Source organism: Streptomyces sp. NPDC006235, assembly GCF_040613735.1.
Taxonomy (GTDB): Bacteria; Actinomycetota; Actinomycetes; order Streptomycetales; family Streptomycetaceae; genus Streptomyces.
Genome location: NZ_JBEXSR010000015.1, coordinates 115344 through 170722, shown reverse-complemented (window position 1 = coordinate 170722; position 55379 = coordinate 115344). Strand labels below are relative to the sequence as shown.

Here is a 55379-nt window from a genome sequence, read left to right as displayed (position 1 = left end):
CTCCAGGCCGATCAGGGCGGTGCGCAGCAGCTTGCGCAGTTCCGCCTGGAGGTCGGCGCTGACCTTCGCGCACTGGTTGACGGTCGGCAGGATGTCGTCGATCGCCTCGCCCGAGCGCAGCTTCTCCATGGCGTCGGGCAGCTGCTCGTCGGCGAGCCGGGCGACCGCGGCGAGCTGGTGGGAGAGCTGCTCCCGCAAGACCTCGGTCTGGTCGGCGAGCTGGAGCTCGTAGGACCTGGCCTGCTCGGTCAGCCGTTCCTCGTAGGCCCGGGACTGGTCGGCGAGCTGTGACTCGTTGGTGGCGCTCTGCTCGGCGAGGCGCCGCTCGTACGAGGCGTTCTGCTCGGTGAGCTGGGACTCCAGGGTGGCGCGCTCGGCGGAGAACTTCCGTTCCAGGCCCGCGACATGCTGCTGCCACTGCTGGTTGTGCTCGGCCTGCGTGGTGCGGAAGGAGCCCTCCGCTCTGTGGAGTTGAGCGCGGGTGCGCAGTAGCAGGCGTACGCACACGGCACCGGCAGCTGTCGCCGCGACACCGGCGACGGCCGTGGTTAGTCGCTCCGAGCTCATGAACGTGGCGGCAACGGTCCCGCCACCCAAGCCCAGTGGCATCAACCACCAGCTGTACCAGGCGACAGGGGCCCGCGCCGCCGGTGGCGGAGTGGCGAGTTCCATCTGCATCCTTCGAGGCAACACGATCGAACGGGGGGGGGTGGACCGCACTCATGAGTACGCACTGCGAGTCGACTGGACGCGATCGCGCCAACTCGCAGCGTCAATGGGAACCTTATCGGGTTTACGCCTGAGAGGATCAACTTCGCTCCCCTGCCGGAGGTGAGGGTTCCGTCACGCTCCGACAGAAAGCAACAGGTCGACAAATGGCTTTGCATGCCGCCCAGTTGGGCAGACACAGGCCCTGCCTGGGTCAGCGGGCGGTCTGGAACGTGCGGCGGTAGGCCTGCGGGGTCACCCCGATGGCCGCGTTCAGGTGCTGGCGCAGGGATGCTCCGGTCGCGAAGCCGACCCGGCCGGCGATCTGGTCGACGGTGAGGTCGCTGGACTCCAGCAGATGCCGGGCCCGCGCCACCCGCTGCTGGATCAGCCAGCGGCCGGGGCTGAGGCCCACCTCGTCGTGGAAGCGGCGGGCGAAGGTGCGCAGGCTCATCCGGGCGTGGCCCGCGAGGTCGGCCAGGGTGAGCGGTTCGCCGAGGCGTTCCAGGGCCCAGGAGCGGGTGGCCGCGGTACTCGCGGCGCCCTGTTCGGGGACGGGCTGTTCGATGTACTGGGCCTGGCCGCCGTCGCGGAACGGCGGGACCACGCAGCGGCGGGCGACGGTGTTGGCCAGGCGGCTGCCGTGGTCCTTGCGGACCAGGTGCAGGCAGACGTCCACGCCGGAGGCGGCTCCCGCGGAGGTGAGGACCGGGTGGTCGTCGACGAACAGCACGTCCGGGTCGAGGTCGACGTGCGGGAACATGCGGCGGAAGTGGTCGGCGACCTGCCAGTGGGTGGTCGCCCTGCGCCCGTCGAGGAGCCCGGCGGCGGCGAGGACGAAGGCGCCGGTGCAGATGGAGACGATGCGCGTCCCGGGGCGGATGAGCGCGAGCGCGGCCAGCACGTCGCCGGGCACCTCGTCGGTCAGGTGGGCGGGGGCGACGGGCGCGATCACGACGGTGTCTGCGGTGGCCAGGGCCTCGGGGCCGTGCTCCACGGTGACGCCGAAGTCCGCGTTCGTACGCACCGGACCGCCGTCGACCGAGCAGGTCAGCACCTCGTACCGCCCGTCGGCCGCGCCCAGGATCCGGCTGGGGATGCCCAGTTCGAACGGGTACACGCCGTCCAGGGCCAGGACCACCACTCGCTCACGTCGCATGGCACGATCCTATCGAAGGTTGACCATCCTGCCATTGGCGGACCGGGCGCGGGCGGGCACGCTGGATGACCATGAGCACACAGAACACGATGCGAGCCATCAGCCAGGACGTCCTCGGCGGTCCCGAGGTCCTCAAGGAAGTGGAAGTCGAGCGCCCGGCGCCGAGGCCGAACGAGGTGCTGGTCCGGGTGCGGGCCGCAGGGGTCAATCCGACCGACTGGAAGCACCGCGCCACGGGCGGCTTCCTGGGCGAGCCGCCCTTCGTCCTCGGCTGGGACGTCTCCGGGGTGGTGGAGGCGGTCGGCATCGGCGTCGCGGCGTTCGCACCCGGGGACGAGGTCTTCGGCATGCTGCCGTATCCGTACGGGCACGGCTCGCACGCCGAGTACGTCATCGCCCCGGTGCGGGCCCTGACCCGAAAGCCGGCCGGGATCGACCACGTCCAGGCGGGCGCGCTGCCGCTGGTGTCGCTGACCGCGTGGCAGGCCCTCGTCGAGCACGCGGACCTGAAGTCCGGGCAGCGGGTGCTGATCCACGCCGCGGCGGGCGGCGTCGGGCATGTGGCGGTGCAGATCGCGAAGGCACGCGGCGCGTACGTGATCGGCACGGCGAGCGCGGGCAAGCACGAGTTCCTGCGCGGGATCGGCGTGGACGAGACGGTGGACTACCGGGAGACGGACTTCGCCGAGGCCGTGAAGGACGCCGACGTCGTCCTGGACACGATCGGCGGCGACACCGCCCTGCGCTCACTGCGCGTGCTGCGCCCGGGCGGCGTCGTGGTGTCGATCCTGCCGGGTGGTTCGGACGACTTCTACGAGGAGGCCGAGCGGCTCGGTGTCCGCGCGGTCCGGATGCTGGTCGACGCCGACCGCGCCGGCATGGAGACGATCGCGGAACTCGCCGAAACGGGCAAGCTCCGCGCCACGATCGCCGGAACCTACCCGCTCTCCGCCGCCGCGCAGGCCCACGCCACCGGCGACACGGGCCGGACGACAGGGAAGCTGGTCCTGGTGAACGACTGAGGCGAGCCGCCCCGAAGGGGCGCGGGGAACTGCGCGACAAGCCACGGCACAGCCGCACACGCCAAACCACCGCGCCCCCGGGCTCTCACGCGTCAGAACACCAGAACCGGCTTGATCGTCTTGCCCGACCTCATGTCCTGCACCGCCCGGTCGATGTCCCCGAAGGGATACGTGCCGATCAGCCGGTGCAGCGGCAGCCGCCCGTCCTTCACCAGGCGGACCAGGGCCGGGATCATGGTCTGGGTCTCACTGTCGCCGAGGGTGAGACCCACGATCCGCTTGCCGCCGAGCAGCCCGTTGACGTCCAGGGCGACCTCCGTGCCGAACGGCGGTGCGCCGACCACGACCAGGGTGCCGCGGGCGGCCAGCGCGTCGACGCCCTGGCGCAGGACGCCGACGTTGCCCGTGGTCTCCACGACACCGTCCGCGCCCTGGCCGCCGGTGATCTCGGCGAGGGCCGGGCCGAGGTCCGTCCCGCTCGTGTCGACGGTGTGCGTGGCGCCCAGTTCCGTCGCCAGAGAAAGGCGTTCGGCGACCCGGTCGACGGCGACGATCCGCGTGGCGGGGGTGAGGGCCGCCGCCATCACGGCCGACAGGCCGACCGCTCCGGCGCCGAGGACGACGACCGTGCTGCCCGTGTCCGGTTTCAGGACGTTCCAGACGGCGCCGACCCCGGTCTGTACGCCGCAGCCCAGGGGGGCGAGGGACTCCAGCGGCACGTCCGGGTCGACCTTGACGAGGCTGCGCTCGTCGGCCAGGGCCCGCTCGGCGAAGGAGGACTGGCCGAAGAAGTGCCCGCCCAGGGCCTGGCCCTCGCGGCTGATGGTGCTCGTGCCGTCGGCCCGGCTGCCGCCGAGCAGGTTCAGCGGCAGCCAGGTCGCGCAGTACGCGGGGTGCCCGCCGCGGCAGTTGCGGCAGTCGCCGCAGGAGGTGAAGGAGAGCAGGACGTGGTCGCCGGGTGTGACGCCGGTGACGGCGGAGCCGACGGCCTCGACGACGCCCGCGCCCTCGTGGCCGAGGACCCCGGGCAGCGGGAAGGGCAGTCCGCCGCTCGCCACACCGAGGTCGGTGTGGCACAGGCCGGTGGCGACCATGCGGACCAGCGCCTCGTGCGGGCCGGGTTCGTCGAGGACGACGTCGGAGAGGGTGAAGGGCGCGCCGCCGGACTCGACGACCGCGGCACGGGTGGTGGTGGGCATCGCAGGAGCTCCTTGACGACTGTCTCAGTCGAGCGAGACGACGACGGACTTGACCTTGGTGTAACCGGCGAGGGCCTCGGGCCCGTACTCGCGGCCGTAGCCGGAGTCCTTCACGCCGCCGAAGGGGATCGCGGGGTCGAGCATCGCCCAGTCGTTGACCCAGACGATGCCGGCCTGGAGCCGGTCGGCGACCCGGTGCGCGCGGGCGAGGTTGGTGGTCTGGACCCCCGAGGCCAGGCCGTACGGGGTGGAGTTGGCGAGGGCGACGGCCTCGTCCTCGTCGTCGAAGGGCTGCACCGTGAGGACCGGCCCGAAGATCTCCTCCTGGACCACGCGGGAGTCGTTCGACAAGTCGGCGATGACGGTCGGCTTGTAGTAGTAGCCGCCGTCCAGGTCGAGCCGCTCGCCGCCGCAGACGATCCGGGCGCCCTCCTTGCGGGCCAGGGCGACGTACTCCTCGACCTTCTTCAGGTGCTTCTCGGCCGCCATCGGGCCGATGACGGTGGCCGGGTCGCGCGGGTCACCGACCGGCACACCGGGCACGGCGTCGGCAAGGATGCCGAGGAGGGTGGGGTACACCGAGCGGGCCACCAGCAGGCGCGGGCCGCCCATGCAGAACTGGCCGGTGTTGAAGACGAAGCCCTTGATGACCGCGCCCACCGCCTTCTCCAGATCGGCGTCCTCGAAGACGAGGTGGGCCGCGTTCCCGCCGAGCTCCATGGTGACGGGCTTGAGCGCCTCGCCGGCGACGCTCGCCACGTGCCGGCCGATCGCGGTGGAGCCGGTGAAGGCGACCTTGTCGACACCGCGGTGGCGCAGCAGCGCCTCACCGGCCACCGGCCCGCTGCCGGTCACGACGTTGACCACGCCGTCGGGCACCCCCGCCTCCTGGAACAGCCGGGCCATGTAGAGGGCGCTCAGCGGGGTCTCGTCGGCGGGCTTGTGGACGACGGTGTTGCCGGCGGCCAGCGCGGGGCCGATCTTGCTGCCGGCGAGGATCAGCGGGAAGTTGAACGGGGTGATCGCGGCGACCACGCCGAGCGGCTCGCGCCGGGTGTAGGCGAGGGCGTTCATGGGGGTGTCGCGCAGGGCGCCGTCCTGGCTCTGGGCGAGGTTGGCGAAGTACTCGTAGTCGTTGGCCGCGTTCGTCACGTCGACCGCGCCGCACAGGGTGATCGGCTTGCCGACGTCGAGGCTCTCCAGTGCGGCGATCTCGTCGGCGTTCTCGCGGATCAGCTGGGCGACGCGGTGCAGCACCCGGCCCCGCTCGCGGCCGCTCAGGCCGGACCAGGCGCCGTCGTCGTAGGCCTCGCGGGCGGCCCGTACGGCCGCGTCGACGTCGGCCGGGCCCGCCTCGGCGACGGTGGTGACGACCGTGCCCCGGGACGGGTCGACCACCTCGGTGCGCGCCCCGTCGGCGGCCTCGCGCCACTGTCCCCCGATGAACAGCTGTCCGGGTTCCCTCTCGAAGGTGGTCATCGCCGCTCCTCAGCGTCGTCGCCAAGATTTCCAGTCGCCAAAAGTTCAACAAACAGGATTCCTGTTGGTTCGCAGTCTCATTACAGACAGGTTTCCTGTCAATGGTCTAGCCTGCGTCCATGCTCGACGCACAGGTGACCAAGGCGCCCCCTTCCCTGCTCTACATGGTCAAGCAGGTGGAGCTCGTCGTGCGCTCCCACCTGGACGACCTGGTCAGACCCTCCGGGATCACCGCTCTGCAGTACACCGCGCTGACCGTGCTGGAGCGGCACGACGGGCTGTCGGCGGCCCAGCTGGCACGCGACTCCTTCGTCACGGCGCAGTCCATCGCCGACCTCGTCCGCTCCCTGGAAGGCCGTGGGCTGGTGCGCCGGGAGCGCAACCCCCGCAACCGCCGTGAGCTGCTGATCCTGCTCACCGACGCCGGACGGGAGCTTCTCTCACAGTACGCCGGGCCCGTCCGGGAGCTGGAGGAGCGGATGGTGCGGGACCTCACCGCGCACCAGACCGAGCAGTTCCGTCAGGCCTTGATCAAGGCCTGGCACGCCCTGTCGTAGCCCGGGGCGCCCTGCCGCGCCCCTGGCGCACGCCGGGGATCACGCCCGCGCTCACTCCCGCGCACGCCCCCGCGCGAACCTCGGCCAACTCGGCCGCAATTCAGAGACATATGTCAATCGAACATGCTCAAATTCACTCGTCGGAGGGTAACTTGCAGGGCGGGGAACGGTTCTGAGGACCGCGGCCCCTCCCCACGCACGGAGCAGGCTGGAGGCGATCTCGTCGTGCGGCAGGAACCTGCACCGCTCACCCGGCATCTGCGCGTCCGCCAGGAACGGGGGCACACGGTGCTGGAGTTCCGTGGCGAGATCGACCTCGCCGCGGCCACGGAGATCGCCCCGCACCTGGACCGGGAGACGAACCGCCGCGCCGCCCGGGTCGTGATCGACCTCAGCGGGATCGAGTTCTTCGACTGCTCGGGCCTGCGGCTGCTGTACCGGGCCAGGAGCCGGGTGCTCGACCGGGAGGGACAGCTGCTCCTCGTCTGCGCCCACCCCCTGACGCTGCGCGTCCTGCGGATCACCGGCCTGTCCCGGCTGCTGCCCCCGCAGCCGACACTGGACGCGGCCCTGGAGCAGCCGGAGGCGGCCTCCGGCCCGGTGTGACGCCCGAGTGCGCCCTCCTGTGCTTCCGCTGACGTCCTGCTGTCCTCAACCGCCCGGTCTGGCACGGGCCGTGGCGGGCATCCGGACAGTAGGAAGGAGGGCCGTCGCATGACGACTCCCGTCAAGCGTCTCCCCCGGCGCGTGCCCGGCTGGGCGAAGGTGGTGGGCGCCCTCGTGGTGGTGCTCGTCGTGTTCTTCGCCGGAATCCGGCTGAGCGTGATCCCGGGCCTGAAGGACCTGTTCGGCTCCGAGACCCACGACCGGTCCGGCCCCGCGCTGCTGAAGTCCGTCCAGGACCTCAGCCGTTACGACGCCGCCTCCGGCAACTTCCAGGTCGTCGTGGACCTGGAGAAGGACGCCAAGTTCCTCCCCGACGCGATCCGCGGCACCCGCACCCTGTACGTCGGTGCGGGCACCGTCGACGCCTACGTCGACCTGGGCAAGGTCGGCGACGACGACGTGCGGGTCAACGGCGACCGCACGTCCGCCACGCTCCGGCTGCCGCACGCGCGACTGGGCAAGCCGGCCCTGGACCCCGACCGTTCCTACGCGGTCTCCAAGCAGCGCGGTCTCTTCGACCGCCTCGGCGACCTCTTCTCGGACAACCCCAACGGCGAACAGGCCGTGCAGAAACTCGCCGTACGGCACATCGGCGACGCCGCGAAGGAGAGCGAGCTGACCGCCCGCGCCGAGACCAACACCAAGAGCATGCTCGAAGGCCTGCTGCGGTCCCTGGGCTTCAAGGAGGTGCGCGTCTCGTACGGGAACTGATCAGCTCCCGAGGACCCCGGGCAGGGCCGGCGCACCCAGCAGCGTGATGCCCACCAGCAGCCACACCATGTAGTCCTCGACGTGCCCGGACCGCAGGCGCCGCAGCGGCAGCGCCCGGTCCGGCGCGGCAAGCAGCGGTGACCGGGTGACGGCCACCGCCGCGAGGTCGAGCGCCAGCGCGGTGGAGGCGAGGCCGAGCTGCGTCAGGGGGAGTGCCCCGGCGGACGGCGGGGAAACCGTGGCCGGGAACGGCCCCCGGCGGCATCGTCGGGGCGCCCGTGGGTAACCGCCTTATCACCCTGGGAAGTTGAAGTCTGGAGGACACAATGGCTGGTGCAGCCTCACGTCCCCGTACGGCCGGCTCCGGCCGCGAGCGACGCCAGTTGCCGCTGCCCGTGCGGCTGCTGGCGATGCTGTGCGCCTTCATGTTCATGGTGGCCTTCGCCGTGGTGCTGGCCCGGCTCACGCTCCAGCCCTCGCCCGCCTCGGAGGCGCTGACCCACACCAATCTGCATCCGGGCCGCTCGCTGAAGGCCTATCTCGACCAGCCGGAACTGCGGGACGCCGTCCGGCAGATCGGCGGCAACATCCTGCTGGGCGTCCCCTTCGGCGTCCTCGTGCCCGTCGTCGCCCCGCGCACCCGCGGCATCCTGCGCGTGCTGCTGCTGACCGCCGTGGTGATGCTGCTGGTGGAGTTCGCCCAGGGCGCGCTGGTCACCGGCCGCGCCTTCGACATCGACGACGTCATTCTGAACACCGGGGGCGCGCTGATCGGTTACCTGCTCCTGGGCCGCCGGCTGAGCCGCGCGGTCCACGCGCGCGGGCGGCGCGGGGGCCGCGCGGGGAGGAAGCCGGCCACCGAGAAGTCCTAGTGCACGGTCCAGGTGAACTTGTCGCCGCCGACCCAGCGGACCACGTCCGGATCGTCCAGGTCGTGGACCGTGATGCCGAACGCGGCGGCGGCCGACAGTACGTCGGTGACGGCCTTGGCCTCGCCGACCACCTGGCCGTCGATCTCCACGATCCGGAACGGCGGTGTGCCCGGCTGCACCCCGAGCACCATGATCCGAGGGTGGGATATGTACGGGCTCGCGCTTTCGGTCATGCATCGAGCGTAGAACGCAACCGGCGGTAGTGCGGGGTCCAGTCAGGGGCGGCGCCAGTCGTCGCTCGTCAGGTGCGAGCCGGCCTGGGGGCCCATACGGAGCATGCCGCCGTCGACGCTCCAGGAGGCGCCGGTGACGTACGAGGCGTCGGGGCCCGCTAGGAAGGCGATGACGGCGGCGACCTCGCGGGCGTCGCCGGGCCGTCCCAGCGGCACGCCGGGGCGGCTCTCGGTGTGCGGGTCGGTGTCCTCCTGCCCGGTCATGGGCGTGGAGATCTCGCCGGGCGCGACGGCGTTGACGGTGATGCGGTACTCCGCGAGTTCGAGCGCCATGACCTGGGTGAGCAGGCCCAGACCGCCCTTGGCCGCGCAGTACGGGGCGGCGCCCACGCGCGGCTGGTGCTCGTGGACGGACGTGACGTTGACGATCCGCCCGCCGTCGCCCTGCCGGATCATGTGCCGGGCCGCCTTCTGCCCGCACAGGAAGGGCCCGACCAGATCGACGTCGAGGACCTCCCGCACGTCGGACAGTTCCAGGTCGAGGAAGGGCGTCATGGTGCCGGTGCCTGCGTTGTTGACCAGCACGTCGAGACGCCCGAGGCGCTCGCACAGCTCGTCGACGGTGTCGGCGGCGTCGGGCAGCCGGGTGAGGTCCATCCGGGCGACCTCGGCCCGCCGCCCGTGCGCCCGGACCTCCTCGGCCGTCTCCTCCGCTCCCTTGTGGTCGCTGTGCCAGGTGATGCCGACGTCCATGCCCGCCTGGGCCAGCCGTACGGCGGTGGCCCTGCCGATGCCGGAGTCAGCGCCGGTGATCACGGCGACCTTGCTGGGCGGCGCGGTGGGAGCGGACATGGCGGGGCCTCCTCGTCGGGGCGTTCGGGACGAGGCATCGCAGTACCCGGGTGCGTACCGGGCAAACCGCGTGCCCGTCGTGCGGCCCGCCGGGCGCTGGGGAACCCTTGAGGTGGCTGGGGAACCCCTGAGGTGGAGGTGACGATGGATCCCGTCGAGGCACTGGACCGGATCGCCTTCCTGCTGGAGCGGTCCCTGGCACCGACGTACCGCGTACGCGCCTTCCGTACGGCGTCCCGGGTGCTGAAGGAGCTGGGCGAGGACGAGGTGCGGCGGCGGGCGGACGCCGGGTCGCTGGAGTCGCTCAAGGGCGTCGGTCCGAAGACCGCGCAGGTGGTGCGGGAGGCGCTGGCCGGTGAGGTGCCCGGCTATCTGCGCAAGCTGGAGGGCGAGGCGAAGGAGCCGCCCGCCGTACGGGGCGGCGAGAAGCTGCGGGCGCTGCTGCGTGGCGACTGCCATCTGCACTCCGACTGGTCGGACGGCGGCAGCCCGATCGAGGAGATGGGCCGGGCCGCGGCGGCGCTGGGGCACGAGTGGGCGGCGCTGACCGACCACTCGCCACGCCTGACGGTGGCCCGCGGGCTGTCGGCCGAGCGGCTGCGGGAGCAACTGGACGTGGTGGCGGCCCTGAACGAGACCTGGGCGCCGTTCCGGCTGCTGACCGGCATCGAGTGCGACATCCTCGAGGACGGCTCGCTCGACCAGGAGCCGGAGCTGCTGGACCGGCTCGACGTCGTGGTCGTGTCGGTGCACTCCAAGCTGCGCATGGACGCCCGGTCGATGACCCGGCGGATGGTGGCCGCGGTCCGTGACCCGCACTCGGACGTGCTGGGGCACTGCACGGGGCGGCTGCTGACCGGGCGGGGGCGGCCCGAGTCGGAGTTCGACGCGGACCAGCTCTTCGCGGCCTGCGCGGAGACGGGGACGGCCCTGGAGATCAACAGCCGGCCGGAGCGGCTCGACCCGCCGCGGCGGCTGCTGCGCCGGGCCGTGGACGCGGGGGTGCTCTTCTCCGTCGACACCGACGCGCACGCGCCGGGGCAGCTGGACTGGCAGATCAACGGGTGCGCGCGGGCGGAGGAGTGCGGGGTGCCGCCGGAGCGGGTGGTGACGACGTGGTCCCTGGACGAGCTGCTGGCCTGGACCGGTGAGCGGCGGGTGCCGTCCGGCGTGGCGGGCGGCTGAGGTGGTACCCGGTGGTATCCGGTCGGGCCGGAGAGCGGGCTGAGAGGAAGGGATCGTACGCATGGCGAAGGCGGGACGGGCGGCCGTGTTCGACGTCGACGGCACGCTGGTCGACACCAACCACCTGCACGTCGTGACGTGGTGGGAGGCCTTCCGGCAGGCGGGTCACGACGTGCCGATGCACGCCATTCACCGGGCCGTGGGCCTGGCCTCCACCGACCTCGTCGCGCACCTGCTCGGCGAGGACCGGGACACGGACCAGGACGCGGCGATCAGCGCCGCGCACAAGGCGCTGTACGGGCAGTACTTCGACCGGTTGCCCGCGCTGCCCGAGGCGGGGGCGCTGCTGCGGCGGCTGCACCGGGACGGCTGGGCGGTGGTGCTGGCCACGTCCGCCGGCGGCGCCGAGCTGAGCGCGCTGCGCCGGGCGATCGACGCGGACGACGCCATCACCGCCACGGCCAGCGCCGACGACGTGGACGCGGGCAAGCCCGCGCCCGAGCCGGTCGAGCACGCCCTGGAACTGGCCGGGGTGCCGGCGGAGCGGGCGGTCTTCGTCGGCGACACCGTGTGGGACATGCGGGCGGGCAGCCGCGCCGGAGTGCGCTGTGTGGGCGTCCTGTGCGGCGGCATCCCGCGCACGGACCTGGAGAAGTCCGGCGCGGACGCGGTCTACGCCGACCCCGCGCACCTTCTGTCGTCCCTTCGGGACGGTCCCCTGGCATGAGGCGGCGTGAAACCCCCGGTCACGCGGATACTCGCAGCGCATGACGCGTGCGAGGAGTGTGGTTCGACGGGCGGCTCAAGCCTTCGGCCGCCGAAAGGACGAATCCGCGACGGCGAACGACACCGGCCCCTCCGGGGGGCCGACCCGGGGGGTGGGACACGACGAGGTGCCGGAAAGCCGGACGGCACGGGGGGAGGGGCCCGGCGAAGCAGAGCACCGCCCGTCGGCCCGAGAGGCGGGACCCTACGAGACGAGCGACGGCCCGGCCGCCCAGGAGACACGGCCCCGCAACGCCACGGAAAACCGAGGAGCCCGGGAGACGGGACCCGGCGACGCAGACCACCACCCGTCGGCCCGAGAGGCGGGACCCTACGAGACGAGCGACGGCCCGGCCGCCCAGGAGACACGGCCCCGCAACGTGTCGCACGGCCGGGCGGCACAGGAGGCGTCGCCCGGCCGGGGGGCGGACAGGTCGTCGGCCCGGGAGGGGCGGGGCCGGGCCGTGGTGGACAGTCGGGTCGCCGCCGAGGCGTTTCGGGAGGGTATGGAGGATCTCGGGCAGGGGGTGCGCTCCGCGCGGCCGCTGGACGCCGTGCGGCGGGAGGCGCGGCGGGCCGTGGAGGCCGTGCGGGCCGCCTGGCGTGGGCCCGGGCGGGAGCGGGACCTGGTCGTCCAGTCGTTGAAGGCCGCCGCGGCGGCGGTGATCGCCTGGCTCGTGGGCGGGGTCTGGATGGGCGACCCGCTGGCCCTGATGGCGCCGTGGGTCGCGCTGGTGCTGGTGCAGGCCACCGTCTACAGCTCGCTGGTGCAGGGCGCTCGGCAGTTCGGGGCGATCTGCGTCGGCACCGTGCTGGCCTCGGCGTCGCTGGCCCTCACCGGAGACACGACGGGCGCGCTCGCCCTGTCCGTCCCGGTGCTGATGCTGCTTTCGAACTGGCCCCGCTTCGGCGACCAGGGCATCTACGCGGCGACCACGGCCCTGTTCACCCTCACCTCGGGCATGGCCGGCCTGGACGGTGTCGGGCACCGGGTGGGGCAGGCGGCACTCGGCGCGGTCATCGGCGTCGCCGTCAACGCGCTCGTGCTGCCGCCGATCCACCTCCGGGACGTCCGGGAGAACCTGGCGGCCCTCACCCGGGAATCGGGTGACGTGCTGCGTTCCGTCGCGGCGGACCTGCACGAGGGCGACTGGGACGCGCAGACCGCCGCAGGCTGGCTCAACGCCTCGGCACGGCTGGAGCACCGTCGGGACGCGCTGCGCTCGGCGCGCCGCTGGAGCCAGGAAAGCCTGCGCCTGACCTACGGCCCGCTGCGCGCCCTGCACCGCGTTCCGCACATGCCCCTGCCGCCGCCGGACGAGGACGAACGCCTCGGCCGCGTCACAGGGCACGTCACCGCCCTGACCCGGGCGCTCGCGGTGGCCGTGGACGGCAACCGCACGCCCGCCCCGCCCGAGGGCGCGGCCCTTCGCTCGTACGCGGACCTGCTGGACAGGATCGGGGACGTCTGCACCGCGGAGGCCGACCGCCTGCTCAGCGGCAGCGGGGATCCTCGCCCGGACGACGAGAGGGAGAAGAGGATGCGGGAGCTGCACCGGTACTTGCAGGACAGGCTGCGGGAGCACGCCGGGCGGGGCGCCGAGCACACGGCGGTGCTCGGCACACTGCTGCTCCAGGCCGAGAACCTGTGGGCCGAGATCCTCCCGGAGCACGAGGAGCGGTGACACACATCACCGCGAAGCAGGTCCACATCCGGAACACCGAGAGGTAGTTCCCCGTTGAACAACACGTGGGTGCGGAGGGGACGGTGTCCCCGGGCCGTACGTCCACCCCTTGAGCCGCCCCGGCCGTGATTCCCCCGTCCGGCCGGGGCTTTCCTCTGCCCGCGTGCGATCTCGGCTGCCAGGTGCATTCGCCCCGACCCGGGTACTCGGTCATCTCCGGGGACGGTCGCGGCCGAGAGGAGCGGATGGTGAGCAGCGGAACAGGCATGAGGGTCGTCGTCACGGGGGCCACCGGCAACGTGGGCACCAGCGTCGTGCGCCTCCTCTCGGAGGATCCGGAGGTCGCCTCCGTGCTGGGCCTGGCCCGGCGGATCCCCGACTGGTCACCGCCGAAGACGGACTGGTCTGCGGTCGACCTGGCCTCCGAGGAGTCCGGTCTGGCCGAGCAGTTCCAGGGCGCGGCCGCGGTGGTCCATCTGGCCTGGGCGTTCCAGCCGACGCACGACCCTGCGGCGACCTGGCGCACCAATGTGCTCGGCAGCATGCGGGTGTTCGAGGCGGTGGCCGAGGCGGGCGTGCCCGCGCTGGTGCACGCCTCGTCGGTCGGCGCGTACTCGCCGGGCCCGAAGGACCGGGCGGTGGACGAGTCATGGCCGACGCACGGGTGGCCTGACGCCGCGTACTGCCGGGAGAAGGCCTATCTGGAGCGCGCGCTGGACACGTTCGAGCGCGACCACCCCGAGACGCGGGTGGTGCGGATGCGGCCGGCCTTCCTCTTCAAGCGGCAGTCCGCGAGCGAGCAGCGCCGGATCTTCGGCGGGCGTTTCCTGCCCGGCCCGCTGGCCCGCCCGGAGCTGCTGCCCTTCCTGCCCGACATCCCGGGGCTGCGGGTGCAGGCGCTGCACACGGACGACGCGGCGGGCGCGTACCGGCTGGCCGTGCACTCCGACGCCCGGGGCGCCTTCAACCTGGCGGCCGAGCAGTCGGTCGACGCGCAGGTGCTGGGCGAGATGCTCGGGGCGCGCCCGGTGCGGCTGCCGCGTACCGCCGCCCGCTCGGCGATCGCCGCCGCCTGGGGCCTGCACCTGCTGCCCGCCTCCCCGCACCTGTTCGACGCGGTGCTGCGGCTGCCCCTGATGGACTGCACGCGCGCGCGGGCGGAACTCGGCTGGCGGCCCGAGCGCACGGCGACGGAGGTGCTGGAGGAGTTCCTCCAGGGCCTCCAGCAGGGCGCGGGCGCACGCACGGAGCCGTTGCGGGGTCGCAAGGTGGGCTGACCCCGGGTCTGCCACCGTATGACCACCGAGACGACCGATGGCCGCAGCCGGCCCCCACGGTCGGCTGCGGCCATCGGCACTCACGCCGCCGGAGCGCGGAACAGCGCTCCGGCGGCGGATCAGGCGGAGGACTCGTCCGGCGCCGGATGCTCGGGGTGGACGGTTCCCGAGCGCGGTTCTCCCTGCCGTCCCGTCCCCGCTTCGTCGGTGTCGGGGACGTCGTCGACAGGCTCGTCGGCCTCGTCCTCCTCGGCCTTGCCGTCCTTGCCGGTGCCCGTGAAGCGCGGGGCGACCTCCCAGGGGTCCTCGCCGGCGTCGGCCTGCTGGTCCGGCATGTCCCGCGGCACGGGATCACCGTTCTCGCCGGGTCCTTCGAGGCGGTGGTCGGTCACGGCGTGCTCCCTTCACTGGTCCGGGCGCCACGCGAGTACCTCCGCGGTGACCTGAGAAACCTCAGCGCGGTGCCCACTCCTGAAGCGCGGTGCGCCAGGCGGGGAGCGGACTGTCCGCGTCGGGCCCGAGCCGGCCCAGGTCGATCGTGACCTTCTCGGCCGGGTGGCGCAGCGCGTACGCCATGGCGTGGCGGCGTACGGCGGGCAGGAAGCGGGGGCCGAGCGCGAGGCCCGCCCAGCCGCCGATGAGGATGCGCTCGGGCTGGAAGAGGTTGCTCAGACATCGCGGTGAGCGCGGTCTCCTCGTCGGTGGCGCCCGGGCCCCGGCCGCCGCTCTCCCGCCAGCGGGCGATCAGTGACTCGGCGCCATGTGGCTCCTTCCGGCCCCCCTGACCGATTTCCTGATGTGAGCTGACTGGGAGCTAACCGAGGCTCTGGGAGGCCTCCTCGATCTCGTCCAGAGCCGCGACCAGTTCCGGGGCGACCGTCTCCTGCACCCAGCGCTCCTGTTCCGCTCCAACCTCGCGCGGAATCGTCTCGGTGAGCATGATCAGGTACAGGTACGCGCGGTACAGGGCCAGCCGGAGGCGGGCGGGGGCGTCGAAGCGGGCCCGGCCGTCGGCCTCCCGGTAGCCCGCCAGGAACGCCTCGTCCTGCTCGATGTCGCCCAGGAGCGCCAAGGAGACGAAATCGGCCAGGGGGTCGCCCCAGAACATGCGCTCCCCGTCGATGAGGCCGCCGATGCGGGCGTCGCCGGCCGCGCGGTCGACCAGGATGTTGCCCCGCCACAGGTCGAAGTGCACGAGGCACGGGACGGTGACCTCGTCGAGGGCGCCGTACGCGGACCGGGCGGTACGGGCCACCGCGTCGACGGGGCGGGGCAGCCGCGCCCCGTAGCGCCGGGCGTCGTCGAGGACGGCGTCGAACATCGTCGTGAACGCGGTCCGCCAGTCGGGGGCGAGCGGGCCGAGGGCGCCGGAGGGATAGCCGAAGCCGGGGCCCGTCACGCGGTGCAGCCGGGCCGTCTGGCGGCCGAGCTCCGTGCGCAGTGCGGTCTGTTCCGTGTCGCTGAGCGAGCCGTCCCAGGGGTCGCCCGGGCAGGCCGTCATCAGCAGGAAGTCCTCCCTCATGGACACCAGTTCGGGTGCGGGGACTCCGGCGCGGGCGGCCGAGCGGTAGAACTCGGCCTCAGAGACGAGGAGCCGGCGCTCGTGGCTGAGGCCGGGAGTGGCCGCCGCGGGCGGGATCTTCAGCACGTAGCGGGTGCCGTCGGTGAGGCGGATTTCCTCGACGGTGTTGTACGTGCCGCCGGTCAGCGGGGCGAGGTGGGCGAGGCGGCCGGGGTCCAGGCCCGCCACCTCCAGGATGTGCCGGGCCCGTTCCCAGGAGTCCACCACCGTGCGCCCACCCCTCCCCTTCGCCTTCGGTCAGCCGGCCGCGTACACGTCCTCGACGTAACGCCCGTCCGCGACCAGCCCGTCGAGCCACTGCTCGGCGGCCGTCTCGTCGGCGCCCGGCGCATGCTTGAGGTACAGCGTACGGAACGCCTCCCGCACCCCGGGAGCCATCCGCGAACCGTCCCCGCAGACGTACACGCGCGCCCCGGCGGCCAGCAGGGCCCAGACCTCCTCGGCCTCGGCGGCGATGCGGTGCTGCACGAACCGCACCTCACCCTCGGGGGCCTCGCTGAAGGCGGGGCGCAGGGAGACGGCTCCGGCGGTCTCGGCGGCGCGCAGTTCACCGGCGTGCAGGAAGTCGGCGTCGGGCGCGTCGCAGCCGAAGTAGCAGACAGCGGGGGCGAGTTCGGCGCCTGTACCGAGGGCGGCCGTACGGTCGGCGATCGCGCCGCGGAACGGGGCTAGGCCGGTGCCCGCCGCGATCATGACGACCGGCGCCGGTCCGCCGGTGGTGTCGATGCGGAAGGCCTCCCGGCACGGCTGCACGCGCGCGTACAGCGTGTCACCGGGCTCGACGCCGGCCAGGTGGCCGGATCCGGTGCCCCGGTAGACGCCGCGGCCCGAGCGGGCCGGTGCCTCCAGCAGCGACACCATCAGGTCCACGTGAGCGGGGTCGACGGCGGGTGAGGAGGAGATGGAGTAGTGGCGGGGGCGCAGTGGGGTGAGGAGGTCGAGGAGCTGCGGCCAGTCCAGGGCGCCGCGCAGGGCCGGGTGGTCCTCGAGGATCTCCACGAGGGTGCGCGGGTCGTCGGTGAGGGCGGCCAGGGCCGTGCTCTCCGGCGGGCACGGGTTGGCGGCGGCGAGCGCGGCCAGTTGCCCGGCGCTCGGGCGCTCCTGCAACTCCACGTGATGGGTGAGGAGGTGACGTACCGTCACGGGCCGGTCGACGGCGAACGAGTCGCGACGCGGGCGGGTGGCGCGGATGTCCAGGACGGTGTCGAGGTCGGCGCCGAGCGCGGCGGCGGCGCGGATGACGAGGTCCGGGTGGTTGGCGGGCAGCACGGTGAGGTGGTCGGCCGTGCGGTAGGTGACGCCGTCCGGCAGCGCGACGCGGAGGAACCGCTTGCGGCGTGCGTAGCCGGGCGCGGTGAGGTCGTAGGCCTCGGTGACCCGCATGGGGACGAGCCCGTGCCGCTCGGCGAAGGCGTCCAGCGGACCGCCGGTCAGGGTGCGGACCTCGTAGGCCGCGGTGGGCTCGGGGTCCGGGGCCGTGGCGTCCGGGTCGCCGTACCGCTCCAGCAGGGCGACGCGGAGGGCCGCCGTGAACTCCCGGACCGTGCCGGTGAGGTCGCCGGAGGCGTCGGCGGCGGCGCGGTCGAGCAGCCGGGTGGCGCCGGACTCCGCGAGCCGCTCGTCGATCCGCGTGGGGACGTGCTGGTAGGTGGCGGCCCAGTTGCGGTCGCCGACGCCGAGGACCGCGTACGTCACGCCGGACAGGTCGTGGGTCTCCTCCAGCCGGGCGGCGAAGGCGGTGGCGTCGTCGGTGGGGCGGCCGTTGTAGGAGGCGGCCGTGATGACGACGGGCCGGTCGGTGGGCAGGCCGCCCGCGTAGGCGTCCAGGGGCGCCACCTGGGTCTCGCATCGGACGGCGGCGGCCTCGTCGGCGAGTTGGGCCGCGAAGTCGCGGCAGGTGCCGTAGTTGCTGCCGTGCAGGAAGAGGGCGGCGGTGCCGGGGCGGACGCGCGCGGGCAGGTCCTGTGGTTCGGCCGGCCGGGAGTCCCGGGCCGGGGTGGCGCCGGGCAGCGGCGTGTGGACTCGGTCGGCGGTCGTGCGCGGGGTGAGCGTGAGGGTGAAGCCCTCGGGCTTGAGGGTGAGGGTCTCCTTGACGTGGAGCCGGTAGCCGGCGTGGTCGCTCAGCCGGTAGCGGTGGACGAGCATGGCCAGGAGCATGGTCGCCTCGTGCAGGGCGAACTGCCGTCCGATGCAGGCGCGTTCACCGGTGCCGAACGGTTTGAAGGCGTGCACCGGGCGCTCCGCCTCCGCGTCGGCGGTGAAGCGGGACGGGTCGAACAGCTCGGGGTTGTCGCCCCAGACGGGCTGGCGGTGCAGCATCGGCGTGAGCACCAGGGCGGACTGCCCGGCGCGCAGCGGGATGCGGCCGCCGAGCAGCGTGTCCTCACGGGCCTCCCGGGCGAAGACGGCGGCCGTGGGCCACAGCCGGAGCGCCTCGTTGAGGACCTGACGGGTGTACGTCAGCCGGCCGATCTCGTCGTACGTCGGCTCGACGTCCGCCGCGTCGCCCCACAGCTCGTCGACCTCGCGCTGCACCAGCTGGAGCGCGGTCGGGTGCTTGGCGAGGTAGTACAGGGCGAAGGACATCGCGCCGGAGGTGGTCTCGTGGCCGGCGATGAGGAATGTGATGACCTGGTTGCGGATGTTGGCGGTGTCGAGCGTGCTGCCGTCGGCGGGGTGCTCGGCGGTGAGCATGAGGCCGAGCAGGTCGTCGGCCTGGCTCTGGTCGGTGCCGGTGCGGGCGGCGATGACGTCGTCGACGACCTGGGCGAGATAGGCGGAGTCGTCGCGGAAGGCCGCGTCCTGCGCCGAGTAGTCCTGGCCCGGGACGCGGGCGAGGCGGGTCATGCTCCACTCCAGGCAGCGGACCATCGACTCGACGAAGGGGTGCGGCTCGGAGCGCTCGAAGGAGCCGAAGTCGTAGCCGAAACCGGCCAGTCCGATGGTGTCGAGCGTCATGCGCGTCATGTCGCCGGGCACGTCGACGGGGTGTCCGGCGCGGGCGTCGCGGTCCCAGGAGGCGATGAGCCGGCGGGCCACCTTCAGCATCACGGGGTGGTAGGTCCGCATCGAGCCGAGCGCGAAGGCGGGCATGAGGATGTCGTGCGCCTTGGCCCAGTTGGGCTCGTCGTTGTACGCGGTGAACAGACCGTCGGCGGCGAACTCGCGGACGTTCTCCAGACCGGGCCCGATGTGCTTGGCGAACCGCTGTTCGTCCGCGAGTTCGGTCACGAGGTCCAGGTCGCCCACGAACAGGGTGTCGCGTCCGTACAGCCGCCGCACGAACACGGGCCCGTGCTCGCGCATCAGGTCCATGGCCTGCTGGACGGGCGCGGCGCCGGGTCCGGTGCCGGAGATGTCGGCGACGGGGACGCCGGGGAGGCCGGCTGCGGGCCGGGGGGTCTGTGCGGTGGGGCGCATGACGCGACAACTGCCTTTCGCGGTACGGACGTACTGCGTTCCAGCGTGATCCACGGGACCCTGCGGGCCATGCCGCCGCCCTACATGATTGTGTAGTACATGCAGACACGTCGCTCTTGCGCGGGGGCGGCCCGGCGTGGCAGGAGGGGCTCGTGGACCAGGACCGGCAGGAGGCCGTGACGTGGCGCAACCGCGCCCTGCTGCTCTTCGACCGGGTCGCGATGCCGGTCGCGGTGTGCGACGTGTACGGCGCGGTGCTGCTGGCCAATCCGGCGATGGCCGCGGAGTGCGGTACGACGCCGGGGCGGCTGCGCGGCCGTGACGTCCTGGACCTGTTCAGCCCGCGGGAGGCCACGCAGGTGGAGCGCATCGCCCAGGCCCTGCGCCTGCGGCACCGCTCGCGCTACCAGGTGTCGGTGCGCTGGCGGGCCCCCGGCGGCGCGGAGCGGTACGGGGAGCTGACGGCGGACCCGGTGAGCGACACGGTGGAGGACACACCGGCGCTGCTGGTGATGCTGCGCGTGGAGGGCGAGCGCGCCCCCTCCCCCGCCCCGCGCGCCGAGCAGGACCGGGTCACCCCCGTGGAGGCCCGCATCCTGGCCCTGCTGGCCGCCGGCGCCACCACGGCCCGGGCCGCCCGCGAGACCGGCCTCACCACCGACGGCGTCACCTACCACCTGCGCCGCCTGTCCGCCCGCTGGCACGCCGCCAACCGCACCGAACTGGTGGCCCGGGCCTATGCGCTGGGGGTGCTCACGCCGGGGGTCTGGCCACCGGAGGCCGCGGCCGCGGAGTAGGCCGTGTCCGCTCCCCCCCCACTGATGGCCCCGCCTGCACGCTGGGAGCGCTCACCCCAGCGCTCACACCGGGGCCTCACCACCCCGCTCCCCGGCCACAAAGCAGCCCCCTGATGGCCCTCGCCTACACACTGACAGTGCTCACACCGGGGCCTCACCACCCGGCGTCCCGGCCGCGGAGCAGGCCGTGCCCGCTCCCTCCGGCGCGCCGAAGCGGGCGAGGGTGTGCCACACCTTCTTCAGGTCCTGCAGTTCGTACCGCCCCGTCCGGGCGGCGTCGCCGACGGCCCGCGGGTCGACCAGGCCGTCCCGGGCGATCCGCGCGCCCAGTTCGGTGTACTCCCGGCCGCGGTAGTCGGCGTGGCGCCGCAGTCCGGCCACCGTGATGCGATAACCGGGTGCCACTCGACGGGGCACGGCAGCTGCCGTGCCGCGACCTCGACGGGTGTACCGCGGTAGCAGGCGTCCAGTACCAGTGCCTCCACGTCCCGGGCGAGATCGACGCCAGCGTGCACGTGCGCCTCGATGTAGTCGTCGAGGGCGTCCCGCTCGTCCGCCTCGGCCAGAGCGTGACCGACATGCCGGCCGCCACACCGAAGTCGGCCGGCTCTGCGGCGCTGTCGGGGTAGCAGAACGTGGCGCGGGTCAGGACGCCGGCGCGCAGCCGGAAGTGCGAGGAGCCGAAGCGCGGCGCCGCGCCGACCACCTGCCGACGGAAGTTCAGGGCGCCGTACACGGGCCGCTCGTGGGCGGCCGCCTCGTCGTACGCCCCGCGGAAGATCCTGCTCTCCCAGCGCCATCGGTCGCCGCCGGGGCGAGCCGTGAGGCCGCCGTTGTTGGTGCCGGTGACGAACTGCGAGTGGTAGGCGCCGTCCCGTGCGAGCGCCACGAGGACGGGTACCTCGCCCGCCGACCGGTCCGGGTGGAAGTTCAGCGTGATCCGCGCCTGCGGATCGACGGCGGGTCCTGACGAGCCGCCCGCCACATGGCGGGCGGCGCCCGTGCGCGTGCCGACGCGCCCTCCGGAAAATCCACTGGCTCCCCCTTCGTCGAAGCTTTTACCCTGAACCCCACAAAACCTAGGACCCCTAGGTTTCGCCGATGACGACCAGGAGCCCTCCCATGAGATCACTCACCGAACACGACATCCGCACCTCCTTTGTCAACTGCTCCAAGGGAGAGGCCAAGCGTCTGACCGTCCCGCGGGACCTCGCCGAGCGGCCCTGGGACGATCTCGACTTCCTCGGCTGGCGGGATCCGGGGGCGCCCGACCGGAGTTATCTGGTCGCCGAGCGCGAGGGGCGGCTGGTCGGGCTGGCGATGCGGTTCCAGGCGGCGCAGCGGGGCTTTCTGCAGCGCAGCATGTGTTCGCTGTGCCTGACGACGCACCCTCGGGGCGGTGTGTCGCTGATGACCGCGCGCAAGGCGGGAGCGGCCGGGCGTGAGGGCAACTCCGTCGGGGCGTACATGTGCACCGACCTCGCCTGCTCGCTGTACCTGCGCGGGAAGAAGGTGCCGGAGAGCGGGACCCGCTTCGACGAGAGCCTGACCCTTCAGGAGCAGATCGAACGGACCCGGGGCCACCTGGCCGCCTTCCTCGACAAGGTGTGCGCCTGAGGCCCTCGGTCGCCCGTGGTTTCCCCCGGCGCTAACGTCCTTCATGAACGCGTTCGATGCGCCAGGGGAAGGGGAACAGCCTGAGGATGCGAGAGGTACGTGAGTGGACGGCGCACGCCAGGCGGATCGTGCACAAGCGCCGGGACCCGGTGGTCGTCCAGACGGTGCGGTCCGCGTTCGCGGCGACGATCGCCTACGTCATCGCGCTGCGGCTGAGCCCCGAGGCGGCACCGCTCACCGCTCCCCTGACGGCCCTGCTGGTCGTCCAGGTGACCCTGTACGCCACGCTCACCAACGGCTTCCGGCGGGTGAACGCCGTGGTCACCGGCGTCCTCGTCGCCATCGCGTTCAGCCTTCTGGTGGGTCTGACGTGGTGGAGCCTGGCACTGCTCCTCGTGGCCTCGCTGGCCGTGGGACGGCTGGTCCGGGTGGAGGAGTACGTACCCGAGGTCGCGATCAGCGCGATGCTCGTGCTCGGGGTCACCACCCACGGGGACACGGCCTGGGCCCGGGTGGTGGAGACGCTGATCGGCGCGGTCGTCGGGCTCGGCTGCAATCTGCTGCTGGCTCCGCCGGTGTGGGTGGAGGAGGCGGGCGCGTCCATCGAGGGGCTGGCGCGCCGGCTGCGGCAGCTGATGCTGCGCATGGGCGAGGAGGCCGCCGGCGGTACGCCCCCGGACCAGGCGGCGGAGCGGCTGCACGAGGCGCGGCGCCTGGACCACGACATCGTCGAGGTGGACGCGGCACTCCGGCAGGCGGAGGACAGCCTGCGGCTCAACCCGCGCGTGCGCGAGGGCCTGCTGCACCGGGTGGTGCTGCGCACCGGCCTGGACACGCTGGAGATCTGCACGGTCGTCCTGCGCGTGCTCGCGCGTTCCTTCACCGACCTGGCGAAGGAACGCGAGCCCGAGCCGCTGTTCGACGCCGAGACGGGCGCCGCGGTGCAGCAGCTGCTGTCCGAGATCGCCGACGCCGTGGTGAGCTTCGCGGTGCTGGTGACCACCCACCTCAGCGCGAGCGCCGAGTCGGCGGAGGAACGTCTCGCCACCGAACTGCGCACCGCGGCGGGCACGCGTGACAAGCTGGCCCTGCTGCTGCGCGAGGAGGCCGAGCGCGAGACGCGGCACTGGCAGTTGCTCGGTTCCGTCCTGACGGAGGTCAACCGGATCCTCGACGAGCTCGACACCGAGCATCGCACCCGGCGTCTGTTCGAGGAACTGGACCAGGTGTCGCGGGAGCAGCGCGCGCGGATGCCCCGCCTGACGCGGCTGCGGGAACGCCTGGGCGTGCAGGAGCAGATGTGGCGGAACCGTACGGGGGTCGGCGGACGTTCTCGCTGAGCGACCACCGGAGTGGATTGCGCAGCGCGCAACGCCCGGTGCCGTTGTTGCACCTGACGGGTGATCCACGCCAAGGTGGCTGTCGCGACGGGGACGAGTGACGACCTGAGGGGCGACATGGGCAGTGGTGGCTGGAGCAGGCGCCGGTTCGTCGGCGTGCTGGCGGGCGGAGCCGCCGCGGCGGCGCTGCCCGCCTGTGACGACGCGCCCGCGCCGGCGGACCCGACGAGTCCGACGGCACCCGGGGCGAGCGTGAGCCCGTCCCGCGAGGCCCGGCGTCCGTCCGGCCCGCGCCCCCTCTACCTCGGCACGTACACCTCCGTCGAAGGCGGCGGCAAGGGCATCGGCCTGGCCACGTACGACGCCGCGACGGGCCGGATCAGCGGCACCGGCACCGTCACCGGCGTCGGCGATCCGTCGTACCTCGCGATCCACCCGGACCGCCACACGCTGTACGCGGTGAACGAGCGCGACGACGGCGCCGTGACGGCCGTCCGGCTGTCCGACCGGAAGATCCTGGGCAGCCGGAGCACCGGCGGCGCGGGCCCCTGCCATCTGTCGGTGCATCCGGGCGGGCGCTGGCTGTTCAGCGCGAACTACGGCTCCGGCAGTGTGGCCGTGCATCCGATCGACGCCTCGGGCGCCCTCGGCGAGCGCACCGATCTCGTCCGGCACACCCGTCCGGCGCCGGGGCCGGGCCAGGAGGGTCCGCACGCCCACCAGATCTTCACCAGCCCCGACGGCGGCCACGTGCTCGCCGTCGACCTGGGTACGGACACCGTCTACACGTACCGGCTCGACGAGAAGGCCGGCACGCTCACCGAGGTCGCGCAGGCCCGGACCCGGCCGGGCGCGGGCCCGCGCCACCTGACGTTCCACCCCGGCGGGCGGTACGCCTACCTCGCGAACGAGGTCGACAACACGGTGGCGGTCTGCGCGTACGATCCCGCCTCCGGCCGCGTCACGGTCGGTGAGCCGCAGTCAACGGGCACCGGTCCGGGCACCAACTACCCGGCGCAGTTCCAGGTGACCCCGAACGGCCGTCACGCCTTTCTCGCCAACCGCGGCGACAACAGCCTCACGCGGTACGCCGTCGAGGCGGACGGCGCCCGGCTCGAGCTGCTGGACACCGTGCCGGTGGACGGGGACTTCCCGCGCCAGATCGCCCTCTCGCCGGACGGGACACTGCTGTTCGCGGCGAACCAGAAGTCCGGCACGGTGACCGTCTTCCGTGTCGACGAGGAGAGCGGTGCGCTGCGCCGCGCCGGTGAACCGTTTCCGTCACCGGTCGCCGTCTGTGCGCTGCCGCTGTAGGGCCCGCGGGCAGGCCGCGGCGGTCGCCTGGCCGAGCAGGACGTGCATGCGTTCGGTGAGCTGCGCGACGGTGTCGGCGGGGGTGTGGAAGGCGAGCCGTACGTCGCCGTGGGCACGGGTGCGCTCGATGCGCAGGGTCAGTCCGTGCCGGCCGACGGCGAGCGGCTGGACGCGGACCGCGCCGTGCAGGCTGTCGGCGTCGACGAGCCGGGTGAGCCGCTCGACCGCGTCCGCGTGGCAGTCGGCGAGGTGCGTCAGCAGCCGGGCCTCGGCTGTGCCGAGCGGGTCGGGCGTGGCGGCGGCGAAGTCGTCGAGGTCCACGACCACGGCCCCGGAGGGCTGCCGCAGCACCACGCGCGTGGCCCGGAAGGCCAGCCGGCTCTCCCCCTCCACGGTGAACCAGCCCGCGAGCCACAGCCGGGCGCGGATCCGGCTGCGCACGGGGACGGGCGCCACGTCGGCGAACTCCAGCACCGCGGACGGCTCGCCGCGGGGCGCGCAGATCGCGGCCCCGAGCAGGGCGCTGTCCCCGGGCACGTCCACCAGCACCCGGCCGTCCTCGGTCACCGTGTGCGCGCCGACCAGCTCCTCCCGCGTGCCCTCCGCGGTCACCGAGCAGGACCACGCGGCGGCGAGCACCGAGCGCGCCCGCTCCGCAGCAGCAGGGGCCGCCGTCCAGCGGTGGCTGTCGTCGTGGCTGTCGTCACCCATCCCAGACCTCCTTAGGTAAGCCTTGCCTAACCTACCGAAGATCGGGGCGTGAGCCAACCACGTCACGTGATCTTTACGAGGCCTTTCAGGGAGTGAGGACACCCAGCAGGGCGCGGGCGCACAGCTCACGCACCTGATCCCGGCTCAACTCCGTACCGCGCAGCCACTCCAGACAGACGGACGTCGTGAACGCCAGCCAGCCGCGCACCGCGAGCCGCACCTCCGGCCGTTCCTGGAAGGCCGGGCCGAACTCGGGATCCGCGGCGAGCGCCGCGAGGATCTGCCGCTCCTGTGCGGCCAGGGCCCGCTGGTAGACGCGGCGCACCGCCTGGTCCCCGGCCGCGTCGGCGCGGTGGAAGGCGCGGTAGCCGTGGGCGTGGACCCGGACGTACTCCAGGAACGTGTCCAGGCCGCCCGCGAGTTGCTCGCGCACCGGGACCCCGGGCACCGCCGCCGTCATGCGCAGCATCCGCTCGCTCTCGCGCTCGACGACCGCCGCGAAGAAGTCCCGCTTGGTCGGGAAGTAGTGGTACAGCAGCCCGCGCGACACCCCGGCGATCTCGGCGACCTGCTCGATCCACACGTCGTCGTACGGACTCTCCGAGAACAGCCGCGCACCGACGGCCAGAAGCTGTTCCCGGCGCTCCTCGGTGCTGAGCCGGCGGCGCGTGCGCCCGCTCTGGTTCGCGGCCATGCCCGCACTTTACTTGACGTCGGTTCAACAACCGGACCAGACTGAACCGCGCTATTGAACCCACGTACAACACGTGCCAACCCACCGCTGTATCAAGGGAGATCGCGTCATGACGGAGGCGCCGACACGGGACGGGCTGCCCAAGGGGTTCCGCAGTGCCGAGCTGGGCTGGCCGGAGCTGGACCGCATTCCGCATCCGCCGCACCGGATCCCGCTGCTCGGTGACGTGGTGGGCGTGAACCGGCGCACTCCCCTGCAGGACACGCTGCGGTACGCCCACGAACTGGGCCCGGTCTTCCGCCGGAAGGCCTTCGGCAAGGAGTTCGTGTTCGTGTGGGGCGCCCGGCACGCGGCCGACCTCGCGGACGAGTCGCGGTTCGCCAAGCACGTGGGGCTCGGCATAGCGAACCTGCGGCCGGTGGCCGGGGACGGGCTGTTCACGGCGTACAACCACGAGCCCAACTGGCAGCTGGCGCACGACGTGCTCGCCCCGGGGTTCAGCCGCGATGCCATGGCCGGCTACCACCCGATGATGCTGGCCGTCGCGCGGCAGTTGGCGGAACACTGGGACCGGGCGGCGGCCTCGGGCCGGGCGGTGGACGTGCCGGACGACATGACCAAGCTGACGCTGGAGACCATCGCCCGCACCGGCTTCGGCCACGACTTCGAGTCGTTCGAACGCGCCCGGACGCATCCCTTCGTGACGGCGATGGTCGGCACGCTGTCGTACGCGCAGCGGCTCAACTCGGTGCCCTTCCCGCTGGCTCCGCTGCTGCTGCGCAGCGCGAGCCGCCGCAACGCGGCCGACATCGCCTACCTCAACCACACGGTCGACGAGCTGATCCGGGCCCGGCGCGCTTCCGGCCGCGGGCACGGGGACCTGCTCGACCGGATGCTGGAGACGGCCCACCCCGAGACCGGGGAGCGGCTGGAGCTCCGCAACGTCCGCCGCCAGGTCATCACCTTCCTCGTCGCCGGCCACGAGACGACGTCCGGCGCGCTCTCCTTCGCGCTGCACTACCTCTCCCGCCACCCCGAGGTCGCGGCCCGCGCCCGCGCCGAGGTGGACCGGGTCTGGGGCGACGCGACGGAACCGGCCTACGAGCAGGTGGCCAGGCTGCGCTACGTCCGCCGGGTGCTGGACGAGTCGCTGCGGCTGTGGCCCACCGCGCCCGCGTTCGCCCGGGAGGCACGGGAGGACACCGTGCTGGCCGGGGAGCATCCCATGCGGCGCGGGGCCTGGGCGCTGGTGCTGACGCCGATGCTGCACCGGGACACCGAGGTGTGGGGCGCGGACGCCGAGCGGTTCGACCCCGACCGCTTCGAGGCGCAGGCGGTACGGTCCCGGGCCCCGCACACCTTCAAACCGTTCGGGACCGGGGCGCGGGCCTGCATCGGGCGCCAGTTCGCCCTGCACGAGGCGACGCTGGTGCTCGGCCTGCTGCTGCGCCGCTACGAGCTGCTGCCCGACCCGGCGTACCGGCTGCGGGTGACCGAGCGGCTGACGCTGATGCCGGAGGGGCTGCGGCTGCGCCCGGAGCGCCGGACGCCGGTGCGGGAGCCGGCCTCAGACCTGCGCTGTCCAGTGCCCGGGGCGGGTGACTGACGCGGGCAGCCGCGTCCCGGCACTGCCCCGGGCCGCGTTCAGCTGCGGCTGGGTGAGGAAGAACGCCCCGGTCAGGTCGGCGTCCGTGAGGTCCGTGTCGCGCAGATCGGCGCCGATCAGGTCTGCGCCCCGCAGATCCGCGCCCGTGAGGTCGGCGGCGATGAGGTAGGCACCGCGCAGGTCGGCACCGCGCAGGTCGGCGCCCTTGAGGCGGGCGCCCATCAGGTCCGCGCCCCGGCGGTTCTTCTTGCGCCCCTTGGTGCCGGCCCTGGCCAGCTCGCTCGTCCTCAGCAGCAGGACGTTGACCTCCTGGCGGTGCGCCGCCACGTCCAGCCCGGCGAGCTCCTCGGGGGTCAGCCCGGTCAGCTCCTCGGTCTTCTCCAGGGTCTTGCGCAGATCGGCGTGGACGGGCCGGGCCGCGGGCAGGGAGAGCGCCTCGGTCAGGTACCACAGCAGCTCGTGGAGCTGCCGGACGACCGGGAAGACGTCGAACATGCGGCGGGCGTGCTCGGGCGGCCCGGACCGCCAGTCCCGGCCGCCGAAGGTGATCTGCGAGACCTGCTGCCCGGCGCCGAAGCAGTCGTAGACCGTGCAGCCGGTGAACCCTTTCTGTCGCAGCCTGGCGTGGATCCCGCAGCGGTGGTCGCTCTGCAGATTGCGGCAGGGTGTGCCGGCGTCCTTGTCGACGGCGAAGTCGGCCGAGGCCGCGAACGGCAGGGCGACGCAGCACAGTCCGAAGCACCGCTCGCAGTCGCCGCGCAGTTCCGCCCGCGCGGGCTGGTGATCTCGCATGACGTTCAGCATACGAAATGAAGAAACCCGCCGACGTCACGCTCTGCGTCATCTGGGGAACAGTTCGAACGCCACCGCCGGCTTGCCCCCGAACCGCTCCCCCGTGGCCTCGGCGTGCCCGGTGAGGAAGCCGCGGACGTAGGTCTCCGGGTCCTCGTCGGTCAGGGCCTCGATGTAGGTGCGGTGTTCCAGCAGGGAGCGCACCGCGCGTTCCATGCCGGACGTCGCGTCGACCGCGTGCGTGGGGGTGCTGGAACCGGCCACGGCGACCCAGCGCACGCCGTCCCAGGGCTGAAGGCCCTGCTCGGTGAGCTCCGGGAAGATCCACCGGTTGCCGGCGTCGCCTGCCGCGTCGAGCGTGGCCCGGCCGACCGCCACGTGGTCCGGGGTGTTCCAGGCGACACCGCCCCAGGTGTCCCGGTGGTTGAGCGTGATGACCAGCTCGGGCCGGTGCCGGCGGATCGCGGCGGCGATGTCGCGGCGCAGGGCGGTGCCGTACTCGATGACACCGTCCCTGTGGTCGAGGAACTCCACGGCCGACACGCCGACCACCGCCGCGCTCGCCCGCTGTTCCCGCTCCCGCAGCGGACCGCACCGCCCGGGCTCCAGTGTGTCGATGCCCGCCTCGCCCCGGGTCGCCAGCACATAGGCGACCTCGCGGCCCTCGTCGGTCCAGGCCGCGATCGCCGCCGAGCAGCCGTACTCCAGGTCGTCGGGGTGGGCCACGACCGCGAGGGCACGCCGCCAGTCGCCGGGCATGGGCTGGAGTTGAGTGGTCGTCATGCCCGCAGACTAATCCGCGCCACCGGCATCGCCACGTGTTTACGGCACGGCATCACGCCTCGTTCCGCACCAGCGCCAGCAGCCGGTCGAGGACCCGCTGGCCACCGGTCCGCACGCCGTCGTGCTCGAACTCGTCCGTGACCCAGGTGCGCAGGCCGCGGATCGTGCGGGCGGTCCGCAGGGAGTGGGCGGTGTCCACGTACATGTCGTCGTGGTAGACGGCGGCGACGACCGGTACCTCGTTCGCGGCGAGGCGGGCCGGGTCGTACAAGGGGGTCCAGTCGGTGCGGGCGGCGAGCAGGTCGGCGGTCTCGCGCAGGGGGCGCAGCGCCGGGTCGCAGTCGAACATCCAGGGGTGGATCGACTCGCCGGTGAACAGCAGCGGTTCGTCTCCCGCGAGGGCCTTCGCGGCGTCGAACTGCGGGAACTCGGCGCGGACCCGCTCGGCCGACCAGGCGGTGGGCCGGGCGTCCTGGCCGTAGATCGACTCGTGGATCAGGGCGTACAGCGGGTGGCGGGCGTAGGACAGCATGCCCTGCGCCTGCTCCTGGAACGCGTCGGAGAGCGCGAGGCCCTGCGAGGTGCGGACGAAGGCGTTCTCCAGGAGGTAGTGCAGGCGGTGGGTGCCGTCGCCGGTGCCGAGGACGATGCCGAGGGACTGGAAGGCCTCGACGGTGAGCCGGTAGCCGTTCGGCAGGACCACGTCGTGCGTGAGGAGGTGGTCGGCGATCCGGCGGGCGCGCTCGGCGTCCTGCGGGTAGCGCGCGTAGTGCGCGGTGACCTTGCGTTCGATGCGCGGGAAGGCGGCCCGGTAGACGTCGTCGGCGTGGGCGTCCAGGGAGGGCAGTCCGCCCGTGATCACGGCGGTGGCCAGGCCCTCGGGCGCGAGGGACAGGTAGGTGGTCAGGCAGAAGCCGCCGAAGCTCTGGCCGAGGACGGTCCAGGGGGCGCCGCCGGTGACCTGCGCGCGGATCGCCTCGCAGTCGCGGACGATCGAGTCGGCGCGGAAGTGCGTGAGGTAGTCGGCCTGCTCGGCCGGGCCGCCGCGCAGCGGGAGCGTCTGCCGGTTGGCGGGCGTGCTGTGGCCGGTGCCGCGCTGGTCGAGCAGGAGCACGCGGTACTCCTTCAGCGCGCGGCCGAGCCAGCCGGGCCTGCCGACGGAGCGGTCCGCGCCGAAGCCGGGACCGCCCTGGAGGTACAGCAGCCACGGCAGATCCTGCTGCGCCTTGTCGGTCGCGACGACCTCGCGGGCGTACAGCTCGATCGTCTCGTCCTCGGGGCGGCTGTGGTCGAGGGGGACGGTGAAGCGGCGGTCGGTGAGGACGACTCCGGGCTGGCGGTAGCTGAGGGTCAACAGGGCTCCCGGGACGGACGGATTTTCGGACCGCGTCCCAGTTCATCACAGCCAGTGTCCGCGGGTGGCCCCTTCGGATCATGAAATCTTCCTGAACGACCGTTCAGGTTCAGCGTCCGGACAGGCTGGAGCGGCGGACCACCAGCTCGGGCTGGAGTACCACCCGCCGGTGCTCGTGCGGCCGGGCCGGACCCTCCTCCTCCGTCTCCTCCAGGAGCAGGTCGGCCGCCATGGCGCCCATGGTGACGGCGGGCTGCCGTACCGAGGTGAGCGGCACGGCCGCGGCCGCCGCGAACTCGATGTCGTCGTAGCCGACGATGGCGAGGTCGTCCGGGACGCCGACACCGGCCGCGTACATCGCCTGGAGGACCCCGAGCGCCAGCAGGTCGTTGGCGCAGAACACGGCGGTCGGCCGGTCGGCGAGGCCGAGCAGGCGGGCGCCGGCGTCGCGGCCCGCGGCGACGTCGAGCCGTTCGGTGGGCAGCTCGCGCAGCGCGTCGGGCCCGAGCCCGGCCTCGGCGAGCGCTTCGAGGGCGCCCGTGCGCCGGTCGCGGACCTGGGTGAGGCCGGGCGGGCCGCTGACGTAGGCGATGGAGCGGTGCCCGGCGTCGACGAGATGGCGTACGGCCAGGGCGCCGCCCGCGACGTCGTCGACGGAGACCGAGCACTCGGTGGTGCCTTCGGCGACCCGGTCGACCAGGACGAACGGGATGCCGTGGCGGCGGAACGCCTCGATGTTGCGGCCCGTGGCGTCGGCCGGGGTGAGCAGCACACCGCGCACGCGCTGCTCGGCGAAGAGCGACAGGTACTCGGCCTCCTCGCCCGGGTTCTGGGCGCTGTTGCAGACCATCACGCCGAGCCCGGCCTGTCGTGCGGCGCGTTCGGCGCCGCGGGCCACGTCGACGAAGAAGGGGTTGCCCATGTCGAGGACGAGCAGCCCCATGATGCGGCTGCGGCCCGCGCGCAGCTGGCGCGCGGACTCGCTGCGGACGTAGCCGAGCCGGTCTATCGCGGACAGCACGCGGGCCCGGGTCTCGGTGGCGACCGTGTCCGGGCGGTTGATCACGTTCGACACCGTGCCGACGGAGACTCCGGCGGCACGGGCGACGTCCTTGATACCCACCGACTGGGCCATCGGGCAGGGACCTCCAGGGGGAGACGAGGGGGGCGGCGGCCGGGGCGGCTTCACATTACGGCACGCCGCCCCGGGAACCGGGCGCGGTCAGGCGGGCAACCGGAAGTCGGTGACGTGCAGCGCCGAGGGCGTCGTACCGCTGGATTTCTCCTGGTACATGAACGACAGCACCCCGTCCTGCGCGACGCGCGTCTCGTCGACGACGACCTCGCCGAAGGCGTTGAGGCCGCTGCCGTCGAACAGGATCTTCCAGTCGGTGTAACCGGAGGCGGCCGAGGCGCCGGCGATCCGCCCGAAGGGGAAGATCGCGTAGGCGTTGTCGTACTTGTCCAGGACCAGCTTGGTGCGCTGGCTGGAGCTCAGCGGAACCGGGATCTCGGTCTTCTGCCAGGAGCCCGAGGCGTTCTTGCGGACGTGGAAGGCGCGTCCGTTGGCGGTGCGGTCGGCGACGTAGTTCGTGGTGCACTGCCCGAACCGGCCCGGGACGTAGGAGATGATCGCGTGCGGCCGGCCCGCGGAGTCGGTGAACTGGCTCTCCTGGTTCATCAGGGAGTGGTCCGGGTTGAGCGGGTCGACGACCAGGCCGGCGTCGGTGACGGAGACCTTGTCGGAGCCGCCGGTGACGCCGACGACGCTGCCCGCGTTGTTGCGCCAGGTGCGGCCGCGGTCGTCGGAGTAGACGTAGCCGGTGTCGTGGTTGGTGATGCCGCCGCCGTTGCACATCACGGCGCCGTTCTGCTCGCGCCAGGTGAAGAAGGAGTGCAGCCGGCCGTTCCGGTCGTAGTCGATGCCGTGCAGGTACATGTTGCGGGCGGTCGAGGAGCCGTGCTCGCTGGTGTACGTGCCGGTGGAGCTGGACCACTCCCCCAGGTTGGTCCACTTGGTGCCGTCGTACTCGGCGAGGGCGTTGCGGCCGTTGCCGGAGACGGCGACGCGGTAGCTCAGCTGGAGCTTGCCGTCGGGCGTGGATATGAACTGCGGGTAGGTGAACTGCGAGGTCAGCGCGAGGCCGTCCAGGGTGGACTGGGGCGCTCCGAAGCGGCTGGCGGTCCAGCTCAGCCCGCCGGGGTTGTCCAGGAGCCCGGCGACCGACTTGACGTAGGTGAAGCCGTCGCTGTGGGAGTCCATGTTGAGGTGCAACCGGCCGTCGACCTTGGAGACGCCCATGGAGATGACGTTGTGGGAGTCGTTGTACCGCAGGGTGTGCCCGACCTTCACCGTCGACCAGGTGCTGCCGCCGAGCACCCGTCGTCCGACGACGGCGTTGCGGTCGGCGGTGTACCAGACGGCGTACTGGTAGCCCTTGTAGGTCAGCAGGCCGTTCTTCTGGAAAGAGTTGTTGTTGACCAGTCCGTCGTACGACACGAAGAAGATGGCCTGGCTGTCGAGAGTCGTGGTGCCGGTCCGGGTGACGGAGGGCCCGGGGTCGGCGGCCCGCGCGGTGCCGGAGGCGAGGGCGGGGGTCACCACGGCTCCGGCGAAAGCGGCGGCCAGCAACGTACGTCTGTGCATCTCATGAACTCCATTGTTCAGGCGAGGTGGAACACTTCCGTGAGCGGTTTCATGGCCTCGTCGGGCCGGGCGCCGTCCAGCGACTCGAAGAACGGCGCCATCTCTGCCTGCCAGCGGGCGTTGACGTCGGTGGCTTCCATGCCGGCCTGGGCGGCCGCGAAGTCCTCGGTCTCCAGGTAGCCGACGAGCAGTCCGTCCTCGCGCAGGAAGAGCGAGTAGTTGTGCCAGCCGGTCGCCTTCAGGGCGTCGAGCATCTCGGGCCACACGGCGGCGTGCCGCTCGCGGTACTCGTCGAGGCGGTCCGCCCGGACCTTCAGCAGGAAGCACACGCGCTGCATCAACAACCCTTTCGGTGATCAGAAGTTGAACTGGTCGATGTTCTTGGCGTCGAACACGGTCGGCTTGCCGAGGCTGATCACTCCGTCCTTGCCGATGGTGTACTCGCCCATGGAGCCGGCCTTGAAGGTCTCGCCCTCCTTGCCGGTGATCTGCCCGGAGGACAGGGCGACGGCGGTACGGGCGGCCAGCTCGCCGAGCTTCGCCGGGTCCCACAGCTCGAACGCCTCGACGGTGCCGTTCTTGACGTACTTGCGCATGTCGTTCGGGGTGCCGAGGCCGGTCAGCTTGACCTTGCCCTTGTACTTGGAGCCCGACAGGTACTGGGCGGCGGCCTTGATGCCGACGGTGGTCGGGGAGATGATCCCCTTCAGGTTCGGGTACTCCTGGAGCAGGCCCTGGGTCTGCTGGAAGGACTGCTGGGCGTCGTCGTTGCCGTACGCGGTCTTCACCAGCTTCATGTTCTTGTACTCGGGCTTCTTCAGCTCGTCCTTCATGAAGTCGATCCAGGTGTTCTGGTTCGTCGCGGTCTGCGCGGCGGACAGGATCGCGATCTCGCCCTTGTAGCCGATCTGCTTGGCGAGCAGCTGCACCTCGGTCCGGCCCAGGTCCTCGGCGGAGGCCTGCGAGACGAAGGCGTTGCGGCAGTCGGGCGTGGTGTCGGAGTCGTACGTGACGACCTTGATGCCGTTCTTCATGGCCTGCTTGAGCGCGGTGCACAGGGCGCCCGGGTCCTGCGCGGAGACGGCCATCGCGTCGACCTGCTGCTGGGTGAGCGTGTTGACGTAGCTGACCTGCCCGGAGGTGTCGGTCGCGCTGGACGGACCGACCTCCTTGTAGCTGGAGCCGAGCTCCTTGAGCGCCTTCTCGCCGCCCTTGTCGGCGGTGGTGAAGTACGGGTTGTTGACCTGCTTGGGCAGGAACCCGACGGTGAGGCCCTTCTTCAGCTCGGCATTCGGGTCGGCCTTGCCGGCGGTGGCGGCGGAGCCGCCCTCATTGGCGACGTCCTTCTTGGTGGTGCCGCCACCGCAGGCGGTGAGCGCCAGGGCGAGCGAGGTGGCGGTGGCGAGCGCCGCGCAGCTGCGGCGGAGGGTTGACTTACGCATGACTTGTTCCTTTGAACGAGGTTGAGGGAAACGCCCTGCTTTCAGGGGCGCGGGGAACTGCGCGACCAGCCACAACCAGACGGTCAGCCGGAAGATTGAGCACGCACAACGGCGATCTGCCGAGCCACCCGAGGCCCGAGCACGGAAAGCACCAGCAACACACCGGTCACGACGATCTGTGACTGCGCGGAAACGTCCTGGAGGCTCATGACGTTCTGCAGCGCCCCCAGCAGGAACACCCCGGCGATGGCGCCGCCCAACGTGCCCTTGCCACCGTCGAAGTCGATACCGCCGAGCAACACCGCGGCCACAACCGACAGTTCGAGCCCCGTCGCGTTGTCGTACCGCGCACTCGCGTAGTGCAGCGCCCAGAAGATGCCGGTGAGCGAGGCCATCAACCCGGTCACCGTGAACAGCAGCAGCTTCTGCCGCTTGACCCGGATGCCGGCGAACCGCGCCGCCTCCTCACTCGCCCCGATCGCGAACAGCGACCGCCCGAACGGCGTGGCGTGCAGTGCGACCACAGCGATGGCGAGCAGGACGAGGAACGGCAGGAAGGCGTACGGGATGAAGGTGTCCCCGATGCGCCCGGCCGCGAAGTCCAGGTACTGCGTCGGGAAGTCGGTCACCGCGTCCGACCCGAGCACGATCTGCGCGACACCCCGGTACGCGGCCAGCGTGCCGATCGTGACGGCCAGCGAGGGCAGCCCCAGCCGCGTCACCAGCAGGCCGTTGATCAGCCCGCACACGACGCCCAGCAGCAGGCAGATCGGGATGATCGTCTCGATGGCCATGCCCTGGTTCCACAGGGCGCCCATCACCGCACCGGACAGACCCGCCGTGGACGCCACCGACAGGTCGATCTCCCCGGAGACGACCAGCAGGGTCATCGGCAACGCGATCAGCGCGATCGGCAGCGTGTTGCCGATCAGGAACGACAGGTTGAGCGCGTTGCCGAACCCGTCGACGAAGCCGAAGGAGAACAGCAGGACCACGATCAGCAGGGCGCCGACCACCGTGTCCCAGCGGACCGCTCGGCTCAGGGAGATGTCAGCCATGGCGGGCGTTCCTCTTCTTCAGGGCGGAGGCCACGCGCAGCGCGACGATCCGGTCGACCGCGATGGCGAGGATGAGCAGGATGCCGTTGATGGCGAGCACCCAGACGGAGCTGACGCCGAGGGCGGGCAGCACACTGTTGATGGACGTCAGCAGCAGCGCGCCGAGGGCCGCGCCGTAGACGCTGCCGGAGCCGCCGGTGAAGACGACACCGCCGACCACGACCGCGCTGACGACGGTCAGTTCGTAGCCGGTGCCGGTGCCGGAGTCGACGTTGCCGAACCGCGCGAGGTACATGGCGCCGGCGAGTCCGGCGAGGGCGCCGCAGAAGGTGTACGCGGCGAGGATCCGCTTGCGCACGGGGATGCCGGCGAGGCGGGCGGCCTCGGGGTTGGAACCCAGCGCGTACAGCTCGCGGCCGCTGGCGAAGTGCTTGAGGTAGTAGGCGGTGGCGATGAGGACCGCCAGCGCGATCAGCGCCAGGTACGGCACCGCCGAGATGCCGCCGGAGCCGAAGTCGACGAAACCGCCGGGCAGATCGGCCGCGGTGATCTGGCTGGAGCCGACCCAGATGGAGTCGATGCCGCGGATGATGTAGAGCGTGCCGAGGGTGACGACGAGCGCGGGCACCTGGCCGAGACTGACGAGCAGGCCGTTGAGCAGTCCGAAGCCGATGCCGAGCAGGACCGCCAGTGCGATCGCCACGACCGGGTTGCCGCCGCCCTGGAGATACGTTCCGGCGGCGAAGGCGCTGATGCCGAGCGTGGACCCGACGGACAGGTCGACGTTGCGGGTGATGACGACGAGGGACTGGCCGGTGGCGACCAGCACGAGGATCGTCGCGTTCAGCAGCAGGTCCTTGATGCCCTGTTCGGACAGGAACTGGCTGTTGCCGGCCTGGGTGACGGCGATCATCACCAGGAAGACGACCAGGATGGCGAGTTCGCGCATCTTGAAGACGCGGTCGACCAGCCGGGTGCCGCTCGACTTGGGCACGTCGGCCACGGGGGCCTCTTGGGGAGTGACGACCGTCATGCGGCGGCCCTCCCGGTGGCTGCGGCCATCACGGTTTCCTCGGTGGCGTCGGAGCGTGGGATCTCGGCGGTGAGCCGTCCCTCGTGCATGACCAGCACGCGGTCGGCCATGCCGAGGATCTCGGGCAGGTCGGAGGAGATCATCAGGACGGCGACGCCGTCGGCGGCCAGCTGGGACAGCAGCCGGTGCACCTCGGCCTTGGTGCCGACGTCGATGCCGCGGGTCGGCTCGTCGACGATCAGCACCCTGGGGCCGGTGGCGAGCCACTTGGCGAGCACGACCTTCTGCTGGTTGCCGCCGGACAGGGTGTTGACGGTGTCGGCGATCCGGGCGTACTTGACCTGGAGCTTGACGGCCCAGTCGAGGGAGCGGCTGCGCTCGGCGCCGCGGTCCATCAGACCCGCCTTCACCGTCGTGCGCAGTCCGGTGAGCCCGATGTTGCGCTCGATCGACATGTCCATCACCAGGCCCTGGGCGCGCCGGTCCTCGGGGACCAGGGCCAGTCCGGCGGACATCGCGGTGGACGGGGCGCCGTTGACCAGGGCCTTGCCGTCGACGGTGACCTCGCCGGCGTCCCAGCGGTCGATGCCGAACACGGCCCGGGCGACCTCCGTACGCCCGGCGCCGACGAGTCCGGCGAGGCCGACGATCTCGCCGTGCCGTACCTCGAAGGAGACGTCGGTGAACACGCCCTCGCGGGTCAGGCGGCGCACGCTCAGGGCGACCTCGCCCGGCTGCACGTCCTGCTTGGGGTAGAGCTCGTCGAGGTCGCGGCCGACCATGCGGCGCACCAGGTCGTCCTCGGTCATGCCCTCCAGTGGCTCACTGCCGACCAGGGCGCCGTCGCGCAGGGTGGTGACCCGCTGGCAGATCTCGAAGATCTCCTCCAGGCGGTGGGAGATGAACAGCACGGCGGCGCCCTGGTCGCGCAGGGTGCGTACGACGCCGAAGAGGCGGGCGACCTCGCTGCCGGTGAGCGCGGCGGTCGGCTCGTCCATGATCAGGACGCGGGCGTCGAAGGAGAGGGCCTTGGCGATCTCGACGATCTGCTGGTCGGCGATGGACAGGCCGCGGGCGGGCCGGTCGGGGTCGAGTTCGACTCCGAGGCGCTCCATGAGGGCGGCGGTCGCGTTGTGGGTGGCCTTGTGGTCGATCCGGCCGAGGGCGCGCCGGGGCTGGCGGCCCATGTAGATGTTCTCGGCGATCGACAGGTCGGGGAAGAGCGTGGGCTCCTGGTAGATCACGGCGATGCCGGCGTCGCGGGCGTCACCGGGGCCGTGGAAGGTGACGGGCGCACCGTCGAGCAGCACCTGGCCGGCGTCCGGCCGGTGCACTCCGGCGAGTGCCTTGATGAGGGTGGACTTGCCGGCACCGTTCTCACCGGCGAGCGCGTGCACCTCCCCGGGGAACAGCTCCAGGGAGACGTCCCGCAGTGCGCGGACCGCACCGAAGGACTTGGAGACGTCCTTCAGTGCCAGAACCGGGGCCGGACCCGTGGTGGACGGGTGGGTCATGGGGGCTCCTCGACGACGCCGGCGGGACAGCCTCTCGGCGTCGCGGGCGTCGTGAAAGGTTTCAACTGGGTTGCCGGGACGTTAGGCGGGTCGCGCATGTCACGTCAATGGGTTCCGGTCGAAAATGTTTCGAGGACAGAAGGTCACGCCCTGGTCACGAGTAACCGTGTCGACCGGAGGGGTTGACACCCCTTCGGGGGGCCCATAACTTCGCGTTCTGAATCGTTTCATTCGGTGGTCGTTACGACCCGATGCCTCAGGAGCCCTGACGTGACCGAGCTCGCCGCGGTGAAGGCCGCTCTCAAGACCCAGGCAGTCGAGACGCCGTCGTGGGCGTACGGGAACTCGGGCACGCGCTTCAAGGTGTTCGCGCAAGCGGGTGTGCCGCGCAATCCGTACGAGAAACTGGACGACGCGGCGAAGGTGCACGAGTTCACGGGGGTCGCCCCGACGGTTGCCCTGCACATTCCGTGGGACAAGGTCGACGACTACGCGGCGCTGGCGAAGCACGCGGAGCAGCGGGGCGTGAGGTTGGGGGCGATCAACTCCAACACGTTCCAGGACGACGACTACAAGCTCGGAAGCATCTGCCACCCGGAGGCTTCCGTGCGCCGCAAGGCCGTCGACCACCTGCTGGAGTGTGTCGACATCATGGATGCGACGGGTTCGACGGACCTGAAGCTGTGGTTCGCCGACGGGACGAACTATCCCGGGCAGGACGACATCCGGGCCCGGCAGGACCGGCTCGCCGAGGGGCTCGCGGAGGTCTACGAGCGGCTGGGCGACGGGCAGCGGATGCTGCTGGAGTACAAGTTCTTCGAGCCGGCCTTCTACTCGACGGATGTGCCGGACTGGGGCACGGCGTACGCCCACTGCCTGAAGCTCGGGCCGAAGGCGCAGGTCGTCGTCGACACGGGGCATCACGCGCCGGGGACCAATATCGAGTTCATCGTGGCGACGCTGCTGCGGGAGGGGAAGCTCGGGGGGTTCGACTTCAACTCGCGGTTCTACGCGGATGACGACCTGATGGTGGGCGCGGCGGACCCCTTCCAGCTGTTCCGGATCATGTACGAGGTGATCCGGGGCGGGGGGTTCTCGCCCGAGGTGGCGTTCATGCTCGACCAGTGCCACAACATCGAGGCGAAGATCCCGGCGATCATCCGGTCGGTGATGAATGTGCAGGAGGCGACGGCGAAGGCGCTGCTCGTCGACCGGGAGGCGCTGGGTGAGGCGCAGAGGTCGGGGGACGTGCTCGGGGCGAATGCCGTGGTGATGGACGCGTACAACACCGATGTCCGGCCTCTTCTGGCCGAGGTGCGGGGGGAAATGGGTCTCGACCCGGATCCGATCGCCGCGTATCGCCGTTCCGGGTGGGCGGAGAAGATCGTTGATGAGCGGGTTGGTGGGGAGCAGGCGGGGTGGGGTGCGTAAGCGTCTGCCGAGATCTGTTGTCTGCGGGGGGCGGGCCGAGTGTGGCTGGTCGCGCCCCGCGGCGGAGCCGCTGATCGACACAGCCCCGCGCCCCTGAAGAACCCACCCTCCGTTGAAAGGAACCGGTATCCATGACACCGCACCCCGAAGCCGCCGCTCTCCTGGCTCGTTCCCACCGGCTCGGCTCCGATCCCCGTAACACCAACTACGCGGGAGGCAACGCCTCCGCCAAAGGCACCGAGACCGACCCCGTCACCGGTGGTGATGTCGAGCTGATGTGGGTGAAGGGGTCCGGCGGTGACCTCGGCACGCTCACCGAGGCGGGACTCGCCGTGCTCCGGCTGGACCGGATGCGGGCGCTCGTCGATGTCTATCCGGGGGTGGAACGCGAGGACGAGATGGTCGCCGCGTTCGACTACTGCCTGCACGGGAAGGGCGGTGCGGCGCCGTCCATCGACACCGCCATGCACGGGCTCGTCGAGGCCGCCCACGTCGATCACCTCCACCCGGACTCCGGTATCGCGCTGGCGTGTGCCGCCGACGGGGAGAAGCTGACCGCCGAGTGTTTCGGGGACAGTGTCGTGTGGGTGCCGTGGCGGCGGCCCGGGTTCCAGCTGGGGCTGGACATCGCGGCCGTGAAGGAGGCCAATCCGCAGGCCATCGGGTGCGTTCTGGGCGGGCACGGGATCACGGCCTGGGGTGACACGTCCGAGGAGTGCGAGCGGAACTCGCTGCACATCATCCGGACCGCGGAGAAGTTCCTCGCCGAGCGCGGCAAGGACGAGCCCTTCGGGCCGGTGATCGAGGGGTACGCCGCGCTGAGTGCCGGAGAGCGACGGGAGCGGGCCGCCGCGCTCGCGCCGTACGTCCGCGCCCTCGCGTCCCAGGACCGGCCTCAGGTCGGGCACTTCGACGACTCCGAGGTGGTCCTCGACTTCCTGGCGAGCGCCGAGCATCCGCGGCTGGCCGCGCTGGGCACTTCCTGCCCGGACCACTTCCTGCGGACCAAGGTGCGGCCGCTGGTCCTCGACCTGCCGCCCACGGCTCCACTCGACGAGGCGATCGCCCGGCTGAAGGAGCTGCACGCGGAGTACCGCGAGGAGTACGCCGCCTACTACCAGCGGCACGCCGAGCCCGACTCCCCCGCCATGCGCGGCGCCGACCCGGCCATCGTGCTGGTCCCGGGCGTGGGCATGTTCAGCTACGGCAAGGACAAGCAGACCGCCCGGGTGGCCGGCGAGTTCTACGTCAACGCCATCAATGTGATGCGCGGGGCGGAGGCCGTGTCCACGTACGCGCCCATCGAGGAGTCGGAGAAGTTCCGTATCGAGTACTGGGCGCTGGAGGAGGCCAAGCTCCAGCGGATGCCGAAGCCCAAGGCGCTCGCGACGCGGGTCGCTCTGGTCACGGGTGCAGGCAGCGGCATCGGGAAGGCGATCGCGCACCGGCTGGCCGCCGAGGGCGCCTGTGTGGTCGTGGCCGATCTGAACGGGGAGAACGCGGCCGCGGTCGCCGAGGAGCTGGGCGGTCCGGACAAGGCCGTCGCCGTGACCGTGGACGTGACGTCCGAGGAGCAGATCGCCGAGGCGTTCAAGGCGGCCGTGCTGGCGTTCGGCGGTGTCGATCTGGTCGTCAACAACGCCGGTATCTCGATCTCCAAGCCGCTGCTGGAGACGTCGGCCAAGGACTGGGACCTCCAGCACGACATCATGGCCCGCGGCTCCTTCCTCGTGTCGCGGGAAGCGGCCCGGGTGATGATCGCGCAGGAGCTGGGGGGCGACATCGTCTACATCGCCTCGAAGAACGCCGTGTTCGCCGGGCCCAACAACATCGCCTACTCGGCCACCAAGGCCGACCAGGCCCACCAGGTGCGGCTGCTCGCCGCCGAGCTGGGCGAGCACGGCATCCGGGTCAACGGCGTCAACCCCGACGGTGTCGTACGGGGCTCCGGGATCTTCGCCGGCGGGTGGGGCGCCAAGCGAGCCGCCGTGTACGGGGTCGAGGAGGAGAAGCTCGGCGAGTTCTACGCCCAGCGGACCATCCTCAAGCGTGAGGTGCTGCCCGAGCACGTCGCGAACGCGGTCTTCGCCCTCACCGGCGGCGACCTCACCCACACCACCGGGCTGCACGTCCCGGTCGACGCCGGCGTCGCGGCCGCCTTCCTGCGGTGAGCGCGGCCGTGAAGTCGTACGCCGCGGTCGACCTCGGCGCGTCCAGCGGGCGCGTCATGGTCGGCCGCGTCGGGCCCGACAGCCTGGAGCTGACCGAGGCGCACCGCTTCCCGAACCGGCCCGTGCGTGTGCCCGAGGGTCTGCGCTGGGATGTGCTCGGCTTGTACGCGGGAGTGCTGGAGGGGCTGAAGGCGGCCGGGCAGGTCGACTCCGTCGGGATCGACAGCTGGGCCGTGGACTACGGACTGCTCGACGCGGACGGGGCGCTGCTCGGCAATCCCGTGCACTACCGGGACTCCCGGACGGAGGGGGTCGCGGAGAAGGTGTGGGCGACCGTCCCGGCGGAGGAGCTGTACGCGGCGACCGGGTTGCAGTACGCGCCTTTCAACACCCTGTACCAGCTGACGGCCGCCCGGTCCTCGGCCCAGCTGTCCTCCGCCCGGCGGCTGCTGCTCATCCCCGACCTCCTGACGTACTGGCTCACCGGCGAGCAGGGCACCGAGCTCACCAATGCCTCGACGACCCAGCTGATCGATCCCCGGACCCGCGACTGGGCGTACGACATCGCCTCGCGGCTGGGCATCGACCTGGGCCTGTTCGCGCCACTGCGGCAGCCCGGTGATCCGGCGGGTGTGCTGCGGGAGACGGTGCTGGAGGAGACCGGGCTGACCGGTCCCGTGCCCGTGACGGCGGTCGGGTCGCACGACACCGCGTCGGCCGTGGCCGCCGTACCCGCCGGGCAAGAGCGGTTCGCGTACATCTGCACCGGCACCTGGTCCCTGGCCGGACTGGAGCTGGACGCGCCGGTGCTGACCGAGGAGAGCCGGGCGGCCAACTTCACCAACGAGCTGGGGCTGGACGGCACGGTCCGGTACCTGCGCAACATCATGGGGCTGTGGCTGCTCCAGGAGTGTGTGCGGGCCTGGGGCGAGCCGGACCTGGGCGCGCTGCTGCTGGAGGCGTCCAAGGTGGAGGCGCTGCGGTCCGTGGTGGACGCGGGCGACGCGGCGTTTCTCGCGCCGGGGCGGATGCCGGAGCGGATCGCCGAGGCGTGCCAGGCCTCGGGGCAGCCCGTGCCCGGGTCGCCGGCCGAGGTGACGCGCTGCATCCTCGACTCCCTCGCCCTGGCCCACCGCAAGGCCGTCCAGGACGCGCAGCGGCTCGCCGGGCATCCGGTCGACGTCGTGCACGTGGTGGGCGGCGGGACGCGCAACGCGCTGCTGTGCCAGCTGACCGCCGACGCCTGCGGGCTGCCGGTGGTGGCGGGGCCGACCGAGGCGGCCGCCCTGGGGAACGTGCTCGTGCAGGCGCGGGCCCACGGGCTGGCCGGTGACCTGGCGGGGATGCGGCGGCTGCTCGTCCGCACCCAGCCGCTCACGCGGTACGAGCCGCGCGGCGGGACCGAGCGGTGGCGCGCCGCGCAGGACCGGCTCGCCGGGGACTGACGGGGTCTCCCCCGGGCCCCGTTCCCCCACTACGCTGCAACTCATCCGATGACCGACCACTAGGAGCCGCGATGCGTGTCGCCCTGTTCCTGACCTGCGTCAACGACACGCTGTATCCGGACACCGGGCGCGCCGTGGTGAAACTGCTGACCAGACTGGGCGTCGACGTCGACTTCCCGATGGCGCAGACGTGCTGCGGCCAGGCGCACTACAACACCGGATACCGTCACGAGGCCGAACCGCTCGCCCGGCACTTCTCCGATGTCTTCGGCGAGTACGAGGCGATCGTGACGCCGTCCGGCTCGTGCGGGGCGATGGTGCGGGAGCTGTACCCGCGGATGGGCGACCGGGCCCGGGCGGAGGGGCGCGGGGACACCCTCGCGGCCACGCTGGCGCCGGTGGTGCCGAAGACGTACGAGCTCACCGAGTTCCTCGTGGACGTGCTGGGCGTGACGGATGTCGGGGCGTACTACCCGCACAAGGTGACCTACCACCCGACCTGTCACGGGCTGCGGGGACTCGGGCTCGGTGAGCGGCCGCGGCGGCTGCTCCAGGCCGTGAAAGGGCTGGAGCTGGTCGAACTGCCGGGGGCCGAGGAGTGCTGCGGGTTCGGCGGCACCTTCGCCGTGAAGAACGCCGACGTCTCGGCGGCCATGGGCGCCGACAAGGTGCGCAACGCCGAGTCGACGGGCGCCGAGGTGCTGTGCGCGGCCGACAACTCCTGCCTGATGCACATCGGCGGGACGATGGCCCGGCTGCGGACCGGCATGCGCCCGGTGCACATCGCGGAGATCCTGGCGAGCACGGAGGAGGAACCGGCCGTATGAGCGGGACGTATCTCGGGATGCCGGCGTTTCCGGAGGCCGCGCGGGAGGCCGTGGGCAACCAGACCCTGCGCGGCAACCTGCGGCACGCCACGCACACCATCCGCGCCAAGCGGGCCAAGGCCGTGACGGAGGTGTCCGACTGGGCCGAACTGCGCGAGGCGGGCAAGCGGATCAAGGACCACACACTGCGCCATCTCGACCGCTACCTGGAGCAGTTGGAGGAGGCGGTGACCGCGGCCGGCGGCATCGTCCACTGGGCCGCCGACGCGGCCGAGGCCAACGAGATCGTCACCCAGCTCGTGAAGATGACCGGCGAGTCGGAGGTCGTCAAGGTCAAGTCGATGGCCACGCAGGAGATCGGGCTCAACGAAGCGCTGGAGGCCGAGGGCATCCGCGCCTACGAGACGGATCTCGCCGAGCTGATCGTGCAGTTGGGCAAGGACCGCCCCTCGCACATCCTCGTCCCGGCCATCCACCGCAACCGCGGCGAGATCCGCGACATCTTCTCCCGGGAGATGAGCGAGTGGGGCCGCCCGGCCCCCGAGGGGCTCACCGACACGCCCGCCGAACTCGCCGAGGCGGCCCGGCTGCACCTGCGGGAGAAGTTCCTGCGCGCCAAGGTCGGCATCTCCGGGGCCAACTTCATGGTCGCCGAGACGGGCACGCTGGTGGTCGTGGAGTCGGAGGGCAACGGCCGGATGTGCCTGACGCTGCCCGAGACGCTGATCTCGGTGGTCGGCATCGAGAAGATCGTGCCGACGTGGCGGGACCTGGAGGTGTTCCTCCAGACCCTCCCCCGCTCCTCGACGGCGGAGCGCATGAACCCGTACACGTCGACGTGGACCGGGACGACCGACGGGGACGGGCCGAGCACCTTCCACCTGGTGCTGCTGGACAACGGCCGCACCGACACCCTCGCCGACGAGGTCGGCCGGCAGGCGCTGCGCTGCATCCGCTGCTCGGCGTGTCTCAACGTGTGCCCGGTGTACGAACGGGCCGGCGGCCACGCCTACGGCTCGGTGTACCCGGGGCCGATCGGCGCCATCCTCAGCCCCCAGCTGCGGGGCACGGGCAGTGAGATCGACGCCTCGCTGCCGTACGCGTCCTCGCTGTGCGGGGCGTGCTACGAGGTGTGCCCGGTCGCCATCGACATCCCCGAGGTGCTGGTGCATCTGCGGGAACGGGTCGTCGAGGGCGGGGAGGTCACCCGGGAGGGCAACAAGGTGGTGCTGCGGCCGGCGAAGGGGCATGCCGCCGAGCGGGCGGCGATGCGCGCGGCCCGCTGGGCGTTCACGCACCCGGGCGCGCTGCGCACCGGCCAGCGCGCCGCCTCCCGGACCCGGCGCTTCCATCCCCGTACGCTGCCCGGGCCCGGCCGGGCCTGGAGCGGGACCCGGGATCTGCCGCCGGTGCCGGCCGAGCCGTTCCGGGACTGGTGGCAGCGGACACGCGGCGGGAAGGACGGTGCCAGGTGAACAGCAGGGAGCGGATTCTCGGGCGGGTGCGGCGCGCGCTGGCGGACGTGCCGCGGGACGACCCGTCGTACGAGCAGGCGGTCTCACGCGACTACGCGCGTGAGCACGGGGATCGGAGTGTCGAGGAGACCGTCGAGTTGCTCGCCGAGAATCTGGCGGACTACCGGGCGATCGTGCACCGCACGGACGGCGAGGGGCTGGCGGGAGTGATCGCGGGGCTCCTGGAGAAGCGCGGGTCGGCGTCGGTGCTCGTGCCGCCCGGCCTGGACGAGGGGTGGCTGGCGGCGACCGGTGTGACGCGGGTGGCGGACCGGGCGGACAGCACGCCGCAGGAACTCGACCAGGTCGACAGCGTGGTGACGGCCTGTGCGGTCGCGATCGCGGAGACCGGGACGATCGTGCTGGACGGCTCGCCCGACCAGGGGCGGCGCCGGATCACTCTCGTCCCCGACCACCACGTCTGTGTGGTGCGCGTCCCCGAGCAAGTCGTGTCCTCCGTGCCCCAGGGGCTCGAACGCCTCGACCCGGCACGTCCGTTGACGTGGATCTCCGGGCCGTCGGCGACCAGTGACATCGAGCTGGACCGGGTCGAGGGCGTGCACGGTCCGCGCACGCTGGAGGTGGTGCTCGTGGGTCAGGGCAGGATCGAGTCCACGTAGCCGCCGTCGACGCGCAGGGCGCCGCCCGTGGTCGCCGAGGCCTGGTCGGAGGCGAGGTAGACGACCAGTACAAGGGCTGGCCGGTCGTCGAGGCCGAGCAGGACCCGCACGGGCCGCGCCCGCCCCTGTACTACGCCAAGCTGGCCCGTGCGTACCTGAAGGGGCTGGGGCTGTGAGCACGTACGCCACGCCGAGGTTCACCGAGTCGGTCATCGACGCCGACCCGCGTGACGGCTACTTCCTCCAGGCCGTCGACATCGACGGCGACGGACGTCCGGACCTGGTTGCCTCCGGGCTCAGCCAGGGCCAGGTCGTCTGGTACCAGAACCCGTCCTGGACCAAGCGGACCATCGCGGACTTCGGCGGCCACAAGCCGGTCGCCCTGGACCAAGCGGACCATCGCGGACTTCGGCGGCCACAAGCCGGTCGCCCTGGACGCCGCCGACCTCTCCGGCGACGGGCTGCCGGACCTGGTGCACGGCGTGGTGGCGGCCCGCTTCCCCGGCACCCCGCGCCCGGACCGGGAGTCGTTCCTGCTGGCCGGCGGCGAGGGAATCAACTGGCTGGGTCCCGGCCCCGGAGCGAACGGGCCCTGGCAGCACGTCACCCGCGGCACGGGTGTGCCGCCGCAGAAGTCGCCGGAGCTGGGCCGGTACTTCCAGGGCAGCGGGAACCTCGCGGTCGGGCGGATCGGCGGTCGGTCCTGCGCGGTGATCGTCACACTGGAGCCGTTCCACGGGAACACCGTCACGGCCTACGTACGGCCCGACACCACGGCCTCGCCGTTCACCAGGCCGTGGCGGCGCAACGTACTGAAGGTGTTCGCCCACCCGGAGCCCAAGCTGGATGCCGCAGGACACCATGTCGTCGTCGCGGACTTCGACAACGACGGGGACGACGAGTTCCTGATCGGCATGCGGGGTCCCGCGCCGGCGCAGGGTGTCTGGTACCTCAAGCTCGACGCGCAGGGCAACACGCTCCTCGAAGAGCAGGTGAGCACCCAGTCCACGGCCCGGATCGCCGTCGCGGACTTCAACGGTGACGGCAGGCCGGACTTCGCCATCACCGCCTACGACACGGTCGGCTACTACCGGGCCAAGGACCCGAAGGTGCGCCTCTACACCAACGCCTTCGCCTGGCCCTCCGCGGTCACCCCGCCGCCGGGCGGCGACGGCTGACCCTCGCACGGCCGGTACGGTCCCGTATCGCGGGGTGTCGCCCAGCACACCCCGCGATACGGGTTCTGCACGCGGGACCCTCGTGACATCATCGGTGAGCAAGCGCTTGGACACCTTGGACACCCTGTCTGCCCTGCCCCTGCCGCCGACCTGGAGGCCCCGTTGTTCACATCCGTCGACGACGTCTCCGCGCGTCTGGCCGAGACCGGCTATCTCGCCTCGCCCGCCGTCGCCACGACCGTCTTCCTCGCCGACCGCCTCGGCAAGCCGCTGCTGGTGGAGGGCCCGGCGGGCGTCGGCAAGACGGAGCTCGCCAAGGCCGTCGCCGAGGTGGCGGGGGCGCGCCTGGTGCGTCTGCAGTGCTACGAGGGGGTCGACGAGTCCCGCGCGCTGTACGAGTGGAACCACGCCAAGCAGCTCCTGCGCATCAGCGCCGGCCGCGACGAGACGTGGGACGAGACGCGCACGGACATCTTCAGCGAGGAGTTCCTGCTCACGCGGCCGCTGCTGACCGCCATCCGGGGTGACGACCCGAAAGTGCTGCTGATCGACGAGACCGACAAGGCGGACGTCGAGGTGGAGGGCCTGCTCCTGGAGGTGCTCAGCGACTTCCAGGTGACCGTGCCGGAGCTGGGCACCATCGCCGCGACGCGCCGCCCCTTCGTCGTCCTCACGTCCAACGCGAGCCGGGAACTGTCCGAGGCGCTGCGCCGCCGCTGTCTCTTCCTCCACATCGGCTTTCCCGAGGAGGAGCTGGAGCGCCGCATCGTACGGCTGAGGGTGCCGGGGCTCGACGAGGCGCTGGCCCGCTCGGTCGTCCGGGTCGTGGGCGCGCTGCGGGCGATGGACCTGCGCAAGGTGCCGTCGGTCGCCGAGACCATCGATTGGGCGCGCACCCTGCTCGCCCTCGGCGCGGAAGCCCTGGACGAGACGGTGGTGCAGGCCACGCTCGGGGTGCTCCTCAAGCACCAGGACGACGTGCTCAAGGCGAGCGCCAAGCTCGACCTGGACGCCCTGTGACGGTGCCGGCGGGCGTCGCGGAGCGACTGACCTCCCTGGTCGGGGCGCTGCGCGCACACGGCCTGCGGATCGGCACCGGCGAGACGGTCGACGCGGCGCGGGCGGTCGAGGCGCTCGGCCTCGCGGACCGGGAGCTGCTGCGCGAGGGGCTCGCGGCGACGCTGCTGCACGGCACCGGCGGGCGCCAGGTCTTCGACCCGGTCTTCGACCTGTATTTCCCGCGCGGTGTCGGTGGCCCGGAGGAGAAGTCCGCCGGCCGGGACGATCTGCGCGACCGGCTGGCGGCCGCGCTCGCCGCCGACGACCGGGCGCTGCTGTCCCGGCTGGCGGTCGAGGCGGTCGACGGTTTCGGCGGGTACGGTTCCGGGCCGGAGTCGGATGGCTGGTCGTCGTACCAGACGCTGGAACGGCTGCGTCCGCAGACGCTGCTCGCCCGGGTCCGCGACGACGTGCGCGGCCGGGGCGGGAGCGAGGGGTTCCTGGACCGGCTGCTGGAGGACGAGATCCGGCGGCGCATCGAGGGCTTCCGCGCGCTGGTGGCGGCGGAGGCGCGACGCCGGGTCGCCGAGCGGCGCGGCCGGGACGAGATCGCCCGGCGGGCGGTGGCCCCGACCGCCGACCAGGTCGAGTTCCTGTTCGCCGGAAGGGCGCGGCTGGCCGAGTTGCGCCGGACGGTTCAGCCGCTCGCCCGCAAGCTCGCGACCCGGCTCGCGGCCCGACGCCGCCGGGCCTCCCGGGGCGCGATCGACCTGCGGCGGACTCTGCGCGGTTCGCTGTCGACGGGCGGCGTGCCGATGAAGCCGGTGCTGCGCAGGCGGCGTCCCGTCCGCCCCGAACTGGTGCTGCTGTGCGATGTGTCGGGGTCGGTGTCGGGCTTCTCCGACTTCACGATGCTGCTGGTGCAGGCGCTGCACGACCAGTTCAGCAAGGTGCGGGTGTTCGCCTTCGTCAACCGGATCGACGAGGTGACCGGGCTCCTGAGGCACGGCACCGCGGACGCGGAAGGGCTCGGTGCCCGTATCGCGGCGGAGGCCACGCTCACGGGCTGGCAAGGCAGCAGCGACTACGGCATGGCCCTGGGTGAGTTCGCGGAGCGCTACGGCGACGCGGTCGGCCCGCGCACGACCGTGTTCGTCCTCGGTGACGCCCGTACCAACATGAGCGACCCGAACCTGCCGGCCCTGCGGCGGATCGCCGAACGGGCCCGCCGCGTCTACTGGCTGAACCCCGAGCAGCGTTCACGCTGGGGCACGGGCGATTCCGCCGCGCCCGCCTACGCCGAGCTGGTCGAGATGCACGAGTGCCGCACCGCCCGGCAGCTGAGCGCGCTGGTGGGGCGGCTGCTGCCCGTGTGATCAGGCGGCCCCGTACGAACCGCGGTGGGGCTAGTCCTTCTTGGCGTACTCCTTGGCCATGCTGCCCGCGAAGTCGTAGACCACGCACTGCTCGTCGCCGACGACCCAGGCGTCGTGGCCGGGCGGGCAGACGAACACGTCGCCGGGTCCCACTTCGCCTTCCGCTCCGTCGTTCATGCGGATGCGCATACGGCCCGAGACGACGTAGCCGTTGTGGTGGATCTGGCAGCTGTCGGTCCCGGCGATCGGAGCCACGGACTCGGACCAGCGCCAGCCTGGTTCGAACGTGGCCACGGCGAAGTCCAGACCCGTCATGTGGACGGCTTCCAGATGGCCTCGGGGGTAGTCGCGCCGCTCGTCCGGCTTGTCGATCGTCTTCACCTCAAGCATGACGCTCCTCCTCCGTGAGGGCTGTGCTTCCATCGTCCGCCCATGGAGCGGGCCGCGCCATTCAGCGGGTGCCGGTGCCGCAGAGCCGGGCGAAGCGCTCGGCGTCGATGTTGCCGCCGGACAGGATGACGCCGACACGGCGCGGGAGAGGGCCCGCGCGGCCGGTGAGCAGGGCGGCCAGCGGGGTGGCACCGCTCGGCTCGATGACGATCTTCAGGCGTTCGAATGCGAATCGCATCGCCTCCCGGATCTCGTCGTCGGTGACCAGGACGATGTCGTCGACGAGCCGCCGGTTGACGGAGAAGGTGAGTTCGCCGGGTGTGTGCAGGGCCTGTCCGTCGGCGATGGTGTGCGGCACCGGGATGCTGATGCGCCGGCCCGCCTCCAGCGAGCGCTTGGTGTCGTCCCCGGCCTCCGGTTCGACGCCGATCATGCGGATGTCCGGGTGCAGACCCTTGGCCACCGTGGCACTGCCGGCCATCAGCCCGCCGCCGCCGACCGGTGTCAGCAGCGTCCCCAACTCCCCCACTTCATCCAGGAGTTCCAGTGCGGCCGTGCCCTGTCCGGCCATGATGTGCGGATGCTCGTACGGCGGGATGACGGCGAGGCCCCGCTCGGCGGCCAGGGCCTCGGCGACGGCGACGCGGTCGCCGGTGTAGCGGTCGTAGGTGACGATCTCGGCGCCGTAGCCGGCGGTGGCCGCCCGCTTCGACGGCGGGGCGTCCTCCGGCATGACGATCACGGCGGTGGTGCCGAGTTCGCGGGCGGCCAGGGCGACGGCCTGGGCGTGGTTGCCGGAGGAGTAGGAGGCGATGCCCCGGGAGAGCTGGTCGGGGGTGAGGCGGGAGGCGGCGTTGTAGGCGCCGCGGAACTTGAAGGCGCCGGCGCGCTGGAAGTTCTCGCACTTGAGGTGGATCTCGGCGCCGGCGAGTGCGTCCAGGGTGCGGGAGCGCAGGACGGGCGTGCGGTGGGCGACGCCCCGGAGCCGGGAGGCGGCGTCCCGCACGTCGTCGAGGGTGACCGGTGGGGTGGTGGTCGTCACGCGGATCCTCCAGCGGATGTGCCGGACGCCGCACTGCGGGCGGCCCGGGCCTGGGAGAGGTAGTTGTAGGCGGAGGCGCGGGAGATGCCGAGCCGGGCGGCGACCTGCTCGACCGCGCCGCGCACGGCGAAGACCCCGCGTGTGTCGAGCCCGCCGAACAGCTCCAGGCGCTCGGCGCGGTCGAGCTCCGCCCAGCTGCCCCGCTGTTTCGACTGGTGGGCGTCGACGAGGGCGTCGACGACGGAGTCGATGTCGTTGCCGAAGGTGGTGGTCGGCAGCTCCGCGGGGGCCGCGCCGAGTCCGGCGAGGGCGCCGAGCAGGTCGTGGACCTGACTGACGGCGCTGATGTCCACGTTGACGCAGAGCGCGCCGAAGACGGCTCCCGTGGAGTCCCGCAGGACCATCGTGGAGGACTTCACCAGCGTCCCGCTGCGGGTGCGGGTGACGTAGTTCAGTTCGTCGGCCGCCTCGTCCCCGCGGGAGAGGACGCGCATGCCGATCTCGCTCATCGCGCCGCCCACCGTCCGCCCGGTCACCGATCCGGCCACGGCGACGACCGACTTCTCCGGGTTCCGGTAGTCGTGCAGCACGACTTCGCAGAGCGGTCCGAAGGTCGCGGCGATCCCGTCGACGACAGGTTTCAGCGCGGCGAGGATCGCGTCCCGTTCCGCGGTCAGGGTCTCTCGCATGGATCTAGACTACAGATCCAATCGCTGGACCACCAGTCCAGACGTTCCCCAACAACTGGCAATGGTTTTCACATGACTTCGACCAGAACCCGCTCTTGACATTCATTCCCATCTAGCGTGGCGCCTGCCGAACGCCCCGGCACCCCCTCTGCACGTCCGTCATGGAGGAGCCATGCCCCTGTCCACGTCCCGCCGCCTGGCGCTGCTGACCAGTGCGTCACTGGCCCTTCTCGCGGGCTGCGGCAGCTCGTCGGGCTCCGCCGACGGCAAGAGCGCCTCGGCCAAGGTGTCCGTAGTCGCCTCCACGAACGTCTACGGCGACATCGTGCGCCACATCGGCGCCGACAAGGTCGACGTCACCTCGGTCATCAGCGACCCGGACCAGGACCCCCACTCCTACGAGGCCGACACCCAGAACCAGCTGGCCCTGTCCAAGGCGAAGGTCGTCGTCGAGAACGGCGGCGGCTACGACGACTTCGTCGACCGCATGCTCAAGAGCGGCCACAACGACTCCGCCCAGGTGATCAACGCCGTGCGGGTGTCCGGCAAGACCGCGCCGAAGGGCGGCGAGCTGAACGAGCACGTCTGGTACGACTTCCCCACCGTCGCCCGCGTCGCCGACCGCATATCCGCGGCCCTCACCAAGGCCGACCCCGCCGACGCGGCCGTCTTCGAGAAGAACGCCACCGCTTTCAAGGCGAAACTCGCCCCGCTGGAGGGCGAGGAGGCCCGGATCAAGAAGGAGCACGGCGGTGAGGGCGTGGCCATCACCGAACCCGTGCCGCTGTACATGACCGAGGCGAGCGGGCTGGTCGACAAGACGCCGGCGGCGTTCAGCGAGGCGATCGAGGAAGGCGACGACGTCGCCCCGCGGATCCTGCAGGAGAGCCTGGCGCTGTTCAGTGGGGGGAAGGTCAAGGTGCTCGTCTACAACGAGCAGACGTCCGGCCCGCAGACGGAGAAGTCCGAGGCGGCGGCCGAGGCGGCCGGCATCCCCGTCGTGCCCGTGACCGAGACCCTGCCGAAGGGCAAGGACTACCTCGGCTGGATGACCGCCAACGTGGACGCGCTCGCGAGCGCGCTGGCCAAGTGACCCCCGTGTCCGGGCAGGACGGCACTCCCGTCGTCAGTCTGCGCGGCGCGGCCCTGTCCTACGGCGACCGCACGGTGTGGAGCGGCCTCGACCTCGACGTACGGCCCGGGGAGTTCCTGGCCGTGCTGGGGCCGAACGGAGCGGGCAAGACCAGTTTCGTACGGGCCCTGCTGGGCCGTCGGCCGCTGTCCGCCGGAACGCTGACCGTCCTCGGCCGGCCCGCTCGCGACGCCGCCCGGCACATCGGCTACGTCCCGCAGCAGGCGGCGTTGTCCGCGCAGGCCATGCTGCGCGCCCGGGACCTCGTACGGTTCGGCATCGACGGCCACCGCTTCGGGCCGCGCCTGCGCACCGGTCCGGTCCGCCGCCGGGTGGACGAGATCCTCGAGTCGGTGGGGGCCGCGTCCTACGCCGACGTCCCGCTCGGCATGCTGTCCGGCGGCGAACGCCAACGCGTGCGCATCGGCCAGGCCCTGGCGACCGATCCGCGCGTCCTGCTGTGCGACGAGCCCCTGCTGTCGCTCGACCTGCACCACCAGCGGGCCGTCACCGGGCTGATCGACGCCCGGCGCCGCGCCCACGGCACGGCAGTGGTCTTCGTGACGCACGAGATCAACCCGGTGCTGGGCATGGTCGACCGGGTGCTGTACCTGGCCCCCGGCGGCCACCGCGTCGGCACCCCGGACGAGGTGCTGACCTCCGAGTCGCTGTCCCGGCTCTACGGCACGCAGGTCGACGTGGTGCGCGTGCGGGGGCGGGTCGTCGTCGCCGGGGCCCCCGACGAGCCGGCCGCGCCGCCGCACCACCCCGGGCCGGTGCACGAGACGGACGGAGTGCGCGCATGACGCTCGCCGACGGGGTCTGGCACCAGATCTTCGACTTCACGGACTACGGCGAACTCCTGGGCCTGGTCCGCAACTCGCTCATCGCGGGCGTGGCACTGGGGCTCGTGGGCGGGCTGGCCGGGGTCTTCGTCCTGATGCGTGACCTGCCGTTCGCGGTGCACGGCATCAGCGAGCTGTCCTTCGCGGGCGCGTCGGCCGCGCTGCTGCTCGGCGCGAACATCGTGGCCGGCTCGATCGCCGGTTCGCTCCTCGCGGCCGGTGCCATCGGGGTGCTGGGGACACGGGCCCGGGACCGCAACTCGGTGATCGGCATCATCATGCCGTTCGGACTGGGTCTCGGAGTGCTGTTCCTCGCCCTCTACAAGGGCCGGGCGGCCAACAAGTTCGGGCTGCTCACCGGTCAGATCGTGGCCGTGGACACCCCGCAGATGTCGTGGCTGCTCGGCACGTCCGTGCTGGTGCTGATCGCCCTGGCGGTCATGTGGCGGCCGCTCGCCTTCGCCAGCACCGACCCGGACGTCGCGGAGGCACGCGGGGTGCCGGTGCGCACGCTGTCGTTCGCGTTCATGCTGGTGCTCGGCCTCGCGGTCGCCCTGTCGGTGCAGGTCGTCGGGGCGCTGCTGGTGCTCACGCTGGTCGTCACCCCGGCCGCGGCCGCCGCCCGGGTCACCGCGTCGCCGGTGCTGCTGCCCGTGCTGAGTGTGCTGTTCGCCGTGGCCTCGATCGAGGGCGGCATCCTGCTCGCGCTGGGCAGCAGCATTCCGATCAGCCCGTACGTCACGACGATCTCGTTCGGCATCTACGCGGTGTGCCGGGTGATCGGGAGCCACCGCACGCGGCGGTGGGGATCGCGGCGGACGGCGGTGGGGGCGGCATGACGCGGTGGTCGCTCCTCGGCCCGATCCGGCTCAGCGTTCGAAGACCACCTGCCCGTCGAACACCGTGAGATCCACCTGGACCTCGGTGATGTCGTGCGGGTCGAGGCCCAGCAACGGTCGGTCCAGGACGCACAGGTCGGCGGCCCTGCCCGGTTCGACGGTGCCCTTCCAGTCGTCGGCGAAGTCCTGCCAGGCCGGGGTGGCCGTGTAGGCGCGCAGGGCGTCGGCGAGCGGCACGCACTGTTCGGGGCCGCTGGGGCGTCCGCTGGCCTTGGACTCGCGGAGCATCATCGAGGCCACGCCCTGGCGCCAGTCGGGCTCGGTGATCGGCGCGTCGGAGCTGGCGCAGACCCGTACTCCGGCGCCGAGCGCGGAGCGCACCGGCCACTGGTAGGCGGAGCGTTCGGGGCCCACGACCTCGTCCATCAGGTCGGAGATGGTCCACTTGATGGCGGGGTTCATGTTGACGCCGTAACCGTGCGCGGCGAGCTTCACCAGGCTGCCGGGGCTGATGAAGTCGCCGTGGATGACGTAGTGCCGGGCGTCGGGGCGGGGCGCGGCCGTGTTCGCGGCGACGAAGGCGTCCACCACCGTGTCGATGGCGCGGTCGCCGGTGACGTGCACGCCGAGCTGGAACCCGGCCTCGTGGGCGATCCGGATCATCTCGCGCAGTTCGTCGGCCTGGAGCGCCGGGGTGTCGCCGTGGACGCACAGGGCGCCGTGACCGCCCTGCGGGTAGGGCTCGTTCATCCAGGCCGTGCGGTTGGGCGGCACGCCGTCGCCGAAGATCTTGACGCCGATGGCCCG

Annotated in this window: 52 protein-coding genes and 3 pseudogenes (2 of these 55 cut by a window edge); 26 read left to right on the top strand and 29 right to left on the bottom strand. The window is 72.1% G+C overall.

The window, feature by feature from the left end:
* Together ABZ192_RS20020 and ABZ192_RS20015 are read right to left on the bottom strand one after the other, a co-directional pair.
* Positions 1 to 672 carry the 5' portion of an ATP-binding protein gene (locus ABZ192_RS20020; protein ID WP_356925783.1) on the bottom strand. The gene continues 1056 nt to the left of window position 1, outside the view, so 672 of the gene's 1728 nt are visible here — the first part of the coding sequence; the start codon lies at positions 670 to 672; its stop codon lies beyond the left edge, outside the window.
* Positions 673 to 922: 250 nt separating this feature from the next.
* Positions 923 to 1867, bottom strand: a complete 945-nt coding sequence (locus tag ABZ192_RS20015) for a helix-turn-helix domain-containing protein (protein ID WP_356925782.1) — start codon at positions 1865 to 1867, stop codon at positions 923 to 925.
* A 71-nt stretch (positions 1868 to 1938) separates the two neighbouring features.
* On the opposite strand from ABZ192_RS20015, the gene ABZ192_RS20010 reads away from it, so the two are divergent.
* The gene (locus ABZ192_RS20010; RefSeq protein WP_356925781.1) at positions 1939 to 2889 is read left to right on the top strand and encodes an NADP-dependent oxidoreductase; all 951 of its coding nucleotides are present in this window, start codon (positions 1939 to 1941) and stop codon (positions 2887 to 2889) included.
* A gap of 92 nt (positions 2890 to 2981) precedes the next feature.
* Here the strand turns inward: ABZ192_RS20010 and ABZ192_RS20005 are convergent, their stop codons facing one another.
* Together ABZ192_RS20005 and ABZ192_RS20000 are read right to left on the bottom strand one after the other, a co-directional pair.
* On the bottom strand, positions 2982 to 4088 hold the full coding sequence (locus tag ABZ192_RS20005) for an NAD(P)-dependent alcohol dehydrogenase (protein WP_356925780.1): 1107 nt from the start codon (positions 4086 to 4088) through the stop codon (positions 2982 to 2984).
* Between the two features lie 24 nt (positions 4089 to 4112).
* The gene (locus tag ABZ192_RS20000; RefSeq protein ID WP_356925779.1) at positions 4113 to 5567 is read right to left on the bottom strand and encodes an aldehyde dehydrogenase family protein; all 1455 of its coding nucleotides are present in this window, start codon (positions 5565 to 5567) and stop codon (positions 4113 to 4115) included.
* Positions 5568 to 5686: 119 nt separating this feature from the next.
* Here ABZ192_RS20000 and ABZ192_RS19995 point away from each other — a divergent pair, with 119 nt between their 5' ends.
* The 3 genes from ABZ192_RS19995 (at position 5687) to ABZ192_RS19985 (ending at position 7501) form a co-directional block, all read left to right on the top strand.
* The gene (locus ABZ192_RS19995) at positions 5687 to 6124 is read left to right on the top strand and encodes a MarR family transcriptional regulator (protein ID WP_307173362.1); all 438 of its coding nucleotides are present in this window, start codon (positions 5687 to 5689) and stop codon (positions 6122 to 6124) included.
* A 225-nt stretch (positions 6125 to 6349) separates the two neighbouring features.
* Positions 6350 to 6730, top strand: a complete 381-nt coding sequence (locus ABZ192_RS19990; protein ID WP_356925778.1) for an anti-sigma factor antagonist — start codon at positions 6350 to 6352, stop codon at positions 6728 to 6730.
* Between the two features lie 108 nt (positions 6731 to 6838).
* Entirely contained in the window at positions 6839 to 7501 is a 663-nt protein-coding gene (locus tag ABZ192_RS19985; protein ID WP_356925777.1) for a DUF4230 domain-containing protein, read from the top strand.
* Here ABZ192_RS19985 and ABZ192_RS19980 read toward each other — a convergent pair whose 3' ends face one another.
* Entirely contained in the window at positions 7502 to 7657 is a 156-nt protein-coding gene (locus ABZ192_RS19980; protein WP_356925776.1) for a hypothetical protein, read from the bottom strand.
* A 170-nt stretch (positions 7658 to 7827) separates the two neighbouring features.
* Here ABZ192_RS19980 and ABZ192_RS19975 point away from each other — a divergent pair, with 170 nt between their 5' ends.
* Positions 7828 to 8373, top strand: a complete 546-nt coding sequence (locus tag ABZ192_RS19975) for a VanZ family protein (protein ID WP_356925775.1) — start codon at positions 7828 to 7830, stop codon at positions 8371 to 8373.
* Here ABZ192_RS19975 and ABZ192_RS19970 read toward each other — a convergent pair.
* The gene (locus ABZ192_RS19970; protein WP_356925774.1) at positions 8370 to 8606 is read right to left on the bottom strand and encodes a hypothetical protein; all 237 of its coding nucleotides are present in this window, start codon (positions 8604 to 8606) and stop codon (positions 8370 to 8372) included. The genes ABZ192_RS19975 and ABZ192_RS19970 overlap by 4 nt on opposite strands.
* Before the next feature lie 42 nt (positions 8607 to 8648).
* Complete coding sequence (locus ABZ192_RS19965; RefSeq protein WP_356925773.1) at positions 8649 to 9458, bottom strand: SDR family oxidoreductase; 810 nt, start codon at positions 9456 to 9458, stop codon at positions 8649 to 8651.
* Positions 9459 to 9602: 144 nt separating this feature from the next.
* On the opposite strand from ABZ192_RS19965, the gene ABZ192_RS19960 reads away from it, so the two are divergent.
* The 4 genes from ABZ192_RS19960 to ABZ192_RS19945 all read left to right on the top strand — a co-directional run bounded on the left by ABZ192_RS19960 (position 9603) and on the right by ABZ192_RS19945 (position 14370).
* Positions 9603 to 10643 (top strand): PHP domain-containing protein, encoded by a 1041-nt coding sequence (locus ABZ192_RS19960; RefSeq protein ID WP_356925772.1) that lies wholly within the window; start codon positions 9603 to 9605, stop codon positions 10641 to 10643.
* 61 nt (positions 10644 to 10704) lie between these two features.
* On the top strand, positions 10705 to 11370 hold the full coding sequence (locus tag ABZ192_RS19955; protein WP_356925771.1) for an HAD family hydrolase: 666 nt from the start codon (positions 10705 to 10707) through the stop codon (positions 11368 to 11370).
* A gap of 544 nt (positions 11371 to 11914) precedes the next feature.
* Positions 11915 to 13093 carry an aromatic acid exporter family protein gene (locus ABZ192_RS19950; RefSeq protein WP_356925770.1) on the top strand — a complete coding sequence of 393 codons (1179 nt, stop codon included), beginning with the start codon at positions 11915 to 11917 and terminating at the stop codon, positions 13091 to 13093.
* A 248-nt stretch (positions 13094 to 13341) separates the two neighbouring features.
* Positions 13342 to 14370, top strand: coding sequence for an SDR family oxidoreductase (locus tag ABZ192_RS19945; protein WP_356925769.1), 1029 nt, complete (start codon positions 13342 to 13344; stop codon positions 14368 to 14370).
* Positions 14371 to 14489: 119 nt separating this feature from the next.
* Here ABZ192_RS19945 and ABZ192_RS19940 read toward each other — a convergent pair whose 3' ends face one another.
* From ABZ192_RS19940 to ABZ192_RS19925, 4 genes and pseudogenes are all read right to left on the bottom strand, one after another.
* Positions 14490 to 14762: a hypothetical protein gene (locus tag ABZ192_RS19940; RefSeq protein WP_356925768.1), complete on the bottom strand. Its 273-nt coding sequence runs from the start codon at positions 14760 to 14762 to the stop codon at positions 14490 to 14492.
* Between the two features lie 61 nt (positions 14763 to 14823).
* Positions 14824 to 15139 (bottom strand): annotated as a pseudogene (locus ABZ192_RS19935) (sugar kinase); the annotation flags it as partial.
* Positions 15140 to 15184: 45 nt separating this feature from the next.
* Entirely contained in the window at positions 15185 to 16159 is a 975-nt protein-coding gene (locus ABZ192_RS19930; protein ID WP_356925767.1) for an aminoglycoside phosphotransferase family protein, read from the bottom strand.
* A 30-nt stretch (positions 16160 to 16189) separates the two neighbouring features.
* Positions 16190 to 19372, bottom strand: coding sequence for a cytochrome P450 (locus ABZ192_RS19925; protein WP_356925766.1), 3183 nt, complete (start codon positions 19370 to 19372; stop codon positions 16190 to 16192).
* A 152-nt stretch (positions 19373 to 19524) separates the two neighbouring features.
* On the opposite strand from ABZ192_RS19925, the gene ABZ192_RS19920 reads away from it, so the two are divergent.
* Positions 19525 to 20169, top strand: coding sequence for a PAS domain S-box protein (locus ABZ192_RS19920; RefSeq protein ID WP_356925765.1), 645 nt, complete (start codon positions 19525 to 19527; stop codon positions 20167 to 20169).
* A 141-nt stretch (positions 20170 to 20310) separates the two neighbouring features.
* On the opposite strand, the pseudogene ABZ192_RS19915 reads toward ABZ192_RS19920, so the two are convergent.
* A pseudogene (locus ABZ192_RS19915) lies at positions 20311 to 21154 on the bottom strand (DUF3626 domain-containing protein).
* Between the two features lie 137 nt (positions 21155 to 21291).
* Here ABZ192_RS19915 and ABZ192_RS19910 point away from each other — a divergent pair.
* From ABZ192_RS19910 to ABZ192_RS19900, 3 genes are all read left to right on the top strand, one after another.
* Positions 21292 to 21786, top strand: coding sequence for an FBP domain-containing protein (locus ABZ192_RS19910; RefSeq protein ID WP_356925764.1), 495 nt, complete (start codon positions 21292 to 21294; stop codon positions 21784 to 21786).
* 86 nt (positions 21787 to 21872) lie between these two features.
* Positions 21873 to 23126, top strand: coding sequence for an aromatic acid exporter family protein (locus ABZ192_RS19905; RefSeq protein ID WP_356925763.1), 1254 nt, complete (start codon positions 21873 to 21875; stop codon positions 23124 to 23126).
* 117 nt (positions 23127 to 23243) lie between these two features.
* Complete coding sequence (locus tag ABZ192_RS19900) at positions 23244 to 24440, top strand: lactonase family protein (RefSeq protein ID WP_356925796.1); 1197 nt, start codon at positions 23244 to 23246, stop codon at positions 24438 to 24440.
* Here ABZ192_RS19900 and ABZ192_RS19895 read toward each other — a convergent pair.
* Together ABZ192_RS19895 and ABZ192_RS19890 are read right to left on the bottom strand one after the other, a co-directional pair.
* Positions 24408 to 25151: a DUF2470 domain-containing protein gene (locus ABZ192_RS19895; RefSeq protein ID WP_356925762.1), complete on the bottom strand. Its 744-nt coding sequence runs from the start codon at positions 25149 to 25151 to the stop codon at positions 24408 to 24410. The genes ABZ192_RS19900 and ABZ192_RS19895 overlap by 33 nt on opposite strands.
* Before the next feature lie 85 nt (positions 25152 to 25236).
* A complete protein-coding gene (locus ABZ192_RS19890) occupies positions 25237 to 25845 on the bottom strand; it encodes a TetR/AcrR family transcriptional regulator (RefSeq protein WP_356925761.1) in 609 nt (202 codons plus the stop codon).
* A gap of 109 nt (positions 25846 to 25954) precedes the next feature.
* Between ABZ192_RS19890 and ABZ192_RS19885 the strand changes: the two genes are divergently transcribed.
* Complete coding sequence (locus ABZ192_RS19885; protein WP_356925760.1) at positions 25955 to 27451, top strand: cytochrome P450; 1497 nt, start codon at positions 25955 to 25957, stop codon at positions 27449 to 27451.
* On the opposite strand, the gene ABZ192_RS19880 is transcribed toward ABZ192_RS19885, so the two are convergent.
* From ABZ192_RS19880 to ABZ192_RS19835, 10 genes are all read right to left on the bottom strand, one after another.
* Entirely contained in the window at positions 27413 to 28255 is an 843-nt protein-coding gene (locus ABZ192_RS19880) for a pentapeptide repeat-containing protein (RefSeq protein WP_356925759.1), read from the bottom strand. The two genes, ABZ192_RS19885 and ABZ192_RS19880, sit on opposite strands and share 39 nt — an antisense overlap.
* A 36-nt stretch (positions 28256 to 28291) precedes the next feature.
* Positions 28292 to 29026, bottom strand: coding sequence for a PIG-L deacetylase family protein (locus ABZ192_RS19875; protein WP_356925758.1), 735 nt, complete (start codon positions 29024 to 29026; stop codon positions 28292 to 28294).
* A 52-nt stretch (positions 29027 to 29078) separates the two neighbouring features.
* The gene (locus tag ABZ192_RS19870) at positions 29079 to 30380 is read right to left on the bottom strand and encodes an alpha/beta fold hydrolase (RefSeq protein ID WP_356925757.1); all 1302 of its coding nucleotides are present in this window, start codon (positions 30378 to 30380) and stop codon (positions 29079 to 29081) included.
* Positions 30381 to 30489: 109 nt separating this feature from the next.
* A complete protein-coding gene (locus tag ABZ192_RS19865) occupies positions 30490 to 31515 on the bottom strand; it encodes a LacI family DNA-binding transcriptional regulator (RefSeq protein WP_356925756.1) in 1026 nt (341 codons plus the stop codon).
* An 87-nt stretch (positions 31516 to 31602) separates the two neighbouring features.
* On the bottom strand, positions 31603 to 33027 hold the full coding sequence (locus ABZ192_RS19860; RefSeq protein WP_356925755.1) for a BNR repeat-containing protein: 1425 nt from the start codon (positions 33025 to 33027) through the stop codon (positions 31603 to 31605).
* A gap of 17 nt (positions 33028 to 33044) precedes the next feature.
* Positions 33045 to 33365: an L-rhamnose mutarotase gene (locus ABZ192_RS19855; protein WP_020272132.1), complete on the bottom strand. Its 321-nt coding sequence runs from the start codon at positions 33363 to 33365 to the stop codon at positions 33045 to 33047.
* Positions 33366 to 33383: 18 nt separating this feature from the next.
* The gene (gene rhaS / locus ABZ192_RS19850) at positions 33384 to 34469 is read right to left on the bottom strand and encodes a rhamnose ABC transporter substrate-binding protein (RefSeq protein WP_356925754.1); all 1086 of its coding nucleotides are present in this window, start codon (positions 34467 to 34469) and stop codon (positions 33384 to 33386) included.
* An 83-nt stretch (positions 34470 to 34552) separates the two neighbouring features.
* Complete coding sequence (locus ABZ192_RS19845; RefSeq protein ID WP_356925753.1) at positions 34553 to 35527, bottom strand: ABC transporter permease; 975 nt, start codon at positions 35525 to 35527, stop codon at positions 34553 to 34555.
* Entirely contained in the window at positions 35520 to 36560 is a 1041-nt protein-coding gene (locus ABZ192_RS19840) for an ABC transporter permease (protein ID WP_356925752.1), read from the bottom strand. Before ABZ192_RS19840 ends, ABZ192_RS19845 begins: the two co-directional genes overlap by 8 nt.
* Complete coding sequence (locus ABZ192_RS19835; RefSeq protein WP_356925751.1) at positions 36557 to 38074, bottom strand: sugar ABC transporter ATP-binding protein; 1518 nt, start codon at positions 38072 to 38074, stop codon at positions 36557 to 36559. Before ABZ192_RS19835 ends, ABZ192_RS19840 begins: the two co-directional genes overlap by 4 nt.
* A gap of 270 nt (positions 38075 to 38344) precedes the next feature.
* Between ABZ192_RS19835 and rhaI the strand changes: the two genes are divergently transcribed.
* The 6 genes from rhaI to ABZ192_RS19805 all read left to right on the top strand — a co-directional run bounded on the left by rhaI (position 38345) and on the right by ABZ192_RS19805 (position 46082).
* Complete coding sequence (gene rhaI, locus ABZ192_RS19830) at positions 38345 to 39505, top strand: L-rhamnose isomerase (RefSeq protein WP_356925750.1); 1161 nt, start codon at positions 38345 to 38347, stop codon at positions 39503 to 39505.
* Between the two features lie 131 nt (positions 39506 to 39636).
* Entirely contained in the window at positions 39637 to 41676 is a 2040-nt protein-coding gene (locus tag ABZ192_RS19825; protein WP_356925749.1) for a bifunctional aldolase/short-chain dehydrogenase, read from the top strand.
* Positions 41673 to 43121: a rhamnulokinase family protein gene (locus tag ABZ192_RS19820; RefSeq protein ID WP_356925748.1), complete on the top strand. Its 1449-nt coding sequence runs from the start codon at positions 41673 to 41675 to the stop codon at positions 43119 to 43121. Before ABZ192_RS19825 ends, ABZ192_RS19820 begins: the two co-directional genes overlap by 4 nt.
* Before the next feature lie 71 nt (positions 43122 to 43192).
* Entirely contained in the window at positions 43193 to 43948 is a 756-nt protein-coding gene (locus ABZ192_RS19815; protein WP_356925747.1) for a (Fe-S)-binding protein, read from the top strand.
* Entirely contained in the window at positions 43945 to 45423 is a 1479-nt protein-coding gene (locus ABZ192_RS19810; RefSeq protein WP_356925746.1) for a LutB/LldF family L-lactate oxidation iron-sulfur protein, read from the top strand. Before ABZ192_RS19815 ends, ABZ192_RS19810 begins: the two co-directional genes overlap by 4 nt.
* Positions 45420 to 46082 carry a lactate utilization protein C gene (locus ABZ192_RS19805; RefSeq protein WP_356925745.1) on the top strand — a complete coding sequence of 221 codons (663 nt, stop codon included), beginning with the start codon at positions 45420 to 45422 and terminating at the stop codon, positions 46080 to 46082. The genes ABZ192_RS19810 and ABZ192_RS19805 overlap by 4 nt, the downstream gene beginning before the upstream one ends.
* Here the strand turns inward: ABZ192_RS19805 and ABZ192_RS19800 are convergent.
* Positions 46058 to 46150: pseudogene (locus ABZ192_RS19800) on the bottom strand (oxidoreductase); the annotation flags it as partial. The gene ABZ192_RS19805 and the pseudogene ABZ192_RS19800 overlap by 25 nt on opposite strands.
* Positions 46151 to 46564: 414 nt before the next feature.
* Here ABZ192_RS19800 and ABZ192_RS19795 point away from each other — a divergent pair.
* The 3 genes from ABZ192_RS19795 to ABZ192_RS19785 all read left to right on the top strand — a co-directional run bounded on the left by ABZ192_RS19795 (position 46565) and on the right by ABZ192_RS19785 (position 49635).
* Positions 46565 to 47260, top strand: coding sequence for a VCBS repeat-containing protein (locus tag ABZ192_RS19795; RefSeq protein ID WP_356925744.1), 696 nt, complete (start codon positions 46565 to 46567; stop codon positions 47258 to 47260).
* A 162-nt stretch (positions 47261 to 47422) separates the two neighbouring features.
* Positions 47423 to 48280 carry a MoxR family ATPase gene (locus ABZ192_RS19790; protein WP_356925743.1) on the top strand — a complete coding sequence of 286 codons (858 nt, stop codon included), beginning with the start codon at positions 47423 to 47425 and terminating at the stop codon, positions 48278 to 48280.
* Positions 48277 to 49635 carry a VWA domain-containing protein gene (locus tag ABZ192_RS19785; RefSeq protein ID WP_356925742.1) on the top strand — a complete coding sequence of 453 codons (1359 nt, stop codon included), beginning with the start codon at positions 48277 to 48279 and terminating at the stop codon, positions 49633 to 49635. The genes ABZ192_RS19790 and ABZ192_RS19785 overlap by 4 nt, the downstream gene beginning before the upstream one ends.
* Before the next feature lie 30 nt (positions 49636 to 49665).
* Here ABZ192_RS19785 and ABZ192_RS19780 read toward each other — a convergent pair whose 3' ends face one another.
* From ABZ192_RS19780 to ABZ192_RS19770, 3 genes are all read right to left on the bottom strand, one after another.
* Entirely contained in the window at positions 49666 to 50025 is a 360-nt protein-coding gene (locus tag ABZ192_RS19780) for a cupin domain-containing protein (protein ID WP_356925741.1), read from the bottom strand.
* A 61-nt stretch (positions 50026 to 50086) separates the two neighbouring features.
* On the bottom strand, positions 50087 to 51067 hold the full coding sequence (locus tag ABZ192_RS19775; RefSeq protein WP_356925740.1) for a pyridoxal-phosphate dependent enzyme: 981 nt from the start codon (positions 51065 to 51067) through the stop codon (positions 50087 to 50089).
* Complete coding sequence (locus ABZ192_RS19770; RefSeq protein ID WP_356925739.1) at positions 51064 to 51756, bottom strand: PAS domain-containing protein; 693 nt, start codon at positions 51754 to 51756, stop codon at positions 51064 to 51066. Before ABZ192_RS19770 ends, ABZ192_RS19775 begins: the two co-directional genes overlap by 4 nt.
* 172 nt (positions 51757 to 51928) lie before the next feature.
* On the opposite strand from ABZ192_RS19770, the gene ABZ192_RS19765 reads away from it, so the two are divergent.
* From ABZ192_RS19765 to ABZ192_RS19755, 3 genes are read left to right on the top strand one after another with little or no spacing between them, the layout of a single operon-like run.
* Complete coding sequence (locus ABZ192_RS19765) at positions 51929 to 52849, top strand: zinc ABC transporter substrate-binding protein (RefSeq protein ID WP_356925738.1); 921 nt, start codon at positions 51929 to 51931, stop codon at positions 52847 to 52849.
* Entirely contained in the window at positions 52846 to 53694 is an 849-nt protein-coding gene (locus ABZ192_RS19760) for an ATP-binding cassette domain-containing protein (protein WP_356925737.1), read from the top strand. The genes ABZ192_RS19765 and ABZ192_RS19760 overlap by 4 nt, the downstream gene beginning before the upstream one ends.
* Positions 53691 to 54572 carry a metal ABC transporter permease gene (locus ABZ192_RS19755; RefSeq protein ID WP_356925736.1) on the top strand — a complete coding sequence of 294 codons (882 nt, stop codon included), beginning with the start codon at positions 53691 to 53693 and terminating at the stop codon, positions 54570 to 54572. The genes ABZ192_RS19760 and ABZ192_RS19755 overlap by 4 nt, the downstream gene beginning before the upstream one ends.
* A 30-nt stretch (positions 54573 to 54602) precedes the next feature.
* Here the strand turns inward: ABZ192_RS19755 and ABZ192_RS19750 are convergent, their stop codons facing one another.
* On the bottom strand, positions 54603 to 55379 hold the 3' end of the coding sequence (locus ABZ192_RS19750; protein ID WP_356925735.1) for an amidohydrolase. The gene runs 921 nt beyond the window's last position; the window shows 777 of its 1698 coding nt (coding positions 922-1698); the start codon falls outside the window, past its right edge — the gene reads right to left on this strand; the stop codon is at positions 54603 to 54605.

Excerpts from the sequence above, each read along its gene's own strand:
- ABZ192_RS19925 (WP_356925766.1), bottom strand. The coding sequence starts at position 19,372 with ATGCGCCCCACCGCACAGACCCCCCGGCCCGCAGCCGGCCTCCCCGGC.
- ABZ192_RS19765 (WP_356925738.1), top strand. The coding sequence starts at position 51,929 with ATGCCCCTGTCCACGTCCCGCCGCCTGGCGCTGCTGACCAGTGCGTCA.
- ABZ192_RS19975 (WP_356925775.1), top strand. The coding sequence starts at position 7,828 with ATGGCTGGTGCAGCCTCACGTCCCCGTACGGCCGGCTCCGGCCGCGAG.
- ABZ192_RS19845 (WP_356925753.1), bottom strand. The coding sequence starts at position 35,527 with ATGGCTGACATCTCCCTGAGCCGAGCGGTCCGCTGGGACACGGTGGTC.
- ABZ192_RS20010 (WP_356925781.1), top strand. The coding sequence starts at position 1,939 with ATGAGCACACAGAACACGATGCGAGCCATCAGCCAGGACGTCCTCGGC.
- ABZ192_RS19985 (WP_356925777.1), top strand. The coding sequence starts at position 6,839 with ATGACGACTCCCGTCAAGCGTCTCCCCCGGCGCGTGCCCGGCTGGGCG.
- ABZ192_RS19860 (WP_356925755.1), bottom strand. The coding sequence starts at position 33,027 with ATGCACAGACGTACGTTGCTGGCCGCCGCTTTCGCCGGAGCCGTGGTG.
- ABZ192_RS19770 (WP_356925739.1), bottom strand. The coding sequence starts at position 51,756 with ATGCGAGAGACCCTGACCGCGGAACGGGACGCGATCCTCGCCGCGCTG.
- ABZ192_RS19810 (WP_356925746.1), top strand. The coding sequence starts at position 43,945 with ATGAGCGGGACGTATCTCGGGATGCCGGCGTTTCCGGAGGCCGCGCGG.
- ABZ192_RS19840 (WP_356925752.1), bottom strand. The coding sequence starts at position 36,560 with ATGACGGTCGTCACTCCCCAAGAGGCCCCCGTGGCCGACGTGCCCAAG.
- ABZ192_RS20000 (WP_356925779.1), bottom strand. The coding sequence starts at position 5,567 with ATGACCACCTTCGAGAGGGAACCCGGACAGCTGTTCATCGGGGGACAG.
- ABZ192_RS19955 (WP_356925771.1), top strand. The coding sequence starts at position 10,705 with ATGGCGAAGGCGGGACGGGCGGCCGTGTTCGACGTCGACGGCACGCTG.
- ABZ192_RS19960 (WP_356925772.1), top strand. The coding sequence starts at position 9,603 with ATGGATCCCGTCGAGGCACTGGACCGGATCGCCTTCCTGCTGGAGCGG.
- ABZ192_RS19950 (WP_356925770.1), top strand. The coding sequence starts at position 11,915 with ATGGAGGATCTCGGGCAGGGGGTGCGCTCCGCGCGGCCGCTGGACGCC.
- ABZ192_RS20015 (WP_356925782.1), bottom strand. The coding sequence starts at position 1,867 with ATGCGACGTGAGCGAGTGGTGGTCCTGGCCCTGGACGGCGTGTACCCG.
- ABZ192_RS19900 (WP_356925796.1), top strand. The coding sequence starts at position 23,244 with ATGGGCAGTGGTGGCTGGAGCAGGCGCCGGTTCGTCGGCGTGCTGGCG.
- ABZ192_RS19910 (WP_356925764.1), top strand. The coding sequence starts at position 21,292 with ATGAGATCACTCACCGAACACGACATCCGCACCTCCTTTGTCAACTGC.
- ABZ192_RS19815 (WP_356925747.1), top strand. The coding sequence starts at position 43,193 with ATGCGTGTCGCCCTGTTCCTGACCTGCGTCAACGACACGCTGTATCCG.
- rhaS (WP_356925754.1), bottom strand. The coding sequence starts at position 34,469 with ATGCGTAAGTCAACCCTCCGCCGCAGCTGCGCGGCGCTCGCCACCGCC.
- ABZ192_RS19755 (WP_356925736.1), top strand. The coding sequence starts at position 53,691 with ATGACGCTCGCCGACGGGGTCTGGCACCAGATCTTCGACTTCACGGAC.
- ABZ192_RS19825 (WP_356925749.1), top strand. The coding sequence starts at position 39,637 with ATGACACCGCACCCCGAAGCCGCCGCTCTCCTGGCTCGTTCCCACCGG.
- ABZ192_RS19995 (WP_307173362.1), top strand. The coding sequence starts at position 5,687 with ATGCTCGACGCACAGGTGACCAAGGCGCCCCCTTCCCTGCTCTACATG.
- ABZ192_RS19905 (WP_356925763.1), top strand. The coding sequence starts at position 21,873 with ATGCGAGAGGTACGTGAGTGGACGGCGCACGCCAGGCGGATCGTGCAC.
- ABZ192_RS19890 (WP_356925761.1), bottom strand. The coding sequence starts at position 25,845 with ATGGCCGCGAACCAGAGCGGGCGCACGCGCCGCCGGCTCAGCACCGAG.
- ABZ192_RS19865 (WP_356925756.1), bottom strand. The coding sequence starts at position 31,515 with ATGGCCCAGTCGGTGGGTATCAAGGACGTCGCCCGTGCCGCCGGAGTC.
- ABZ192_RS19885 (WP_356925760.1), top strand. The coding sequence starts at position 25,955 with ATGACGGAGGCGCCGACACGGGACGGGCTGCCCAAGGGGTTCCGCAGT.
- ABZ192_RS19780 (WP_356925741.1), bottom strand. The coding sequence starts at position 50,025 with ATGCTTGAGGTGAAGACGATCGACAAGCCGGACGAGCGGCGCGACTAC.
- ABZ192_RS19875 (WP_356925758.1), bottom strand. The coding sequence starts at position 29,026 with ATGACGACCACTCAACTCCAGCCCATGCCCGGCGACTGGCGGCGTGCC.
- ABZ192_RS19965 (WP_356925773.1), bottom strand. The coding sequence starts at position 9,458 with ATGTCCGCTCCCACCGCGCCGCCCAGCAAGGTCGCCGTGATCACCGGC.
- ABZ192_RS19835 (WP_356925751.1), bottom strand. The coding sequence starts at position 38,074 with ATGACCCACCCGTCCACCACGGGTCCGGCCCCGGTTCTGGCACTGAAG.
- ABZ192_RS19880 (WP_356925759.1), bottom strand. The coding sequence starts at position 28,255 with ATGCTGAACGTCATGCGAGATCACCAGCCCGCGCGGGCGGAACTGCGC.
- ABZ192_RS19970 (WP_356925774.1), bottom strand. The coding sequence starts at position 8,606 with ATGACCGAAAGCGCGAGCCCGTACATATCCCACCCTCGGATCATGGTG.
- ABZ192_RS19895 (WP_356925762.1), bottom strand. The coding sequence starts at position 25,151 with ATGGGTGACGACAGCCACGACGACAGCCACCGCTGGACGGCGGCCCCT.
- ABZ192_RS20005 (WP_356925780.1), bottom strand. The coding sequence starts at position 4,088 with ATGCCCACCACCACCCGTGCCGCGGTCGTCGAGTCCGGCGGCGCGCCC.
- ABZ192_RS19855 (WP_020272132.1), bottom strand. The coding sequence starts at position 33,365 with ATGCAGCGCGTGTGCTTCCTGCTGAAGGTCCGGGCGGACCGCCTCGAC.